Below are 55,151 nucleotides of genomic sequence, written 5' to 3'. Positions count from 1 at the left end.
GGCAAGCGCGTTCAACTGGGCAACTTTATCCAGCGAGGAGAGCATCGAAAGCTACCTCATCGAATGCCGAGCAACTGGTGACGATGAGATCATTCGCGATGCCGAGTATTTGTCCGCTCTGGCGCGCGAGGCACTTGCGCGTCAGAGATGATCTTCTAGGCCGCGCACCTTATCGCGAAGCGATCGGCCGCCCCCTCGCAATGCGTCGCCTCAAAGTCCTTCCTGCCGCACATCCCGCACTTCATGTTCTTTGCCAGGTGCGACAGCCGTGTGTCGGCACCGCGGCGCATCAGGCGCTCTAGCAGCTTGTCAGGATCGCAGCGGCGCATGTGTCCGCACTTGCAGGTGAGCTTCAGCCAATACCCCCGCTTGGCAATGTCGGAGAGGGTGTTGATTCGCTGGAAGCCCATGCCTCTCGGCTAGAACGAAAGCGGAACACGGTGCAAGCGCCCGCGTTAGAATGCAGCGTCGAACTTCGCTTGAAGGAGCTAGGGAGCTGGCGAGGCCAGCAAAGACGGAGAAACGCATGAGGGCGATAATCGCTCGCGCTGGCGGGAATTCTCGTAAGCTGCAATGAGGAGCCTGAAGACATACCTGGCGTCAACGGTCTTGTGAGCCAAGTTGAAGGCAACGAGGTAGGCACCGACACCGATCGTTGGATCGAGATGAAGAACATCGCGAACGAATGGGAGCGTGTCGGCCTCATCTTCGGTTATGCTGGCGACTACGTCGAGTGCTTGAATGCGATAGCGGGCCTAAGCAGGTTAATTACGCGCGGGAATATCGCTGCGTCCCTGCCAGTTGAGCACCTCCCTGCAACGCACCAGTCCGCCTAGCTTGCGACATGCCCCGGCATGATCGCGCAGAGCTTGAGTTCACCATGGTGCTTTGCGGGTCTGATGCCCCTAGCGAAGGTGAGTGTATTGTAAGCGTGGATGGAGTGCAGAAGAGCTACTCCATCCACGCTCGGTTCCCACGATGGCTTCGCTTCGAGATAAAGCCAGGTGGTACGAAACTTAGGCGCTTACGGAGTTATCATCATCATCATCGCCGTTCGTGGCAGCAATGACCGCGAGAACAACAACGGCAATCGCGGCCGCGATCCCAAACCAAGCCAGCCCATTGCCGCTCATCTCGCTTTCTTCGGTCACGGGTGCTGAGGCGCGAGGTGCGGCCTGAGCGGCCACTGGCGCTGCGACAAGTGAACCTGCGGCAAGTGCAGCCGCTAATTTGTTCGAGATACTCATAGGAATTCCTTTTCTCCGCCGGAATGGTTCGAACTGATGGAATGAAAGATAGTGCCCGTTCTGCGAACCTAATCGGCCAGCAGCACCTCTGCGGCGGCGAACGGTGGCCTAGGCGGGTTGTGAACGGCCAAATCCATTAGGCGCCACCGCGCGCGCTCGGATCTAGGTGGAGCCGATCTGGAGACAGATAGCGGCCGTCTGCTCTGCGCTCAATTTCGGTCGTACGGCCTTGTCGCCGACGATCCCGAAAATCGCCATTCGTTCAGCCAGCGCTCAACTGGTTCAGACCCGACATTGCGCTCCCGGCTTAATAGCCGTCACCACAATCATATTGGGAGTGCAGCGATCAGGGCGTCGCGCGCCATCGCCACCCGCGGGTGTCGCAGCGATGAGCGTGCCCAGACGAGGTAGTAAGCGTTGCGCGGCACCGTGACTGGGGCGGGTATCTCGATCAGCGTGCAGGCCGAGCGTTCGCCGCGGGTGAGATAGCCGGGCAGTACCGTCCAGCCGAGGCCCGCGCACAATCCCGACCGTAGCACCCTGAGGTCGGGCGCGGTCAAGGCGGGCTGGCTGGTCAGCTCGATCTGGTTTGCCTCGAGCCAGGTCCGCAGCAACGGCCGGTCGAGATCGTAGGCGAGGTGGGCTGTTTGATTGAGCCCTTCGACCAGCGGCAATTCGGCAATCCGCCCCGCCAAGGTGGGCGAGGCTACGGCGCGCAGGTGTTCCTCGCCCAGCGCATGAAAGGCCAACCGCGGATCTTCGGGTTGCGAGGCGGTGACGGCCAGGTGCACCTTGTCTTCGAGCAGCAAAGCATAGAGCGCCTCGCGCCCGCCGATATGCAGGCGCAGGTCCAGCCCTGCATCCAGCAGCGGCGCCAAGCGGGGCGTGATCATCTCTCCCAGCAGGTCCGACGGCGCGGCGATGTGGACCGTGCCCGAAATGCGGGACGAGCGGGCCCGCGCGCTGGCCAGTGCTGATTCCGCCGTGTCGAGGCTGCTTCCGATCGAAGCCGCGAGGTCGTCGGCCATCGCGGTCGGTCGAACACCCCGCGAATGTCGATCGAACAAGGGACGACCCAGTTGCGCCTCGAGCGATGCGATGTGCTGCGACGCCGCCGGTTGGGTGATGCCGATTGCCCGGGCCGCCTCGCTCAGTGAACGACGGCGGTAGACTTCGACGAAGGTGCGCAACTGCAGGAGGGACATTGCGGTTCCATAAGCGGATTTATGGCCGTCCGCCATTCCCGCTGGATTTCATGATGCCGTTCCCTGCGTATCTAGGCTGCCGAAGGGAACGATCGAATGCAAAATCGCCGCCAACTGCTGAAAGCTCTCACCGCTTTCTTTGTGGCGGTTGCGGCTGCGCCGGGTGCGTTTGCTCGTGTCCCCGACGTCAACGGAAAAGGACAATTGACGATGACCCGCATTCTGATGGTGGCCACCTCCGCCGACCGCATGACCCCCGGCACCGAACCGACGGGTGTCTGGCTCGAGGAACTTACCACCCCGTATTATGCCTTCCGCGATGCGGGTGCCGAGGTGACGCTTGCCTCGATCAAGGGCGGCGCCATCCCCGTCGACCAGCGCAGCGTCAATGCCGACGGCGAGAACGACGCTTCGGTCGAGCGCTATCTGAAGGACGAGGCCCTGAAGGCCGAGGTTGTCGGCACGCCGGTGTTCACCAGCATCGATCCCGCCGGCTACGACGCGCTGTTCCTGCCCGGTGGCCACGGCACCATGTTCGATTACCCCGGCAGCGACGAACTGGCCCGCCTGGTCGAACGCTTCGACCGCGAAGGCAAGATCGTCGCCGCCGTCTGTCATGGACCGGCAGGGCTGGTCTCGGCGAAGAAGGCCGATGGCACGCCCCTCGTGGCTGGCCGCCGTGTCGCGGGCTTCACCGACAGCGAGGAGCGCGCGGTCGGCCTCGATCAGGCGGTGCCGTTCCTGCTCGAAACGCGCCTCAAGGAACTTGGGGGCAAGCACGAGGGCGGCCCCGATTTTGCCCCCTTCGCCCTACGCGACGGCAATCTGGTGACCGGTCAGAACCCCGCCAGCGCGGCGCGCACCGCGGAACTCGTGATGGAAGCCCTCAAGGAAAAGGTCGCCTGATCATGCGCTATATCCACACCATGCTGCGCGTCGCCGATCCAGAGTCGTCGATCCGTTTCTTCACGCTGCTGGGTCTCAAGGAGACCCGGCGCATGGAGAACCAGGCCGGGCGTTACACGCTGATCTACCTTGCCGCCGACGAGGGTTTCCGCGGCGACGGCGAGCAGGGCGATGCCGAGGTCGAGCTGACGTACAACTGGCCGCCCGAGGACGGCAGCCCTGCCGAGACATACACGGGGGGCCGAAACTTCGGCCATCTCGCCTATCAGGTCGACGACATCTACGAAATCTGCGCGCGGCTGCAGGCGGGCGGCGTGACGATCAATCGCCCCCCGCGCGACGGGCACATGGCGTTCGTCCGCTCTCCGGACGGGATCTCGATCGAACTGCTGCAGCAGGGCGAACACAAGGCTCCGGTCGAACCCTGGGCCTCCATGCCCAACACGGGCGAATGGTGATGGCGAATTTGTTCGAACCGATTGAGGTTGGCGGGCTGCGGCTCGCCAACCGCATCGTCATCGCGCCGATGTGCCAGTATTCGGCAGTCGATGGCGCGATGACCGACTGGCACCAGATGCATCTCGGCCAGTTGGCGCTCTCGGGCGCGGGCGCGCTGACGATAGAGGCGACCGCGGTCAGCCCGGAAGGGCGCATCACCTACGGTGACGTCGGCCTCTACGACGACCGTACCGAAGCGGCGATGCGAAGCGTGCTCGAAAGTGTGCGCCGGTGGTCGGACATGCCGCTGATCATCCAGCTGGCCCATGCCGGCCGCAAGGCGAGCTGCGCCAAGCCGTGGCACGGCGGAGCGCAGATCGCCCCCGATACGGAGAATGGCTGGCAGACCGTGGCACCCAGCGCCATTCCCTTCGCTTCGGACGACCATCCCCCTGTCGAACTGGACAAGTCAGGGCTTTCCCGCATCCGGGAGGCGTTCGCGGATGCCGCCCGGCGCGCCGGCAGGCTCGGCATCGAAGCCATCCAGATCCACGCGGCGCATGGTTATCTGCTCCACGAGTTTCTTTCGCCGATCTCCAACCGGCGCGGCGACGAATACGGCGGCAGCCTCGACAACCGGATGCGGTTCCCACTCGAAGTGTTCGATGCCGTGCGCGAAGCGTTTCCCGCCGACCGCCCGGTCACCGTTCGCGTTTCGGGGACCGATTGGGTTGAAGGCGGCTGGACAGCGGAAGAAACCGCACGGTTTGCACAGGAGCTGGAGCGGCGCGGTTGTTCGGCAATCCACGTCTCCGGCGGCGGCCTCGACCCGCGCCAGCAAATCCCTGTCGGTCCCGGCTATCAGGTGCCGCTGGCGCGGACGGTCAAGGACGCGGTCGCCATGCCTGTCGTGGCGGTCGGAATGATCACCGATCCGCACCAGGCGGAGCGCATCCTCGAAGACGGGCATGCCGACGCCATAGCGATAGCCCGCGCTGCGCTGTGGGATCCGCGCTGGCCCTGGCACGCCGCCACCGCGCTTGGCGCATCGGTCAAGGCGCCGCCGCAATACCTCCGGTCCGAGCCCCCCGAGGCGGGCAGCATCCTCAAGGAAATGACACCATGAAAATCTCCGTCAAACTGCTTCTTGCCGCTGGCGCGGCCCTCTCGCTCGCCGCCTGCGCGACGACCCGCGAGGGTGCATCCGCGCCCCAGATCGAACAGGTCGCGACCTTCGATGGCGCGATGCCGACTGGCGTGACCGTCGCCCCCAACGGGCGCATTTTCGTCAACTTCCCGCAATGGGGCGACAACGCGCCGTTCACGGTGGCCGAACTGGTCGACGGCAAGGCGGTGCCCTATCCCGACGCCGCGACCAACCGTCCCGATCCGGCCGACCCGGCGGGGCATTTCATCTCGGTGCAGAGCGTGGTGGCCGACGGCGCCAACCGCCTCTGGGTGCTCGACACGGCGGCGCCCAAATTCTCTCAGCCGCAGGCCGGCGGTGCAAAGCTGGTGGCAATCGACCTTGCGACCGACCGGGTGGTGAAGACGATCGTCCTGCCGCCCAGCGTGGTGCTGCCCACGACCTACCTCAACGACGTGCGCTTCGATCTGCGTCAGGGTGCCGAGGGCGTCGCCTACATCACCGACAGCAGCAACGAGGGGATCGGCGGCATCATCGTCGTCGATATCGCCAGCGGGCGTGCGATCCGGCGCCTGTCGAACCATGCGACGACCAACCCCGAGCCCGGCTTCACCCCGTTTGTCGACGGCGCGGTGCTCATGAACCGCCCGGCCGACGGCCCCGCGACGCCGGTCACGATCGCAAGCGACGCGATTGCGCTCAGCGCCGACGGCAGCCTGCTGTATTACGGTCCACTGTCGGGCCGTACGCTGCACGCGATCCCCACGGCGTTGCTGCGCGACCCTTCGGTGTCCGAAGAGGAACTGGCCCGCGCGGTCCCCAGCCTTGGGCGCAAAGGCGCCTCGGACGGGATTGCCGAAGACGACCGGGGCCGCGTGTTCGCCGGCGATTACGAGAACAACGCGATCCGCGTGCTCGACCAGGGCCGCTGGACGACGGTGGTCAGCGACCCGCGCATCAGCTGGCCCGACACGCTGTCGATCGGCACCGACGGCTACCTCTACTTCACCGCCAACCAGCTTCACCGCCAGCCAGGCTTCCACGGCGGGCGGGACTTGCGCCGCAAGCCCTACGAGCTGCTCCGCATCCGGGTGGGCGCCGGGCCCGTACTGTTGCGCTCTCAGTGATCCCATCAGGCCGGGCAGGCTCGCGCGGGGCCGCCATCCGGCGAAAAATCAACAACTGACTTGAAGGAATACAATCATGACCAAGGGTATCGAAGGCAAGGTCGTTCTCATAACCGGCGGCAGCAGCGGCATCGGCGCGGAAACCGCGCGTCTTCTCGCGGAACGCGGCGCCAAGGTGGCCATCGCCGCGCGGCGCAAGGACAGGCTCGACGAGGTCGTCGCGGACATCGCCGCAAACGGTGGCACGGCACGTAGCTACGCGCTGGACGTGACCGACAAATCGGCGGTCCAGTCCGTCGTCGCCGCAATCATTGCCGACTTCGGCCGCCTCGACGTGCTGATCAACAACGCCGGGCTGATGCCGATCCGTCCGATGGCCGAGGTCAACACCGACGAGTGGGACCAGATGATCGACGTCAATCTGAAGGGTACGCTCTACGGCATCGCGGCGGCGCTTCCCGGTTTTCTCGAGCAGGGCAGCGGTCACATCATCAACTTGAGCTCGGTTGCGGGCATCAAGGTCTTCGCACCGGGCGGCACGGTCTACTCCGGCACCAAGTTCGCAGTCAGCGCGATCAGCGAGGGCTTGCGCCACGAGGTGGGGGAAAAGGTCCGGGTCACGTCAATCGAGCCAGGAGCTGTCGAAAGCGATCTGAAGTTCACGACCTCTGGCACGGCTGCCGAGACGGTGCTGGACTTCTACAAGCAGGCCATCCCGGCGGCATCGGTGGCGCGTGCTATCGCGTTCGCTGTCGAACAACCTGATGACGTCGACGTCAACGCGATCGTCATCCGGCCGACCGCACAAGAGTTCTGATTTCGACGAGGAGGCGGGGCCGCGTGTGCTTCGCCTCATGGGGAACGTACCGGCCCGCTCGTCGGTTACTTTGCCGAATAATATCTGTCCGTTTCACTTGAGAGTCATTTATGCCCAAACTTGCCCTGTATGTACCGCTGAAGGCCAAGCCCGGAAAAGAGCGCGATGTCGCCGACTTCCTGACCTCGGCATTGCCGCTCGTTCAAGCTGAGTCGGGCACTTTGACCTGGTATGCGATCGAGGAAGGTCCCGGTGCGTACGCGATCTTCGATACGTTCGACACAGAGGAGGATCGGCAGGCCCATCTTGACGGCAAGGTTGCCGCCGCACTGATGGACAAGGCAGAAGAACTGTTTTCTGAACCGCCGCAGACTCACAAGTTCACCCTACTGGCCGCGAAATAGCCGAGCGGTCGGCACCCTAGCGCGTCGCTCTCATCGCCCGGGTTAGGGTGGAACCCCGGGCGCGGCGGCGTGCGTTGAGCGGCTTTCCCCGAACCAGCCACGGAGATACTTCATGCGCACCACCCAGACGCTCGACCTCAACGACGCGCGGACGATCATCGATGCGGGGATCGCGGAGGCCGAGCGGATCGGCAACCCGATGAACATCGCGGTGGTCGACGCGGGCGGCTGCCTCCTAGCGTTTGCGCGGATGGACGATGCGTGGCGCGGCAGCGTCGACATCGCGATCGGCAAGGCATGGACGGCGCGCGCGTTCGACGTCGAGACCAAGGGGCTTGCGAATCTCGCCCAGCCGGGCGCCGACTTCTACGGCATCCATGCCTCCAACGACGGCAAGGTGATGATCTTCGCCGGGGGCGTGCCAATCAAGGTGGGCGAGACGGTGATCGGCGCGGTGGGCGTGTCGGGCGGCACCGGCAAGCAGGACCAGGGCGTGGCCGAGGCGGCGGCGCGGGCTTTCGCGCACGGCTGAGCCTTGAAGCGCGGTGGCGGGCGCGGCGGAGCCGGCTCAGTCGACAGGGGTTCAGTCGACGGCGGCGGGCTCGGGCGCCGGGCGCGCCTCCCGCGCGGCGCGGGTCGCCTTTGTTAGGCGCGTTATTCGGCCGGTTCTGGCCCAGTCATCCAGAAAACCGCCGGAAATCGATTCCAGGACGGCCCTACGGGAAGGAACCTCCCAGGTAGCAGGAGGTTCAGGAAACTGAGATCACTTGGAAGGGTACGATGTCCTCCGCCGTTGCGATGGCCCGGATCATCAGCAAGCTCTCAATTTAATAACGCGTTGAGAATAGCTGCGAAAGGAAAAGATCCGTGAAAGCTGTCGTGTACAACGGGCCAAAAGATGTTTCTGTCAATACCATCGATGATCCCAAGATCGTAAAGCAGACCGATGTTATCATCCGGCTGACCACGTCCAATATCTGCGGGTCGGACCTTCACATGTATGAGGGCCGTACCAGCTTTGAGAAGGGCAAGGTCTTCGGTCACGAAAACCTTGGCGAGGTCGTCGAAGTCGGCGCAGCCGTAGATCGTATCAAGAAGGGCGATCGCGTGTGCTTGCCGTTCAACGTCGGTTGCGGTTTCTGCGAAAATTGCGAACGCGGTTTGACGGGTTTTTGCCTCACGACCAACCCTGGAACCGCCGGCGCAGCGTATGGCTTTGCCGAGATGGGTCCGTGGCAAGGTGGTCAGGCCGAGTTGATGCGCGTTCCTTATGCGGACTTCAATTGTCTGAAGCTGCCTGAGGACGCCGAGGAGAAGGAGGATGACTATGTCATGCTCTCCGACATCTTCCCGACGGGTTGGCATGGCGTCGAACTGTCAGGTTTCCTGCCCGGCGAAAGCATCGCGATCTACGGCGCCGGTCCGGTCGGTTTGATGGCCGCGCATTCAGCCGAAATCCGCGGTGCCTCTCAGATCTTCGTGGTCGATTCTCACGATGACCGCCTGAAACTGGCCGAGGCGATGGGCGCTATTCCGATCGACCTGCGCAAGGGCGATCCCGCCCAGCAGATCCTTGACGCGACCGGCGGCCTCGGGACCGACCGGGGGGTCGAGGCGGTCGGGTATCAGTGTTGCGATCGCCACGGCAAGGAGCGCAGCAATTACACGATGAACTGCCTCGTCAAAAGCACGAAGGCCACCGGCGGGATCGGCGTCGTCGGCGTGTTCATTCCGGAAGACCCGAACGCGCCCGACGATCTCCAGAAGGAAGGCAAGATGGCGTTCGACTTCGGCAACTTCTGGTTCAAGGGCCAGAAGATCGGCACCGGTCAGTGCAATGTGAAGCACTACAACCGGCGACTGATGAAGCTTATCGAGCAAGACCGGGCCAATCCTGCCCAAATCATCTCGCACCGACTGCCGCTTGATCAGGCACCCGACGCCTACAAGCATTTCGACGAGCGCGATGCTGGTTGGACGAAGGTCGTGCTAAAGCCGGGCACCTGACCTTAGCCTTCGACGGAACAGGAAATAAAGCATGACTTTAGAAGGCAAATCAGTTGCCATTCTGATCGCACCCCGCGGGACGGAAGAACCGGAATTCTCGAAGCCCAAGCAAGCTGTCGAGGACGCTGGTGGCAAAGTGACCGTGGTCAGTTTTGAATCGGGCAAGGCTCGCACAGTCAATAGCGATCTCGACGAGGGCGGTAGCTATACGATCGACAAGACGTTTTCCGAGGTCAAAGCCGACGATTTCGACGGGCTTGTTGTGCCCGGAGGGACTGTCGGTGCAGACAAGCTGCGCGGCAACGTCGAGGCAATCGGTTTCATCCGGGCTTTCTTCGATCAGAAAAAACCTGTTGCGGCTATATGCCACGCACCCTGGACATTGATCGAGGCGGGTGTGCTCAAGGGTCGCACCTTGACGTCCTACCCGACGCTGAAGGTCGATATCGAGAACGCCGGCGGTGCATGGACCAATCAGGAAGTCGTGGTCGACAACGGCCTTGTTACCAGCCGCGATCCCGATGATCTGCCCGCCTTCTGTGCCAAACTCGTTGAGGAAATCGCAGAAGGTGCGGGCGGAGCGCTCGCAGCAGGGAATTAAGACGGGACGTTCTGACGAACCTTGTGAGGGCCTCTTCCTGGAGGAAGTTCGCACAAAGGAAGCGTGGCGGATGGCCAGCGATTGGCCATCCGCCACGCCGCGTATCACACGAACAGGGCGCACCTGACGGCACTCAAGCCCTGAGCCGCGTCAACCGCGGTGACGCGGCTCCGGCTCAAGCATCCAGATTCGACCCATTCTAACGTGTGGTTGAGATGCACCTGCCCGAACGTGCATTCGGCCAGATTTACGACTTACAGCGCCGCCTTGAGATAGCGGGCGGTGAGACTGCCTTCCGCTTCCGCAACCACGCCAGGGACGCCGCTGGCAACGATACGCCCACCATCTTCCCCGGCCCCCGGTCCCAGGTCGATGATCCAGTCCACCTGTGCGATGGCGCGCATGTCATGTTCGACGACTACGACGGTGTTGCCGGCGTCTACGAGGCCCTGCAGGTGTTGCATCAGCCGGTCGCCATCGGAGGGGTGAAGCCCCGAAGTTGGCTCGTCGAGGATGTAGATCGTGTTACCGCGTTGAGCGCGTTGCAGTTCAGTGGCCAGCTTGATGCGCTGCGCCTCCCCGCCAGACAGTTCGGTCGCCGGCTGACCGAGCCTCAGATAGCCAAGACCTATCTCCCGCAACACGTCGAGGGAGCGCATCACGGATGCCTCGCCAGCGAAGAAATCGCACGCATCGTCGACCGTCAGTTCGAGCACCTGGGCGATATTGCGCCCGTTCCATTCGACTTCGAGCGTTTGCGGGTTGTAGCGAGAGCCATGACAGGTCGAGCACGGGGCAAAAACGCTCGGCAGGAACAGCAGCTCCACCATGACGTATCCCTCGCCCTCGCACACAGGGCAGCGGCCTTGCGCGACGTTGAACGAGAACCTTCCGGGGCTGTAGTGCCGCCGGCGAGCGAGCGGCGTATCAGCGAAGATCCGTCGCACATGGTCGAACATGCCGCTGTAGGTGGATAGGTTCGAGCGCGGCGTGCGGCCGATCGGTTTCTGATCGACCCGCACCAGCCTGCGAACATGCTCCATGCCTGCGACAATGCGTCCTTCAGTGTCGTTCTGCGCAACATCGAGCAGCGGATCGATATCCTCCTCCTCGGCGACGGGGGAGCCGCCGAGGTGTTCCGTGACGAGCTCGGGCAGCGCCTGACTGACAAGACTGGATTTGCCCGATCCCGAAACGCCGGTGACAGCGGTGAAGCAGCCGATGGGGAACTCGACGTCGAGACCATGAAGATTGTTCCGCCTGATCCCTTCCAGGCGTAGCCATGCCTTGGGATCGCGCGGTGTGCGCTCACTGCGGAACGGCTCTGCGAACAGGTAGCGGCGGGTGATCGAAGTCTCGACGTCGGCAAGCCCCTCTATCGGCCCGCTGTAGAGGACTTCACCGCCCTTTTCCCCGGCTCCTGGCCCGACATCGACGAGCCATTCCGCGCGGCGGATCACGTCGAGATCATGTTCGACGACGAACAGGGAGTTGCCCGCCGCCTTGAGACGCTCGAGGATGGTGAGCAAGGCTTCGCCATCTGCCGGGTGCAACCCTGCCGAAGGCTCGTCAAGCACATAGACTACGCCGAAAAGCTGTGACGACAATTGCGTGGCAAGCCGCAAGCGCTGCAGCTCTCCCGAGGAGAGCGTCGGCGTGCTGCGGTCGAGCGAAATGTAGCCAAGGCCAAGATCGATCAGCGGCTCTAGCCGCTCGATCAATTCGCAGGCAAGGCGTTGGGCGGCGATCCGCTTCTCGTCGGAGAGATTGGGCGTGCGGCGTACGTCGGGCGCGCTCTTGTGCGCAGAGCCGCCCGCCGCAACCCGTTGTTCGACCGCTGCATCGCGGGCCGCTTTTTCCAAGACATGGCCCTTCGAGGGGGCGGAGACCGCCCCATACGCGCCTTGCGCGACGGGCATCAGCAAGTCCTTCAGCTTGAGCACCGTCAGGTCGCCGAACTCGGCAATGTCGAGGCCGGCGAATTTGACCGACAAGGCTTCGCGCTTCAGGCGCTTGCCGTCGCAGGTCGGGCAATCGCGGCCGATGATATATTGCGAGACGCGCTTCTTCATCAGCGCGCTTTTAGTGTTGGCGAAGGTTTCCAACACATAGCGGCGCGCGCCGGTGAAGGTGCCCTGATAGCTCGGCTCCATGCGGCGCTTGAGCGCCGTCCGGGTCTGTTCGGGCGTCAGGCCCGCATAGACCGGCACCGTCGGCGCCTCGTCAGTGAAGAGGATCCAGTCGCGATCCTTTTTCGGCAGGTCGCGCCACGGCGTATCGACGTCATAGCCGAGCGAAACGAGGATATCGCGCAGGTTCTGGCCATGCCACGCGGTTGGCCAGGCGGCGATCGCCCGATCGCGAATGGTGAGGCTGTCGTCAGGCACCATCGTCTCTTCGGTCGCGTCATATACGCGGCCGATGCCGTGGCAGGTCGCGCAGGCCCCCGCGACCGTGTTGGGGGAGAAATCCTCCGCATAGAGCATGGGCTGATGGCGCGGATATTCGCCGACGCGCGAATAGAGCATCCGCACCAGGCTGGAGAGCGTCGTCACGCTGCCGACCGAGGATCGCGCGTTGGCCGAGCCGCGCTGCTGCTGCAACGCGACCGCAGGCGGCAAACCGTTGATCGCGTCGACCTCCGGCACGCCCGCCTGGTCGATCAGGCGACGGGCATAGGGCGCAACCGATTCCAGATAACGCCGCTGGGCTTCGGCATAAAGGGTGCCGAACGCGAGCGATGACTTGCCCGAGCCCGATATGCCGGTGAACACCACGAAAGCGTCCCGCGGTACATCGACGTCAATATTTTTGAGGTTATTCTGGCGCGCGCCGCGAACCTGCACGCAAGCGGGCGGCCCCGTATGCCCATGATTGGTGGCCGGCGTCGTCGCGTGAATGTCCTTGCTCTTCAATTCAGTCTTCCTGCCTTATACGCCCGTGCGGCCCGTGGTTCATCACAGTCGGGTAACAGATGAATGCATTTCCCCGCGTTGCCCATTTGCCAGAGCGCGCGTCATCATGGCCGGGGTCGGGCCATGATGACGGCCGAGTTGTCGATCCGAGCGCCTCGCTCCGCTTCGGATCGGCGGGTCAGTAGTGAATGACCGTGCGGATCGACTTGCCTTCGTGCATCAGTTCGAAGGCCTCGTTGATCTCCTCCAAACCCATCGTGTGGGTAACGAACGGGGCCAGATCGATATCGCCTCGCATCGCGTCCTCGACCATGCCGGGGAGCTGTGTCCGTCCCTTGACGCCACCGAAAGCGGACCCCTTCCATACGCGGCCCGTGACGAGCTGGAATGGGCGGGTCGAGATTTCCTCGCCCGCGCCGGCAACGCCAATCACGATCGACTGACCCCAGCCACGGTGCGCTGATTCAAGCGCGGCGCGCATGACGTGCACGTTGCCGATGCACTCGAAGGTATGATCGATGCCCCAGCCCGTCATCTCGATCAGCACTTGCTGGATGGGCTTGTCATGGTCCTTGGGGTTGATGCACTCGGTCGCACCGAACTGGCGTGCCAGCTCGAACTTGGACGGATTGGTGTCGATGGCGATGATGCGACCCGCCTTCGCCTGGCGCGCACCCTGAATCGCCGCGAGGCCGATGCCGCCGAGGCCGAACACGGCGACCGAGTCTCCGGGCTGGACCTTGGCGGTATTGTGGACCGCGCCGATGCCGGTCGTGACGCCGCAGCCCAGCAGGCAGACAAGTTCGGGGTTAGCCTCGGGATTGATCTTGGCGAGCGAGACTTCGGCGACGACAGTATATTCACTGAAGGTTGAACAGCCCATGTAGTGATAGAGGGGCTGGCCATTGTACGAAAAGCGGGTGGTGCCATCGGGCATCAAGCCCTTGCCCTGCGTTTCGCGGACAGCGACGCACAGGTTAGTCTTGCCAGACACGCAGAAGTCGCACTTGCCGCACTCGGCGGTGTAGAGCGGGATCACGTGATCGCCCGGCCTGACGCTGGTGACGCCCTCACCGACCTCGACAACGATGCCCGCGCCCTCGTGGCCTAGAACCACCGGAAAAACACCCTCCGGATCGCTCCCCGCCAGTGTGTACGCGTCGGTGTGGCACACACCGGTGTGCGTCACCCGGATGAGCACTTCGCCTTTCCGGGGCGGGGCGACATCGATCTCGACGATTTCGAGTGGCTTGCCGGCCTCGAAGGCTACAGCGGCGCGAGATTTCATATTTGGATACCCTAGTTGAGTTAAACTGATTGCTGGTGCGAGGCCGTTGCGTCGGAGCCATCGCTCGCTCCCCCCCGGTTTGCCGGTCAGACCGTGACGACGACCTTGCCGATCTGTTCGTTCGATTCGAGGAAGCGATGCGCGTCCTGGATGGCGTCGAGCGGGAAAGTGCGTGCGATCCGCGGCTTGAGAGCGCCCGATTCCAGACCCGCCACGATGAACGCCTTGGCGCGATCGAGGGCGGCATCGTCCGAGACGATCTCGCTGTAGAGATACCCCTTGAGCGTGAGGCTCTTGCCCAGCACGGAGAACAACGGGAACGGCGTCGGTTCGCCGCTGAGCGCGCCATATTCGAGCAGGATGCCGCCGCGTGCCATGCTCTCGGTCAGCGGCTCGAACGACGGGCCTGCGACCGGATCGAGCACCACGCGCGCACCCTGACCATCGGTTATCTCCATCACCCTCGCTACCAGATCCTCTTCCCCGGTCGCGACGACATGATGTGCACCGGCATCGATCAGGGCCTGGCGTTTGGCGCCGGTACGCGTCGTCGCGATTACCGTCGCGCCGACCATCCGCGCAATCTGGAAGGCAGCAAGGCCGACGCTGCTGGAGGCAGCAGTGACGATGACGAAATCGCCCTCGCCGAGTTTCGCCTGCTCCACCAGCGCACCCCAGGCGGTGACATACTGCATCCACACGGCCGCGGCTTCCTCGAACGACAGCGCCGCCGGATGCTTGACGACGAGGCGGGCGGGCACGTTGGCGACCTCGCCATAAGTGCCCCAGCGCGCGATATCGAGCGGGGGGATGACGCTGACGGCTTCGCCTTCCGCAAACCCGGTCACGTCCGCGCCGACCGTAACGACAGTGCCGGCAGCCTCATAGCCCAGGCGGCTCGGGAACTCGGCTTCCTGAAGGTAGGCATGGTTGCGGAACATCACCTCGGCGCGGTTTATGCCTATCGCCTTCACCGCGATCTGCACTTCGTCGGCCGCGGGCGGGGGGACTGCCACATCTTCAATCCTGAGGACGCTGGCGTCGCCATATTCGTGGATACGGACGATGCGGCTCATCGGGGAATCCTTGATTATTGAATGATCGTTCTGTAACGGAGCAGACCACCAGTTTCAAGATATTATTTATCGATCGTTCCATATCGTGCACCAGAGATGACAGAGACGAAAACCCGTCGCCGCGCAGGTCGCCCTCGTGTGTTCGACACTGACGCTGCGCTCGACAAGGCGGTGCGGCTGTTCTGGCAGCGCGGCTACGAGGCGACATCGATGGCCGATCTAGTGGCGGAGACTGGCGTCGCCGCCGCCAGTCTCTATGCAGCGTTTGACAACAAGGCGGGGCTGTTTGCGGCGGTGATCGAGCGCTACGCCGCGACGTTCAGCGTCCACCTCTATGCACCCATCAACGATCCGGCGTTGTCCACCTACGATGCCGTCGAAGGCCTGCTGGAACGGGCGGCGTCATCATTCTCGGAACCTGGAACGCCGGCCGGCTGCTTCATGTATTCGGCAGCGGCAGCCGTTTCGCCGGCGTCCGCCGCCATCGAATGCCTGCTGCGCGACAAGCGTATCGCGGCGGAGGCCCTCCTGATCGAGCGTCTGCAACGCGGCGCCGCGCAGGGCGAGCTGGCGGCCAGCACCGATCCGGCCGTGCTGGGCAAATTCATCAACACGATCATGGAAGGCATGTCCGTTCAGGCGCGCGATGGCGCTACGCTCAACGAACTGCTCTCCATCGCCAAGATGGCACTCGATCGATGGCCGGCCCCGATATGATCGTTACAGGGTGGTCATCTGCCAATCCGCCTCCGGCGACCGATCAGTCGAACTCATCTCATAGGACGAAAGCGCATGAAACACGTGACATTGCCCGGCGGGGAAGTGGTTCCTTCAATGGGTCAAGGCACCTGGAAGATGGGCGAACGTCCCGAGCGGCGATCCGATGAGATCGCCGCGCTACGCGCCGGTGTCGAACTGGGCATGACGCTCATCGATACCGCCGAAATGTACGGCGATGGTGCAGCGGAAACGCTGATATCCGAGGCGCTGGGCAGCGTTCGCGACCAGTTGTTCCTCGTCAGCAAGGCATATCCGCAGAATGCATCGCGCTCCCGCCTTGTCGGCGCGTGCGAGGCGAGCCTGAAGCGGCTCGGCACCGACCGGCTCGACCTCTACCTGCTCCACTGGCGGGGATCGGTGCCGCTCGCTGAAACAGTGGAGGCATTGGAGGCACTCAAATCGGCAGGAAAGATCCGACACTGGGGTGTCAGCAATCTCGATACCGACGATATGGAAGAGCTTGTCGCTGCGGGCGGGGATGGCTGCGTGACCGATCAGATCCTCTACAATCTGGTCCGGCGAGGCCCTGAGTTGGACCTGTTGCCGTGGCTCGCACAGCACAAAGTGCCAGTGATGGCGTATAGTCCCGTCGAGCAGGGACGCCTCACAAGCCATCCCGCCCTCGACAAAGTAGCGGCCCAGGTTGGCGCAACCCCTGCGCAGGTGGCACTTTCCTGGACGCTGCGCCACGATGGCCTCATCGCCATCCCGAAAGCGAGTTCGATTGCACATGTGCGGGAGAACCGCGCTGCCGCAGATATCGTGCTCTCCGACGCCGACCTTGCGACACTCGATGCGGCATTTCCCCGGCCAGCGGGCCGTCGCCCACTCGAAATGCTGTAGCGTCAGATGGCGACATCCTCTCTCAAAGCAACCGAACGCAAATCGGACCGCCTCGAGGCGTTTATGGACGCGGTGCTGGCAATTGCCATCACCCTCCCGGTGACCGAACTACACGCACCAGAGCCGACTGACGGCGACCTGGCAGCGGCATACCTAAAGCTGGCACCGGAATATGCGGCCTACGCCCTTAGCGTGATCCTGATCGGCCTCTACTGGGCGCACAGCCATTTCAGCGGCAAGCTGCTGGAGAAGACCGATCACGGCTACAACCTACTGAGCATCGGCTTTCTGGCTGCCGTCAGCATCACTCCATTTCCCGCGCGCCCGTTGGTCGAACACCTCGGCGGAGATGCGGAGAGCACCACCGCCGCCCTTTGGTATCTAGGCGTAGCAGCGGCGCCCGCGACGTGGTGGTTCGTGCGTTGGGTCTATGCAACCGCGAGGGGGCTTCCAGACCCGCGCCTGACGGACGCCTACCTCAGGCGGACAACTCTCAAATTCGCCGTCACTGCCGGGGCCTATTGGGCAGGGTTCGCCCTGGCTTTCTGGAATTGGCGTGCTGGACTGATCGTCGCGGGGATCGTTACGTTGAGCTATATCGTTCCGCCAGCAAAGCCCAGCTACAAGCCAGGCCAAGAACCGGAGAATGGCGGAGACCGGCTATAGACCCGGCACGGCGGATGCTCACATCGGCTAATCAATCCAGAATTTTGTCTATCGTGATCGGCAAGGACCGCACCCGCTTACCGGTCGCGTGATAGATCGCATTGGCGATCGCAGCCGCGGTGCCGACGATACCGATCTCCCCTAGGCCTTTCACTCCGAGCGGAGTTACCTCGGGATCGGGTTCATCGACGAAGATCACTTGTATATCGTGGATGTCGGCGTGCACGGGCACATGATATTCGCCGAAATTGTGGTTCATCCAGCGTCCCAGCCGGTGGTCGGAGAAGGTCTCCTCGTGGAGCGCCATGCCGATGCCCATGACCACGCCGCCCAGGATTTGGCTGCGCGCGGTTTTCGGATTGATGATGCGGCCGGCGGCGACCGCATCGACGATGCGGGTGACGCGGATCACGCCCAGCTCCTCGTCCACCTTCACCTCCGCGAATATCGCGCTGTGTGTGTTCTTGGACTTGTGCAGACCCTTCCACATGTCGCCGAATCCGGGCGCAGCGGTCGCTTTTTCCTCGATCTCCGTCAGGTCCGCGGCGCGCATCGCATCGCCGAACGGCACCCGAACGGTCGGCGTGTCCTTCAGCACCAGGCAGCCGTCCTCGAAGAGCACGTCGTCTATCTTCGCATTGCCCAGCGGTTCACCAGCGATCTTGCCGGCCGCCTTAAGCAGCTTCTTGCCTACTGCCTGACACGCCAGCTGCACCGCTGCGCCCGATGAGGCGGCGCCCCACGACCCACCCTCGACCGGGGCCGTCGGCAGATCGGAGTCGCCCAGCTTGGCGGTGATCTGCTCGGGCGGCACGCCGAGCGTGTCGGCGGCGACCAGGGTCATGACTGTGTAGCTGCCGGTCCCGATGTCCGACGTCGCGCAAGCCACTTCCAGATGTCCGTTGGCAGTCAGCTTGGCGCTGGCGGACGTCTTGGAGAATTGCGCATCCCACATGCCGGTCGCGCAGCCCCAACCGACCAGCTCCTTGCCATCGCGCATGGAGCGCGGCTCGGCCGAGCGCTTGCTCCATCCGAATGCCTCGGCGCCCTCGCGGAACGCCTCGCGCAGCGCCTTGCTGGTGTACGGCGTGCCATTCATCGCATCGATCGGTGAGTAGTTGATCAGCCGGAACTCGAGCGGATCGACCTTGGCGACATAGGCCATCTCGTCGATCGCCATCTCGAACAGCGTCATGCCGGTCGCCGCGCCCGGCGCGCGCATGTCCGCCGATGTCGCCGTATCGATCTGGGCGACGGTGTATTCCGCGTCGGCGTTCGGGCAGTCGTAGTTCATCAACCCCCAAGTGACGACGTTCTCCATATTGTCCTCGTAGCGCGAGGTAGAGGTGGTCGCCTCGTTGCGGATCGCGGTGAGCTTGCCGGTCGTCTCCGCGCCCAGCGCGATGCTCTGGATCGCCTGCGGGCGGTAAGCGTGGCTGAACATCTGATTGCGTGTCATCGTGACCCGCACCGAGCGTTCCAGCATCTTGGCGGCAAGCACGGCCAGGAACACCTGATGCTGCGGCCGCAGGCCCGAGCCGAAGGCGCCGCCGACATACGGGTTGAGGACGCGCACCTTCTTCTTGGAGAAGCCGAAGACGCTGGCAATGTAGCCCTGCACGACCTGGGACCCTTGGGTCTTGTCATGAACGGTGATGCTGCCGTCGTCGTGCCACTCGACGGTCGATCCGAACATCTCCATCGGATTGTGGTGCTCCGGCGGGAGCCGGTAGTCGCCAGACACCTTGAGCGGGGCGTCCGCAAACGCCTGTGCCGCGTCCCCGCGGTCCTTGGGCGCCATGTAGCCGCTGCGCTTTTTCTTCGGCACATACTTCTCGCCGAGCGCGGCCTCGAAGTCGGTATTGTGCGCCTCCGCTTCGTAGGCGACCTCGACCAGGCTGGCGGCGTAGCGCGCTGCCTCGAACGTCTCGGCCATCACCAGCGCGATCGGTTGCTGGCTGAACTGGATGCGGTCATCGTAAACTGGCCGGAACGGCGAGCCGGGAATCTTCAGTTCATCCTTGTAGCTGTGGTCGGTCCAGGCGACGTGTGGCCGGTTCAGATGGGTGATGACCTCGATTACGCCGGGGACAGCGCGCGCCGCCTCCTCGTCGATACTGACGATCCGCCCTTTGGCGATCGCGGCCTCGACGATGTAGCCGTACAGCAGGTTCTCCACCGGATGCTCGGCGGCGTAGCGCGCCGTCCCGGTGACCTTCTCGACGCCATCGACGCGGTTGATCGCACTGCCGATCCCGATCTTCGCTGCGGTAGCCATGATGTCTGTTCCTTTAAGCGACGCGCTTGTCGGTCTGCGATTGCGGGGTGGCCTCTGCGGCCTGCTTCAGCGCACGAACGATCGCCTTGCGTGCGAGCGGAATCTTGAAGTCGTTCTCGCCCTGTCCGACGGCACCCGCGAGGAGGGCGTCAGCGAAGGCGCGGAACGCCTGCGGGGACGGCTGCTGCCCCTTCAACTGTTGCTCGGCCTCCTTGCTGCGCCACGGCTTGTGCGCGACGCCGCCGAGCGCCATCCGCGCTTCAACGATTGTGCCGCCTTCGACCCGCATCGCGACGGCAACCGACACCAAGGCGAAGGCGTAGGACAGGCGATCGCGCAGCTTCAGATAGGTGTAGTTCTGCGTGAAGTCCTCGGCCGGCAGGTCGATGCCCGTCACCAATTCGCCGGGCTTCAGTGTATTGTCGCGCCACGGTTCGTCGCCGGGCAGCCGATGATAATCGGCAATCGGGATCGCTCGGTCGCCGTCCGGGCCGGTGACCTGGACGGTTGCGTCGAGGACCGCCAGCGCCACGCACATGTCCGACGGGTGCGTGGCGATGCACTGGTCACTCGCGCCCAGGATGGCGTGGATGCGATTGACCCCGCCGATCGCGCCGCAGCCGGAGCCCGGCTCGCGCTTGTTGCAGGGCGTGGCGACGTCATAGAAGTAATAGCAGCGCGTGCGCTGGTTGAGGTTGCCGCCGTTTGTCGCGGCATTGCGCAGCTGGGGGCTGGCGCCGGCGAGGATAGCCGAGGACAGCAAGGGATACCGCTCCTCGACCCGCGCGTCCCACGCAGTGTTGGAGTTCGGCACGAGCGCTCCGAGCCGCAACCCTCCGCCGTCCAGCTCCTCAATTGCGTCCAGCGGCAGGCTATTGATGTCGATCACAGTCACGGGGCGCTCGACGTTCTCCTTCATCAGGTCGATCAGGTTCGTGCCGCCCGCCAGATAGCGGACCTGCTCTCCAGCGCCTGCTTGCACGGCTTCGGCAACGCTTGCAGGGCGGGCATAGTCGAAGCGGTTCATGCCTTTTCTCCGATCACGTCGAGCACCGCATCGACGATGTTCGAATAGGCGCCGCACCGGCACAGGTTTCCACTCATCAGCTCGCGGACCTCGTCGCGGGTTCTGGCCTTGCCTTCGTTGATGAGGCCCTGCGCCGAGCAGATCTGGCCAGGCGTGCAATAGCCGCACTGGAACGCGTCGTGGTCGCAGAAGGCGGATTGCAGCGGATGAAGATCGCCCGGCTGGCCCAGCCCTTCGATCGTCGTGATCTCCGCCCCGTCCAGCGTTACCGCCAGCTTGAGGCACGAGTTGATGCGGCGCCCGTCAATCAGCACGGTGCACGCGCCGCACTGGCCATGATCGCAGCCCTTCTTGGTGCCGGTTAAGTCTTCGCCCTCCCGCAGCAGGTCGAGCAACGTCGTCCAAGGCTCGATCGCGCGGGTGCGCGTCTCACCGTTGATCGTCAGGGTGGTCGACACCGTGCCGATCGGCACGGCAGCGTATGTGGCGGTATTGACGGCTGTCGGCATGATTGGCGCCTTCTTGCTTCGGTTCAGGCCGGGATGGCGGTGATATCAGCGGTGTTTTCCTCGGCAACCCCGTTCTCGCGGTGGCGAAAGGCGGACAGCGCACGATAGACCTGAAGTCGCGCGCGCATCACCGACCCGAGCGGCCGATGCGCGGCCAGGCTGTGGGCCGGGCGGAAGGTCATCACCTCATCGAAGTAGCGGACGCGCGCCGGGCTGTAGGCTTCCTGCGCGGGAATGCGGATCGTGGCGACTGTACGATACTGGCTATCCTGCGATGGCCATTCCACCGAGGCGTCCTCAATCGGCTGCGTCTCCGCGTCCGCCCAAAGCTGGACCTTCAGCTCGAACACCGCATCGTGGCCACGGAAATAGTCAATCGCGGCGCGGCGGAAACCGTCCTCGTCCTCATGTGGGTCGAGCTGCCACTCACCAAGCGCATCCTGCGCCTGCGATGCCGGCACGGCCCCGAGCTTCGCGACGTAATCACCATAGCGTACCGGCGCCTGGCTGAAATAGTCGTCACCGATCGGATGGCTGAATGGGTGGCCGAAGAAGTCCGCCTTGGCATAGGCGGTGTCGAACATGCCCAGCACCTTGTTGAAGTTGCGCGCCATCGACGACACCGCGCTTTTGACGCCCTCGGGCATCGGCGTCGCCGCGCCGAGTTTTTTCGCGTCGCCCAGGAAGCCGCTCGCCGTGCCGGACGGAAAGGTGCGCCCCGTGGCGAAGACGAAATCCTGGGTCGGTGCATCGTGGCCAGGCAGCTTCTCCCCTTCAACGCCGAACACCTTGATCGCCATGCCCCGGTGCGTCGACACGCGGTCGCCCAGCGTCTCGCCCGGGCCTTGCGCGAAGCGGATTGCGACGTCGTAGCTGCCAGGCTTGGCGAAAAGCCCCTGCGCCAGCTCGGGCGGAAGGTCGTCCACGATCACCAGCGTGCCGACGACGCAGGCCGAACTCTTGGCATGACTGGCCCGCACGGCGTGCTGCTCGCGCTTCTCGACCACCTCGCTCTGCTGCGTCATGCCCTGAATGATGCCGTCAATCGTTTCCTGTTCATCGGGTTCAGGGGTCTCGATGTCGTCGCGATAGCGCAGGTAGGTCATGGCGATCCTCAACGGGTCGGAGTGAACGAGAACAACTCGGTGCGGATCGACGGCGGGGCGCCCGGTTTGAACCATGGCGTGTCCTGGATATGGCTGGCGGTGACGTACATCGTCCCGTCCGGGCCTTCGGCGAAGGTGTCGGGCCAGCGTAGCCGCTTGTCTGTCAGGACTATCTCCGTGCCTGAGCCGGCAAGCCGCCTGATCGAATAATCGGTCGGCGAGGTGATATAGAGCACTCCCGCCTTGCTCATCCACAAGCCGTCGGCGACGGCCGTAGTGGCGACGGTCTTCACCGCAGCGGCGCGATCGCTCTCGCCGACATCGGGGCGCAGCTTGTCGGTTGCTATCGAATAAAGCGTCTTGCCGGTCAGCGCCTGCCAGTAGAGCGTCTGTCCATCGTCCGAGATCGCAATGCCGTCGGAGGCGAACGCGGGTTGCCGGCCATCGGGTCGGACCAGCGGTTTGCCCTCGATCGCGACGGTGACGCTCTTGTCGATCTGGGTCGACGGATGGCCATCGAGCGCGCGAAAGCTCTTTCCGTCCTCCAAGTCGATGACGATGATCGCGCCGCGCGTGCCGCTATCGGTTATGTATCCGGTCTTCCCGTCGGGCGAGAAGCGGATGTCATTGAGGTAGGTGCCCTGCAGCGCGACATCGCCTGGCACCGCTATGACCTTGGTAACCTTATTCGTTTTCAGATCGATGCGGACGAGCTTGGGCGCGCCTTCAAGGATCTTCTCGTTACCCGGCGCGCCCGGGTCGAGCACCCACAGATTGCCATGGCCGTCTGGCACGATCGACTGAACGCAGACAAAGTGTTCACCGACCGGCATCTCATTCGCCTTGGCGTTGCGCCAGCTGTTCCACTTCGCGTCGGGATACGGTTGAAGCGTCCCGTCGGGCATCACCTCGGCAACCGAGATCGGCGCGTCGTCGGTCCAGCGTGGGAAGTTGACGAAGCGGCGCCCGTCTTCAGTAACAGCGACGCCCGTGACCTGGTGATCGAAGCGCGCGACTTGGGTGAGCGCAGCGCTGCGCCCTGCCTGTGCGTAGGCGGCCCCTGCCAGCGCGATCGTCGTAGCTCCCAACCCCATCAAAACACCGCGCTTTGGCATCCACCTGCTCCTTTTACCGAACACAAAACGCGGCGGTTTGTCAGTCAACGGCCGCGCGCCGTGAATGGGCCGAAGAAAATGCGCAAATCGAAATGGGTTAGTTATTTTTCCGAGCAGCTCGGTTGTGGCGAACCTCACCAGCGTCGCTTCAGCGCACGTGCGGACGCTTACCCACCGGTCACGCTCATGTGACGCGCGACCGCTGGGGTTTGCGCTGCAATCTGGAAATCGTGGCGGCGGGGTTTACCTGAGACGAGACAATCGAGGCGCTTGTGCAGTTCGTCAACATCCCCCTCCCGCAAGGCGGGTCGAAGCTCGATGTGCTGGTCGCGACCGAGGCAACCGTATACGGTCCCCGTTGCGGAAATGCGGATGCGGTTGCAGCCCGCACAGAAATTTTGAGTCAAGGGCGTGATAAGCCCGAGGCGGGTGGCGGTCCCGGTTACTTCGTAATAGCGAGCCGGCCCGCCGGTGCGCAGTGTCGACGGCGAAAGTACGAAGTGCTCGGCTAGGGCCTCTCTCACCGTGTCGAGCGGCAGGTAATGTGCCGTGCGGTTCTCCTCCACCAGTCCGAGTGGCATCGTTTCAATCAGTGTGAGATCGAAGCCACGGTCGCAGCACCAAGCGAGCATGGCCGCGAACTCGCCATCGTTGATGCCCGCGAGTGCCACCATGTTGATCTTGACCGCCAAGCCAGCGGAATGCGCCGCATCCAAGCCGACTAACACCTTTCCCAGATTGCCTCGGCGGGTGATGCGCTGATACTGTTTGGGATCGAGGGTATCGAGGCTGACATTGATGCGACGAACCCCTGCCGCACGGATAGATGCGGCCATCCGGCCGAGCTGGGTGCCGTTGGTGGTGAGGGTGAGTTCGTCAAGCCCTCGGCCGAGGTGGCGCCCAAGCCTGTCGATCAGCGTCTCCACGCCGCGGCGCACTAGGGGCTCGCCCCCGGTCAAGCGCAGCCGCCGGACCCCGCGATCGACGAGCGCGTCGACAAGCTGCTCGATTTCCGCGAAGGTCAGCAGTTCGGGCCGCGGAGCGAAGGTCATTTCCTCCGCCATGCAATAGCGGCACCGCAGATCGCATCGGTCCGTGACCGATAGCCGTACGTAGTCGATCGTCCTTCCAAAACTATCCACGAGCGGCGTCGCGGCAGCGCTGCTCGCGCCGTCTTCCGGGCTGATAGTCTCCCGTGCTGCCAGCACCAAGCGAGCTCCGGTCACGTCAGAAAAGTCCACGGAGGTCATCTTGCGTATCGACGTCCTGGATGCAACCGACGTCAGTGGTTTCGATGTGAGCGATCCCTGATAATCCGGCGAGAATGGTGCGCGCTCCCCGGTCGCCTTCAAGCCGCTGAAGGGGCGCGAGAAGATTCGCTGAAATGGCGACCGGGTGACCTGGCACGCCCGCGAAAACCGGCCAAGCGGCCGGCGCGCCCTTGAGGACCAGTTCCAAAGCCTCGTCGCCGAGTTGTACGCTGACGTTTGGCATGTCGGCGAGAAAGATAAGGACGGCGCGGCAGTCAGTGGGCAGGGTAGCGAGGCCACATCGGAGCGATGCCGACAGGCCGTCCCGCCAGTCCGCGCATCGCACGGATCTCAAGCGCGCCTGCGCCAGTGGCAGGAGCGCGTCCTCCACCGCCTCCGCAGCGGCTCCGACAACGACCGTGACGCTCTCGACCTTGGCCGCGAGCGCCGCCTTAGCAGTCCATGTAACGAGGGGCTGGTCGCGAAACGGGGCGAGCAGCTTGGCGCCTCCGAAGCGTTGGGCCGCGCCGGCGGCCAATACGAGTCCGTGGCACCCTTTGGATCGGTTAGAGAGCGACATGGAGCGCGCGGCGCTTGCCGGTGCGGGGCGTTGCCATGGACCGGCTGCTCTCGATGATCTCGGCGGCAACTGCCACTGCAACCTCAAATGGCGACCGGGCGTCGATAGGCACACCGATGGGTGCGTGGAGACGGGCGATCTCGTGATCGGATAGGCCCGCAGCCTTCAAGGCAGCCAGCCGCTTGTCGAGCTTGCGGCGCGAGCCGAGGACTCCCACATAGCCTGCCCGCGAAACGAGCGCGACGAGGAGCGCCTTGTGGTCGAGATCGGGATCATGCGTCGCTATCGCGATCGCGGTCCAGGGGTCGGGCGAGAGTGCCTCGAGCGATGCGGCCAGCGGACGGCGATCGCACAAGACCCCAAAAGGCGGTTCGCCATCGGGACCGAACGGGCTCAGGAGGATCGTTTGCCAACCTAGGGTGCGGCCGAGGCCGGCAATGGCCAGCCCAAATGGGTCCCTGCCCACGACCGCAAGGCGGAGTTCGGGGTCGAAGCGGCGGCTGATGCAGCCTGTTACCGCGCGGTTTTCTTCATCGGCGGAGGCGCAAACCCGGCTTGTTCCATTGCTCACCCATAAGGCGGGTTGGCGCGCCAGCGTTAACGCTCGAAGGTTCGCGAGCGCCGCGTCGCCGGGAGGAATGCGCTCGATAGCCACGTCGATACGGCCGCCGCAGGGAAGGCGGATGTCGATGAACGGACTGCCCTCGCCGTAGACCAAGATCCGCGGCTCCCCGTCCCGAATGACCTCGCGCGCGTTCAACGCGACATCGGCTTCGATGCAACCGCCCGACAGAAAGCCCCAACTTTCGGCGCGAGTCACAACCATCTGCGATCCCACGGGTCTGGGTCCACCATTTGCGGCTATGATCGTGGCGAGAGCGAATGTCTCGCCCGCGTCGGCGGTAGCAAACATGCGCTCGCGGACATCGTCCTCCAGCCCAGTGACGTGCCAATCCGGCCCATTGGGAATTAGACTGCTTGTCGTTTTTTCTCTCATGACCAGGCAAACGCGTGACGGCGTTCCAAATCGTTATCGAGTGTCAGCGGATATTCGCGCAAGCGCATCCCCGTGGTGTTGTGAATGGCTTTGGCGTTCGCCGCGCCCGGCCTGGTGCCCCCACCATTGGCTTCTAGGATCACGTCAATTGTTTCCATTGGCTGATCCACATCGGGAAGTGACCGCTCTGCGCAGCGATAACAACTTCTCCTAAGTCGTTGATCAGGTCGTCGTGGCCTTGTTCGTTCTCTGACACTGGCGGCGCTCTCACAAAGCTTCGGTGGGACTACGCTCGGAGCACCTACTCGTTGCACGCTAAACCCAGTTCGCGATTGGAAGAGCGGATGTAGGCAAGGAGGTCGTCAGCCGAACGGCGGCTTTAGCGACCTAGGCATCCATGAGCCGACCATCCGCTTCCGGCCCACTAACGGACATCGAACTGCTTCTACCTTGCCGCGGTCGACAAAGGTGGCAAGGTCGGCTGTATGAGCTCTCTCGACGCGGCACGTTCCTACATCATTACCTTGTCTTGCCCAGACAGGGTCGGAATAGTCGCGGCCATCAGCGGTCACTTGGCCGGGCTTGGTGGCTTCATCGTCGATAGCCAGCAGTACGCGGATCTGGATTCCGGACGTTTCTTCTTGCGCATCGAGTTCAAGGCCGATGTGAAAGCGTTTCCAGAGTCGCTGGAAGAGCTTCGCGCCGGGCTCTCCCCGATCGCGCAGCAGCACGAGATGGATTGGGAGCTACTGCCTTCAACTCACCGCCCGAAGCTGCTGATTGCCGTGTCAAAGGGTAGTCACTGCCTCAACGACCTGCTCCACCGTTGGCAGACCGGCAACCTGCCCGTCGATATCGTCGGAGTGGTATCGAACCATCCTGACCTTCGCGACCTCGCCGAATGGCACGGCGTCCCTTATCACTACCTGCCGGTCAGCGCGGATAGGAAGGACGAGCAGGAGGCAGAGCTATTCTCCGTCTTTGCGCGGACTGCCGCCGACTATCTGGTCCTCGCTCGCTACATGCAGGTGCTCTCCAGCGGCCTGGCCGATCGCCTTTCTGGAAGGTGCCTAAACATTCACCACAGCTTCTTGCCAAGCTTCAAGGGTGCGCGGCCGTACCACCGCGCCCACGAGCGCGGAGTGAAGCTGATCGGCGCGACTGCTCACTTCGTCACGAGCGATCTCGATGAGGGTCCGATCATCGAGCAGGACGTCGAGCGCGTCGACCATCGCGCGACCGACGGAGACTTGGTAAGGATCGGACGAGACATCGAGGCCCGGGTGCTGGCGCGTGCAGTCCGTTGGACGGCCGAACGAAGAGTGTTCCTGAATGGCATCAGGACAGTGGTGTTTCGGTAAAAAGATCGTCCGCTTTCGACCTAGAGTTGCCAATCAGACTGTTGCGATAACGACGCTTGGATTGGAAGTCGCCGCACCCCTGGAGGTCCCGTTGTCTGGTCCCAATCAGCGCTTGGCCAGCCGGCAGCAGCTGCATGTAACGTTCCGACTGGGGTCGCGCGTCCAATGGTGCACAAAGTCCCTTTACACCACAGCCGAGAAAAAAGCCTTTCGTCGAGCTCAACCGGCGCTTTTCCTCGATTCGACGCCAAGGCCGCGGAATCCCGCCAGCGGCGATGCTAAAAGACGATTCCCATATTTGATGTGTCAGCATCCCGATCGGAGTTTGCACAAGTAGCTCGGCTCGTGCTCGGAGCTTGAAATCACCTGATCAGCTCGCTGGCGCTCGCCAGGGCCTCTTACTTCTTCCGCTTCCGTGCGGCGCGCAGCTCCACCATCCTTACCACTGCTTCGCCAGGATCGATATAAGCCTCCGTTGAACTAAGGAAGGCGTGTCCAAGCATTGCTTGGACATCCCGAATTGACCCGCCCGCCAAGTTCGCCAATCGCGCGTGCTCAGTTCCAAATGTGCGCCGACCGGAGTGACTAGATACGCCCAAAAGGCCCGCGTCTTCGGCGATCTTCTTGTAGGCACACCTCAACGCTTTCGAATTGCGGTACTTAAGATGGCCTCGGCGATTGCTGAACGCGACGAACTCAGCTGCAGGATGCTCACGATGCAGATCCGCGAGCGCTTTTCGTAGGCGAGGCGTCATAGGCAGGGGGCGTCCGCGGCCGTACTTGGCAGTTCCCGGCATCACGTCGAGCGTCTTGCCCACGTCCCCACTGGCAGTGAGGAATGTGTCCACCCGTAGGTCTGCGATCTCACACGCCCGCAGGCCTGCATCATATGAGAGCAACAGGACCGCTCGATCACTGTAGGGTGAATTGCCACGTCCTGCGACTTCCAGCATACGCTCCAACTCGCTCTCGCTGAGGCGCTTCGCTCGCTTCTTAGCGCCTCTAGTGCGGGCAAGGCCCGAGACATCTTCTTGTTTGACGGCCTTCACCGTGGGCTTGGGCTTTGCAGACTTTGACTGGTTGAGCACCGGAGGGGTTTTGCTAGGTCGACGCGGGACCTTGGCTCGGTGCGAGCGGGGCGGGGAGGCAGATCCTTCGTCACACGCCACCTGGGGCCAATGAAGGCCAGTCTGCTCAAAGAAATTTGCGTCGAGGCGCGCTTGGCGCGCAGCCTTCTCGGCATCGTGCTTCGTCTCATCTCGAAACCGTCGGCGGGACAAACCATGCTCCTGATCAAGAGTTCGCAATCTTCCCGTTGAAAGACCGGCGAATGGCGGGGAGCGCATACCAAGAGGGTGCAGGGCGAGCCGAACAAGATTTTCTGTGCGGATGAATCTTCCGGTTCGTAGATATTCCCCAGAGACAGTTAAAGTCGACCCTGTGTAACATTGGTAAGTAGCAAAAGACCGATTTTGCTACTTAGTCATGGTATTGCTACTTAGACTTTACAGTGATCACTTTCTCTTAAGAAATTCAGGTGGTTGCACGACGAGGCTCTGCCGCCAGCTTGAACCGAGTGGTCCGGCCGTGCCGATGAGGGTTGGCATCTGTGCGCAACCTGTCGGCAAGTTTGGCATCGAAACTGTCGCTGAAAGCCGCAGCTGAAGCACTGCACACGTGAGCCGGCGAATGTCCCCCCGTTTTCGATGCGACCAATGGAGAGTCATGTGAACCCCTTCATTCTGCGACTTCAATAACGATGAAGTACATTTCTAGACGTTAAGGTTAATGTAAAAATAGCGCGTTTGCTGTAATCAACTCTAGCTTGTAAAAGCAAAGCGAATCGGAATAGAAAGGAGGTGCTAATGCTAAGTTCTGAAAGGTTGTCTGGTACGGGCTTCTATCCCCATGAGGCTCGAGTTGAATTTGATCGCAGAGCGTTCCGATCAGTGCAACATATTGACCTGCTCAAGGGCGCAGTGTTGGCTGATCCATTCGAGGAGCTTGCCCGTTCAGGTCCGGCAGGACTTTGGATGCCGTTCACGGCTGATCGAGGCGTTGCCGTCAGCCCACAGAACAAGGCCTATGCCTGTCCGTTTCCGAGAAGGACGTCTCGACACAAAACGGGCGGACCAAAGCGCGCCAGGGTCTTGGCGGATGCCGATATCATCAAGGTGCTGGCCCATGTGGAAGCTAGTAACAGCCCCGCAAGCGATCGGGCCAAGGTCCTACTTTCCTGCAAGGCTGGGCTGCGAGCGGGAGAGATTGCGGAATTGCGCCGGCATGCCTTTACCGATGCACGGGGAAAGGTAGGCTCTTGTCTTACGGTCTATAGCAGCAAAACCGGCAGCACCCGCGAGGTGCCTATTCATCCGATGCTGCGGGACGCCCTGGACCGGCTGATCACCGCCCATCCGAGAACCGATCGCGTCGCCTTCAACGCTCGCCATGGACGTATTCGGCCTCAGAACGCAAAATCGGTAACCGTTTGGTTCCTTCGGCTTTATCGCGAGCTCGGTCTGATGGGCTGTTCTAGCCATTCCGGGCGCCGAACTTTTGCAACCCGAGCGGCGCGCGCATGCGGAGCTCATCATGCCAGCTTGGCGGATGTGCAGCGCCTGCTGGGCCATTCCCAGCTGACATCGACGGAGTGTTATCTCGATTTCTCCGCGGGGACGGAGGCGCTCGTTCATGCGATTTGATCGGTTTGTCTCGCCGCACAGCTATGGGCCGACCGCGGTGCGATCAACGTCGAGAAGGTCCAGTGACGTCCTCACTCTCGGTACCAAGTGGACCACACATGCGGCGATCCCCTCCGGATCGCTCCTATGTCTGGTCGGCATTTCATGGGACGGGGACAGCCTTGATATCGTTCATAAGGCCATCCTCGAACTTGCGGGCGATGATCAGCCGAGCCTTCTGCATTTCGCAGAAGAGATTGCCGCGTATCTGCGAGCTCACAAGGTCCGCGAACTTTTCATCCAGCGTCCGCCGGTGAGCGGTCCAAAAGCCGGATCGCACCTTAACCAGAAATCAGAGGCGGCGTTGTGGCTGCAGCGCCAGGTTCGGGCCCAAGGGGCCAGCTCTATGCAGGTGGCATCTTGGCTGAAGAAGAATGACGTAATGCTTCCAGAGCCGGAAGCTCGGTTGCCCAAGCGTCACCGCCAACTCCTTGAACGGACATACGGCGCCGCCGCGTTCGCGCTGTCCAAGAAGTTGGAACAGCAGCATCACCAGCGTCGCGAAGGAACGTGCGCATGAGTTGCGTCAAAAAGTTTCTCGCGAGCATCCCCGCGGGCTCTGTCGTCGATCGTTTTGATATCGGTGCCGGTCCAGAACGCCTTGGCGACCTGCCCTCTGCATTTCGTACCGATCAGCTGATGCCGGTCATCCGGGCGCTGACGCGCGGTGGAGATAAGGTGTGGCTGCACCAAGCCAAGGCGCTAACGATGCTTGGGCGAGGCGATAACGTGGTGCTCGCTACCGGCACAGGCTCGGGCAAGACACTTGTATTCCAAGCCGAGATGGTCCGACAGTTTCTCGCCGATCCCGACGCCACTGGTTTCGCGCTCTACCCAACGAAGGCCCTTGCCTGGGATCAGTTGGTTCGCTGGCGCTCGGCCTTCGCGGCGGCCGGACTTAGCGCGGACAGTGTTGCCGAAGTGAACGGAAGCACATCATTTATCGACCGAGATGCGGTTCTTGCGCGAGCTAGATTGATCATCGGGACCGAGGATATCGTCCACGCGTGGTTCATGCGGATGGTGGCGGCACCCGACGCCCAGCGCTTTGCCCGGAACTTGGCGTTCGTAGTGATCGACGAGGCTCACGATCTTGAGGGCGTGTTTGGCAGCAATTGCGCGTTGCTGTTTCGGCGATTGCGTGCGGCCCGCAATCGTAGCCGCGGGGCTGCGGCCTTGCCTGAAAATGAGCTGCGGTTTGTGGCGGCAAGCGCAACGATCGCCGATCCTGCGGGCCACCTTCAAGACCTGACCGGACTGCCATTCAATGTCGTCAGCGAAGAGGACAACGGTGCTCCAAGGCAGGCCAAGACATTGCTTCACATCGAAGGTCCTGAATTCGGCCAGGTTGCCGAGTCCGCGTTAGCAAGTTTGATCGAGAACTTGGCTGGCAAGATCGCCCCAGACTCACTGATCGCTTTCGCCGATGGGCGAAAGGTCGTGGAGAATGTCGCGTCCACGATAGCACGTGATGACGTTGAACCTTTCCGTGCTGGATTCGAGCCTGAAGATCGCAGCGAAATTGCCGCAGGCATGCACAATGGCAGCCTCCGCGCCATCGTATCCACATCTGCTCTCGAGCTCGGGATCGACGTACCCCAGTTTGCTGTTGGCCTGAGCCTGGGGGTGCCGATGTCTCGCAAGGCTTTTCGGCAGCGGGTGGGGCGGGTTGGTCGATCGGGACCCGGCGTCTTTGCGGTGATCGCAGAACCTTCTGCATTTGCCAAATTGGGCACGTCGCTCCGGGACTTTTATGTAGGGGTGCCTGAGCGGTCATCTCTCTACCTTGAGAACCCCATCGTACAGGTTCAGAACGCCTGCTGCCTGTTCGAGGAATGCGGCGGCGCCGACGGCGGCGCGCGACTGCCAGCCGACATCGATTGGCCCAATGGCTTTGCCGATGCGTTTGGCTTGGCACATCCTGCGGCCATCCGACCGGCTGAGATCGATCACGTCCTTGCACACGGAGGGTCTGGGAGCCCGCATCGCGATTATCCCTTGCGACGGATCGGTGACGGGAAATTTGCGCTTCGAGCCCACCGGGGCGACGGCGAGATCATAGGCACTATCGACGATGGGAAGGCCCTTCGAGAGGCTTATCCAGGTGGAACCTATCGACATCGCAAGACCGCTTACAAGGTCATCGAGTGGCGGAGCACTGCATACGAGCGATCCATCTATCTGCAGAAAACGAGCGGCTATTCTCGAACGTCACCAATCTTGTTGACCCAGGTGGGCGTGTCGCACGCGGCTAGCGAAGTTCTGGACGGACATCTGAAAACCAGTGCGAGCGGTTCCCTAGCGGAAGTCAGGATGCAAGTTGCGGAAACTGTGATTGGCTTTCGTAGCGGCAATACTGACCACCTGTACAAGGAGCTGGTCCAGCGTGATCGACGTCTCTCGCGCAAGCAACGGAACTTTTCGACAAGTGGGGTCGTAATCCGCATCGACGAACTCTGGTTCCGTGGACGCGGAGGAGCGGCCGCGGAAGCGCGGGATCGGATCGGGAAAGCACTCGCCACCATCTTGACCCGCGAACGAGGCGTCGCTGCAGGGGAGGTGCGTTGGGAATGTTCGGGCATCGCGCTGCACGAGAAAAGCGGTCCTCGCCTGTTGGACGACGCCCTGGTTATTTTCGACGACCTTTGTGGCGGCCTCCGGCTGACCGCTCCTTTGTTTGACGAGTTCGCTGGAGTACTGGGACAACTGGGACGGGGCGCCCGAATGGCCGGGACGGAGGCGCTCCTGGACGAAATCACAATCTTGCGGCTCATGAATTGGCATAAATCTCTGGAGAGCTCTGTCGAAAGTGGATCAGAAGGCACCCTTGGTTCGTCTGGGCAGCGACTGATTTTCGCTCCGGGCAGTCACGTCGCCGTACGGATCAACGGTGAGCTCCAGGATCGGCGGCTAAAGGCTCACCAATTGGTTACGATGTCTGATGTTCAACATCTGATGTACTCCTATGAAACCTCACCGGGGGTTTTTGCACTTGTTCCCCATGAGCAGGTCGAGCCCATTGGGCACGATTGGCGCTATCTTCTTTGGGACCCCGCTACAGGAGAGGCTGAGGAGATCGCCGCATGAATCCCGATGGCAATTTTGCGCCCAATCCCGGTCATTCGTCGGTTGCGATTTGATCCTGGAAGCAGCCGTTCGTGTAGCCCAGCCGCGAGGGTGTCACACCGGATGGTGGGAATTCGCTGTTCCTCGTTCAGCGCGAGGAAGCCCGCCGGAGATCGCGCACCCCCGCGATCAGCGCCGCTCGAGAAATCTCTCCTATGTGCAGATCGACGACGAGGCCATCGGCAGAGACGAAGGCGGTTGTCCGCAGGGCCGAGGAAGTCAGTGCGGAGCCTATGCTTCCCTGCGGATCCAGCAGAATGTTCGCAGCGGGCAGGCCCTCGTCGCCGGCCGGGACAGGTCGCGGTCGACCCGCTTACGGCCATACGAGAGCACCGCAACGAATGCCCACAGCGCCGCGACCGCGAGCATCCGGTCGGCGGCCACGGCAAGCGGGCCGATGTGCGGTGTGTCGATGGGTCCGGCCCCTGTCAGCTGCTCAAATGAGGCCGCGCGCGAGCCAAGGGTCGTCGCGGGGCTCCACACCCTCGTCGTCGGCGGATGACACCAGCGCCGCGAAGGCGTTGTCCTGAGAGAGGAAGATCCGCCCCGTCAGATCGCCGAGCAGGCGCGATGCGCGGAGCCGGTCCATGACAGGACCCTTCACCTCGGAGAGATGCAGCTTAATTCCCGCATCGGCGAGACGGTGGTTTATCGCCTCGAGGCTTTCGAGCGCCGAGGCATCGATGGCGTTGATCGCCGACCCCATCAGGATCAGGTGACGCACTTCAGGGCGATCGGCGACCACCTCGAGCACGTGTTCCTCGAGCCAGCGTGCGTTGAGATAGGTCAGGCTTTCATCGATGCGAATGGTGACGATCCGCGGGTCGGTGATGACATCGTGCCGGTCGACGTTGCGAAAGTGCTCGGTGTTCGGAACCCGGCCAACAATCGCGGCGTGCGGGCGGGACGTACGCCACAGCAAGAGGGCGAGGCTGAGGAGGACCCCCGCGACCACGCCCGGCTCCACGCCAAACCCCAGCGTTACCAGGATAGTCGCCGCCATCGCGGCGAAGTCGGCCCGCGAATAGCGCCACACGTTCCGGATGGCCGCGAAATTGACGAGGCTCAGCACCGCCACGATGATCGTTGCCGCGAGGGTGGCGATCGGAAGCGATGCCAGCAGCGGAGTCAGGAACAACGCGGCGATTGCGATGCCCACCGCGGTCATCGCGCCGGCCGCCGGCGTCTCGGCGCCCGCGTCGAAATTGACGACGCTCCGGGCGAACCCGCCCGTCACCGGGTAGCCCCCTGAGAACGAGGCGGCGATGTTGGCTGCGCCTAACCCGATCAGTTCCTGGTCGGGGTCGATCCGCTGCCGGCGCTTCGCGGCGAGCGTCTGGGCGACCGAGACCGACTCGACGAAACCGATCACCGACAGCAGCAGGGCCGGCACCAGCAGCTGTTGCCACAGGCCTGGATCGAACAACGGGACCGTGAACGGCGGCAGGCTTTGCGGAATCTCGCCGACCACCTTCACGCCCCGCTCTTCGAGGTCGAACGCGATGACTGCAAGGGTGGAAGCGACCACGGCGGCGATGGGCCCCGCCTTGGCGGTCAGGTCGGCCGGACGGGCAGGAACGCCCAGGCGCATCAGCGCCGGCTTCAGCCCCTTGCGCACCCAGAACAGGAACGCGAGCGAGCCGACGCCGATCGCCACCGTCGGCAGGTTGGTGGTGCCGATGTTCTGCCAAAGCGTGGCCAGGAGTTCCGGCATCGCTTCGCCCGAAGCCCCGACCCCGAGGATCGACTTCAGCTGGCTGGTGGCGATGATGATGCCCGAAGCGGTGATGAAGCCCGAAACCACCGGATGGGACAGCAGGTTGGCAAGGAAGCCGAGCTTGAGCACGCCCATCAGGACGAGCATTAGTCCGGACAAGAATGCCAGGACGAGAGCCGCGGCGATGAACTCGGCGCTTCCCGGCGGCGCGACGCTGCCGGCGGCCGCGAGGGTCATCAACGAGATGACTGCCACGGGGCCGACCGCCAGCGTGCGGCTGGTCCCGAAGATCGCATAGGCGATGATCGGCAGGATCGAGGCGTAAAGGCCTACCTCGGGGGGCAGTCCCGCCAGCATGGCATAGGCCAGGCTCTGCGGGATGAGCATGATCGTGACGATCCCCGCCGCTACGCCGTCATTGACGAGGGTCTGGCGATTGTAGCTGCGCCCCCAGGCAAGGACCGGCAGGTAGCGGGCGAGCATCGACACGGTCTATTGCGGCTTGCCGGCCATCTCCCACAGGTCCGCGGCGCGCGCGCCCGACCGGCAGAAGCTGACGACCTTGCCGTCGCACTGGCGCAGCGCTTCGGCAAACCGCTGCCCGTCTTCGGCGCTGGCCTGGCCGGGCACCACGGGGATGTGGGTATAGGCGAGGCCGTGGCGCTTGGCCTCGGCTTCGAGCTCGGCCGACTTGGGCTGGCCCGGCTCCTCGTCGTCCGGGCGGGCATTGATGATCCCCTTGAACCCCTGCGCCGCAAGCTCGCCGATTTCGGCCGGCTTCACCTGGGTGCGCACCGCTAGATTGGGGGAAAGCTGCTTGTATTCGGTCATCTTCGATCTCCTAGGTTGCGGGTTGCTGCCTGCGCGGTTCTTCGGCGGGCCGGGGCAGAAGCCGGTGCGCGGCCATGCCCACCAGCATCGCGGCCACGAACAGCCAGACCTGCCACGCGCCCAGCACGAGCCCCGCGATCGCCGGGCCGGGGCAGAATCCGGCGATGCCCCAGCCGATCCCGAACACCGCGGCCCCGACTAAAAGGCGCGGGTCGGGGGCTGCGTTGCCGGGCACGTGGAATCGCTCGGCCAGGGCGGGATGCGTCAGCCGGCGCCGGACACGGTAAGCCAGCGCGGACGCGACCAGAGCCGAGCCCATCACGTACAGAAGGGTGGGGTCCCATCGCCCCGCAACGTCGAGGAATGCCTGCACCCGGGCGGGGTTGATCATGTCGGACAGGGCGAGCCCCGCGCCGAAGATCACACCGACCAGCAAAGCGGCAAGTATACGGCGCATGATCAGGCCCCCAGCACGTGGCGGATGACGAAGACGGTCGCGGCGGCGATGCCCACGAAGGTCAGCGTAGCGACGATCGAACGGCGTGACAGCCGCGCCACACCGCACACCCCATGCCCGCTGGTGCAACCATTCCCCAGCCGCGTACCGAATCCGACCAGTAGGCCGGCGACGACAAGGGCCGCGGGCGATGCCGTGATGACCAGTTCCGGGCGGCGGACAAACATGGCAATCAGCGCCGCACCCAGCGGCAGGCCGACAACGAACGCGGCCGCCTGCCCCCACGGCGTCCCACCCTTGTCGATCCCGGTGGCCGTCACCAGCATCCCGGAGACGCCGGCGATGCGGCCGTTGGCCAGGAGCAGCAGGCCGGCGGCGATGCCGATCAGCAGACCGCCGGTGATCGCCACGAACGGGGAAAGAGGTTCCAACATGGCCAGCTCCTAGCGAAGCAAGTTCAGCGGCAGCTTCAGGTAGACGACCCCGTTGTCTTCGGGCTCGGGCAAGTGACCAGCGCGCATGTTAACCTGGATCGCCGGCAGGATCAGCCGGGGCATTTCCAGCGTGGCATCGCGCTGGGTGCGCATGGCCACGAAGTCATCCTCGGTCACGTCCTTGTGCAGGTGGACGTTGCCGGTCCGCTCCGCGAGCATGGTCGTCTCCCACACGAAGTGGTCGCGGTTGGGGGCCTTGTAGTCGTGGCACAGGAACACCCGGGTTGCGTCCGGCAACTCCATGAGACGCCGCACAGAGCGATAGAGCGCACGCGCGTCACCGCCGGGAAAATCCGCACGGGCCGATCCGTAGTCGGGCATGAACATGGTGTCGCCGGTGAACAGCGCATCGCCGATGACGAAGGCCATGTCGGCAAGGGTATGACCGGGCACGTGAAGCGCCACCAGTTCCAGCTCTCCGATTTGCAGCGTGTCCCCGTCGTTCAGCAGGACGTCGAATTGAGAACCGTTGCGTTCAAACTGCGTGCCTTCGTTGAAGATCTTGCCGAAGACATCCTGCACCGTGACGATATCCGCCCCGATCGCCAGCTTCCCGCCCAGCTTCTCTTGCAGGTAAGGGGCCGCGGAAAGGTGATCGGCGTGCGCATGGGTTTCGAGCAGCCATTCGACCGTCAGTCCCTCCTGCTCCACATAAGCAATCACCAGGTCAGCGGAAGCGAAGCCCGTGCTTCCCGACGCGTGATCGAAGTCGAGCACGCTATCGATGATGGCGGCACGCTTTGTGGCGGGATCGCTGATCACATAGGTCGCGGTGAAAGTCGGCTCGTCGAAGAAAGCCTGCACAAGCGGGGCCTGCCGGGCGCCGGCCAATGTTTCTTCCACCAGCGAGATGGCCCGCTCGAGATGCGTATCGGTGTTCATGATCGGCTCCTGCGTTCGATAATAGCGTCCGCCCGCCCGAGTTCCGGGCAGAACAGGTCGTGGAGGAGGGAAAGCACCTGGAGCGCCTTGTCGTCGCACACGCTGTAGAAGACCGTCTGGGCATCCTTGCGCGTCGCGACGAGCTTCAGTTCGCGAAGCCTGGCCAGGTGCTGGGACAGGGCGGATTGGCTCAGCCCCACCTTCGCGGCCAGGTCGCCCACCGAGTGCTCTCCGCCCTCGGCAAGATGACACAGCACGAGCAAACGCGGCGTATTTGCCATCGCCTTGAGGAGCGCGACGGCTTCTGACGCTTGCGCCTCGAACTCACTACTCACTTCGCAGTCCCTCTATCTTAGATAAATCTAATGTAGATACTGCTAATGAATTTTCAAGCGTGCTTTTTTGGGTTCGCCGCCGACCCCACCCGCCGGTCTCGCGAGAGACATTGCCGGTTGCCTCATAAGCCGCGAGGATTAGCCCATGGGCCTGAAGACATTCTACGAGGAAGCCATCCTCTCCCGCCTGATCCGGTGTGCGTGCGGAGACCCCAAGATCATGCGGCTCCGTGCGAAACTGGTGCCGCTCGCCGAAGGAAAGGTGTTCGAGCTCGGGGTCGGCGGGGGGCTCAACCAGCCATTCTACGATCCGCAGCGGGTCACTGCTTTTGCAGGGATCGACCCGGGGGCAAACTTGCTCGATTTGGCAAAACAGGCAGCGCTGGAGAAAGGCTGGGAGTCCGACATTCGCCACGGCCACGGCGAAGACATCCCGTTTGCCGATGACAGCTTCGATACCGTGGTCAGCACATTCACGATGTGCTCGGTGGACGATCAGCGACAGGTTCTCGCCGAGCTTCTGCGAATCCTTCGGCCGGGTGGCCGATTCCTCTACCTGGAGCACGGGCGGGCACCCGATCCAGCGCCCGCCAGATGGCAGCGCATCATCGAACCTGCGTGGAAACGGATGATGGGCAACTGCCACCTGACCAGGCCGGTCTCGAGTGCGATTGCAGACGCCGGGTTCGCCATTCAACCCGCGGGAGAGCGCTACCTTGAGAAAATGCCCAGGTGGGTCGGGTGGATGGAGTGGGGCGTCGGGATCAAACAAGGGTGACCCCGCGACTGCAGCGGAACCGCCCCACGGGATGACCCGTTGCGTCAGGGCTGCATGGAGGCCCCGTTGATACTCGAAAAGATCAAGACGCCTGGATTGTCGCACCTTTCCTATCTGGTCGGCTCGGGCGGCAAGGCGGCCGTGATCGACCCGCGGCGCGATTGCGAGATCTACGTAGAGAAGGCCCGCGCCGAGGGTCTCGAGATTACGCACATCCTGGAGACGCATAGGAACGAGGATTTCGTATCCGGCGCACCGGTTCTAGCCGAAATGACCGGCGCCACGGTCTTTCACGGGCCCAACGCCGATGGCGAGGTGGTCTATGCCCAGACCACCCGCGAGGGCGACAGGCACAAGATCGGTTCGCTCGAGATCGCGGTGCTGGAGACTCCCGGACACACGTTCGATCACGTCGCTTACGCGCTCTTCGACAGCGACTATCCGGAGGGCGCGGTCGGTGTGTTCACCGGCGACGCCTTGTTCATCGGCGACGTCGGGCGGACGGATTTCTACCCAGACAGGAAGCGCGAGGTTTCGGGATTGCTGTTCGATTCGCTGCGCAAGATCTGCGGCGTGGGCGACCAGGCCATCGTCTATCCCGCGCATGGGGCCGGGTCCGTGTGCGGATCGGGCATGGCCGATCGGGAGTTTTCGACGATAGGGCACGAGCGGCGGAACAATTCGCTGCTGCAAATCGAGGACCGCGCGGCATTCATCGACCGCAAGGTCAACGAGAACCATTACCAGCCGCCGTATTTCCGGTTGATGGAACGGCTGAACCTGGTCGGCGGGGAGCCAGCACCTCGCACCGCGCGGCCAGCTCCGCTCAGTCTCGACCAGCTGGCAAGTTGCGGCGCCGACCACCTGGTCGATGTACGCGAGCCGTTGGCCTACGCCTCCGGTCATCTTCCCGGCAGCATCAACCTGCCGGTTGACATGGTCCCGGCCTTTGCCGGCTGGTTCATCCGCGAAGGCGAAACCGTTGCGCTGATCGGCTCGGCGCACGATCAGCTGGAAGAGGCAATGGAGCACCTCGTGCGCATCGCCCTAGACAACGTGCTGGGCGGTTATGTCGGCGTGGTCCCAGCGGCGGCCGAAGGAACGCCGATGCGGTTGATCCCGATGATCGACACCGAGACCGTCGAGCGGCGGCTGGCCGGCGACCGTGCCGACTGGACCCTGCTCGATGTCCGCGACGCGGACGAACGGGCCGAGGAATCGATCGAGGGCTCGCATCACATATACGTCGGCGAGCTCAACGATCGCTGGCGGGAACTCGATCCCTCGCGCCGCTACACGCTGATGTGCGCCAGCGGGATGCGCGCGACGATCGCGGCAGGGTGGCTTGAAAGCAAAGGGGTGGCCAAGGTCGACGTCTACCTTGGATCGATGGGAGCGTGGAAGGCGGCGCAGGAAGAAGACCGGAGCGTCGAAAAGGCCTAACCGTCGTCCGCCACGGCCTTCACCGTGACCCGGTGCCGAGCGGTGGAGAGATAACCCGTGAAGTTCCAGACATCCGCCGCATCCTGGGGCTGCGTCTGCCCGGCCTCGTCGACCGCCTTCACCACCAACTCGTGCGTTCCGCTCGGCAGGTTGACGTCGATCGACCACAGCGTCCACGCCGCGCGCGCTTTCGGATCGGATCGAAGCTCGGCCTGGCGCCAGGTAGCCCCGCCGTCGGTCGATACATCGACGCGCGCCACCCCGAGCGGCCGTAGGCCGCGGCATAGCCTTCCAGCCTGGTCCGCCCCGCCTGTAGAGCCTCCCCCCGTTCCGGCGCGCAGATCGCCGAGGTGACCGGCATGGCCTCGATCGTCAGACCCTCGTCCCAATCCGCATCGTCCTTCTTCACGGACGCCGGAAACAACTTGTAATCCTTCGCCTGGATCGGCGCCTGGGACGGAGTGTCGCGCACCTCGATCCTTTCGATCCACTTGGCGCTGCGGACGCCCGCGTAGTCCGGGACGATAATCCGCATCGGCGCGCCGTGTTCGGGCGCCAGTGGTTCGCCGTTCAGGGCCCACGCGATCAGGACGTCGCCGGCAAGGGCCCGCTCGAGCGGGATCGATACCCCGTAAGGCGCGATTTCTCCGTCCACATCGACCTGGTCGGCGCAGGTGAAAGCGACGAAACGCGCGCGCGACAGGTCGATCCTTGCTCGCTCCAGCACATCCGCCAGCGAAACTCCCGTTCACTCCGCATTGCCGATTGCGCCCACCAACCAAGGGTCGCCCGACGTCTTTTCAACCGACTGAAGATCGGCCCGCCGGTTTCCCGCGCATTGCAGCACGGCCGTGACTTTCCGCTCCGGAAAATCGCGGCGCAGGTCGGCAAGGGTGAACGTCGAAGGGCTATCTATCAGTCCGGTAAGTTCGACCGCGTGATCAGGCCCGAGGGCGGGAATGTCGCCGTGGTTGCGAATGTAAAAGGCCGATTGCGGGGTACGGAACTGCGCCACCAGCAGCCGGGAACGCGGCTCGGCGTTCAAGGGCCTCTGACCGTGCACTATGAAGTCGCTCAAGGGCTCCTGTTCTCGCACGACGCGCCTCCTTTCCCACGTTCTCATTGCCGTAAGTGGCCGAGCCTATAATTCAGCGAACGGCAGTTCTGGGCTTCTCGTTCCGTTGACGGCATGAAGCGCGCTAGCTTATCGCAGTCGATTTTGGGTTTCTGAACAGCCGAAGTTGACCGTGTGGTTCCAAAAGCAGACAGACAGCAAACGGCCCACCACCCGCCAAGCTGCGACCGTTCTCTTTGTGGCCAATCATGGCCGAGGAGAACGACAATGGGCTATTCGAGATTTGATCCTGCCATACAGGCGCGTGCAGCGTGGAATGCTGGCAAGACCGTCGGCACAAAGCGACCACTGACACAAAAACAGATTTGGGCAATCCGCTTCCATCTGGATCGTGAAGGTCGGCTACGGGATAAGGCGCTATTCGACCTAGCAATCGATAGCAAGTTGCGCGGATGCGACTTGGTCAAGATCAAGATCGGCGACGTCGTAGCTGGGACCGACATCCGCACTAGGGCAATTGTCGTCCAGCAGAAGACCAATCGGCCAGTTCAGTTCGAGCTCACAGCCGATGTCCGTTCAACCCTGCTTTCCTGGTTAGAACGTCGGGGCGGCTCGACCAGCGAGTACCTCTTTCCAAGCAGGATCGACCACGCCGGACACATGAGCACGCGCCAGTATGCGCGTTTGGTGGATGAGTGGGTTACCGCGATTGGCCTACGGAAATCTGAGTACGGGACGCACTCGCTTCGACGGACGAAGGCCGCGATGATCTACCGCGCTACGGGCAACATCCGCGCAATTCAGATACTTCTAGGTCACACCAAGATCGAGAACACCGTTCGCTATCTTGGGGTCGATGTCGAAGACGCACTACTACTGGCGGAGCGCACGGAAATCTGAGACCTTCGGGCGGTCGACCTCACCTGGTCGACCGCTTTCGGGTTGCGCCTGGAAAGGTGCGATTGGCTGCAATGGGTGGAAAGCGGCCGTCCGATGAGGGCTATTTTGCCCTTCGCCGCCGCCACAGTTGCCAGCCAACTTGTCCAAGGCTGGATGCACCGAGCACCGTCATCGCAACTAAGAACCACCGGGGAGGAATCTTGTCTCCGATGCTTACAAGATCAGAGCGCAGCAGTGCCCAAACCGTTAACAGGAAAAGGAGAACGCCTCCCCAAAGCCTCAATGAATCGCGTAAATCTCTGCTCATCCGGATGATGATAGACTTCAGCCGTATGTCCGCAACGGGGTCGTTAGCGGCTGGTCCGCTTTCAGGTTCCCCGGCAGTCGGCGGCTACGGCGCGTATTAGGTGGGAAGCGGACGTTCTGCTCTAGCCTCCGTATCCTATCGTATTCGTTGAAACTGAAGCATTGAATTCCCCGTCACAAAAAGCTTCTGCAGGTCATACGACAGGGCGAACGTAGCAACAGGGCTGCGGAACAGGACCCGCTCTGCGGTATCGGCTGCAGATTGGCTGGAGGGCGGTCTCTTGCCGCAACCTGCGGCGGTTATGATAACCCCGTCCGGAAAAACGATCCTAGCACTGCGCACGTCATATGGGCCCGACATGCTGTTACACCGCACGGAGCCCAGCAGGATCCCGTCATCCCGAAAGTCTAAAGTCATGACATCCGAAACACGTTGCGACCCGACGCGAACTAAGGACCACTCTCCCAGCAAGCGCTCCTGCGTGATGTGCACAGTCTGGGTCGGCGGAGTGCTCATGCAAGCCCCCAATACTAGCGTCGTGGCGCAAACCAGCGAAAGAGTTATAGCGGAGCGGCTCATCGTGGCAGAAACGTTGGAGTGAGGCTTTGGTGCCGAAGGGCCGCAATGGGGTCGTTTGCGGAACGTCGGCCTTGGTCGTCGCGGCACCTGGGAGCGGACTGACCGCTTACGGCCCAATAGCAGCCAGTCTGTATTGCGCCCAATCGCGGTCGTTTAGCACTTGGACGTCGATCCCCAAAAGCGGACATCCTTCAAATGGCTACATTTAATCTTCGAGCTTGATTTCGTTGCTCGCCCATCAGTGGTGCTGAGTCAGCGCGTAGATCTGCCGTCAGTTTTCCGCATCCTCGTCGGGAAGTTCCGCCTCCAATGATGCGAGGCGGGTCTCGAGCTCGTCCTGAACGAGTTTCGCCATATTGGCGAAGCGCTCGAGACGTTCGATCTACGACCGCACGCCGTTCACCTCGTCCACGAGCCTGCGGTGTTCGTCCTTCTCGGCGTCGCCGGTTACGTAGACGATCTGACGCAAGGTGGCGATGTCGCGGCCGGCGAGCCCCATCCCGGAAGCGCGTTTCACCCAGGCGCGGGTCTGGTCCGGAATCTCCTCGATGGCACGGGACAACAGGTGACGAAGCACTTGGCGCGACACTCGATCGAAAAGGACGACGACGTCGAGCACCTTGCGTTCCGCGAGCTTCGACTGGTCGTCCCAGTCGAGGGCGAGGCGGTTGTAGAAAGGTTGCGTCGCATCGGGATCGAGTGCGGTGATCACATCCAGCACTCGCTCCGCGGGTTCGAACGGGCGTGCACCATGCGGAAGGCAATTCCGATGCCGCCAAACCTCTAGGATCGCGGTGACGCATCGATCCTCGGCCGCAACGCGCGCATCGTCTGCCGCCGATTTCGCCGCTTCGATCAGTTTCGCGAAATGGTGCGCCATCCAACGGCCAAGGACATCATTCGACTAGTCGAGGCCTAGCTCGGCGACGAGGGCCTCTCCGAGTTCGATAATTTCGCGCAGTTGCTTTGGCGGGCTGGCCGGGGCGGAGGACGACGTACCGCGTGTTCCTGAGCTCATCGAAGGGTTCCTTGTCCATGTAGCGGGTGTATCGCGTCTCGATCCGCTCGGCTCTCAGACGCACCTCAAAGAGGAGATCGCGCCGCTCGCGCCGCATCAGGGCGTCGAGCGCACCGCGGGAAGCGAGGAGGCGTCGACCGCTGTCGTGAGCGCCGTCCTGATCGTCTCCGTCGCCATCGCTCCAGATCTCGGCTCTCAGTTTTGAGTCCGCCGCGCGCATCGCGCCATTCCCTTGCCGCTCGATCGCCCATGATTTAGGCCCAGGACGCCTTCCGTAGAGCTCGAGGCGCTACCATCGGAACAAGGAGAGAAAAGATGCACAAGGCACTGTTCGTAGGCATTGAAGCCGGGCCGACCCACCAGGAAGATGCCGCTGAATTCCTCCGGGGTGCGCTGGAGCCGGTCGAGCATGAGCAGGACACGCGGCACTGGTACGCGCTGCGCTTTGGCCCCGCCGACTTCGCCATCTTCGATACCTTCCCCGGCAATGCCGGCCGGCTGAAGCATCTGTTCGGCACGGTCGGCCGGGCGCTGGTGGTGAAGACCTTCACCATCCTCAACGGATTGCCGGAGATCGAGCCGGCCGACATCCTCGCCCTCAAGGTGCCGGCGGCGGACGCCCTGCCGCGCTTGGCCCTGCATGTTCCGCTTGAAGCACGGGATGGTGCGGAGGAAGAGGTTGCCCGCTTCCTGCAAGGAGCCCAATCGGCCGTGGAGCGGGAGCCGGGCACCCTGTCGTGGTACGCTCTGCGTCTCGGAAAGACTCGGTTCGCCATCGTCGATACCTTCGCCGACGAGGCAGGGCGCGAGGCGCATCTGTCGGGCGAAGTCGGCACGGCGCTATCCGGAAGCGCTGCTTCGCTGTTCGCCGAGCCTCCCCAGATCCACCGCGCACAAATCTTGGCGTTCAAGATTGCATCCGCTGGTGATGAGGAGAGGACGAGCAGGAACACGTCGGTCGCGCGGCCGCTTGAGGGAGGGACAGTCTGATGGACACGAAGCAGAAGGCGCTCGTCGGAGCCGCCGTTGCCGGCACCGCAGCAGCCGGAGCCGCGTTCGCGTTCAAGTTCGCGGGCACGGATTCGAAACTCACCAAGGTCGCGGATTTCGACCATCAGGTGACCGGCGTAAGCGTCACCGAGGACGGGCGGATCTTCGTCTGTTTCCCGCGCTGGACCGACGACGCCCCGATCTCGGTCGCCGAATTGCTTCCGAGCGGAAAGCTCAAGGCCTATCCGGACGAGAGATGGAATTCCTGGCGCAACGCGAAGGCGAGCGAAATGCCGGTCGGCGAGTATTTCGTCTGCGTGCAATCGATCGTGGCGGATGGTCGGGGCGCCTTGTGGGTGCTCGATCCCGCCGCGCCCGGCAACGAAAAGATCCTGCCCGGCGGCCCCAAGCTGGTCCGTGTCGACCTCGCGACCGACCAAGTCACCAAGACGATCCTGTTCGACGAGACGGTGGCGCTTCAGGGTACCTATCTCAATGACATCCGCTTCAGCGCTGACGGCAAGACCGGTTACATTACTGATTCGGGCACACGCGGCGCGATCATAGTCGTCGACCTTGACACCGGTGACGCCTTCCGCGCGCTCGACGGCCATAAGTCCACGCAGGTCGAGAAGGACGTGATCGTCGAAATCGATGGCAAGCCGCTTCGTCGGCCCGATGGTCGCCAGCCCAGCTTCTCGTCCGACGGCCTTGCAGTCTCCAACGACAGAGAGACGCTTTACTGGCAGGCGCTGACCGGCCGAACGCTCTATTCGATCGATACATCGAAACTCAGCAAGAGCACTTCGGCCTCGGACGTTGAAGCGGCGGTGAAGACCGTCGGCACGACCAATGTTGCGGACGGCCTCTGGATGGGCAGCGACGACACGCTCTATGTCACCTCACCAACCGACAATTCCGTGAAGTATTGGAAGGGCGATGCGCTGGAGCCGGTGGTAACCGACAAGAGATTGCGCTGGCCCGATACGCTGTCGGAAGGGCCGGACGGGACGATCTACGTCACTGCCTCGCATATCCAGGATACGAACTGGTATAAGCCGGGCGCCCCCGCTTCGCTGCCAACCGCGCTTTTTTCCTTTCGTCGGTGACGCGACGCGGTCGGTTTTAACGACCAGTGTCTTGATGTAGTTAGGCTTCGTGGACAAAGCTTGACCTGGGACTCGTCGTTCGATTCAAGGCTGCCTTTTGGAGGCGGCCTTGGGCGAGCGGATTGGGGTATCGGATGACGAGTGGGAACTGGTCATGCCGCTGCTGCCGCCGGAGCGCGGGCGTGGCTGCCGGCCGGCGCAGGATAATCGACGCTACTTCGAAGGCATGATGTGGATCGCGCGCACCGGCGCGCAGTGGCGACACCTGCCGGATGAGTATGGCAAGTGGAACAGCGTCTTCCGGCGCTACCGAAGATGGGTTACGACCGGCGTGTTTGATGCCATGCTCGAGACGCTGGCCGAACTGGCGGGACGGGACACTGCCGCCGACATGATCGACACCACAGTGGTCCGGGCACATCATTGTGCAGTCGGCTTAAAAAGGGGACTCAGCAAACAGAGGGGCTCGGCCGATCGCGGGGAGGCTTCACCACCAAACTCCACGCCAGATGCGACGCCAGAGGCCTCCCACTCGGCTTCGTGCTGACGCCCGGCCAAGCTCACGACGTTCAAGGCTTTGCGCCGCTCTTCCGGATGATCGGTGACCGCATCGAAGCGTTCCTCGCCGACCGCGGCTATGATGCCGATGCCATCCGCGAGGAGATCGCCGCTGCCGGTCGAAGCGGTCATCCCTGCCAAGGCCAATCGCCGCACACCTGCACCGCACGACCGGGTAAAATACCGTTGGCGGAACGTGATCGAGCGGCTGTTCAACAAGCTGAAGAACTGGCGGCGCATCGCGACCCGCTACGACAAAACCAAAGAGTCCTACCTCGGCTTCGTCGCTCTCGCTTCAATCAAGCTCTGGATACCCTTTGTCCACGAAACCTAAGCCGTGCCCGAGGAGATCTCGCCACATCGCTATCATGGTCGCCCTGACGACGGCCAACATCTCGAACGGCGCAAGGGCCCACGAGATCGTGTCCGCGATCTGCAAATGCCCGCTATCTCGAAAGCACGCGTTCGGCGATAGGCCCTGCGGTCGGATCAAGCTGCCTGATGCGGCTGCTCTGCGCGACTTCACCGTCGAGATCATCTGTTGTCGGTGGACGTGTTCGGCTTTGGAGTGCTCCTTCAAAGTTGGAGGGTCGAGCGGACCTTGGACGGATGACGCGCTGGCTATGGATCGTCCGCGACTGTCCGAAGGGCCTCGACGCACCTGAAGCGATGATCCATCCTGTTATGGTCAGCAACCTGCTGCGTTGACACCCGCCTGAACGGAGGTGCCATGCGAAAGCCGAAAACGGCTTCGCTATCGTGATGGCCAAGGGGTTCGATCCCGTATCCCGCGACGACGTGCGTGCGATCTTCGCCTACAAGCTCGACGAACTAACGACCGATCTCGTCCGCTGCGATATCGTGACGGACGCAGCCGATAGTGAGCAAATACGCATCGTCCACGAAGAACTACCCGGCTTCGACATTGCCATGAAAAGCTTCGAGAGCCTGCCTGGCGTCATCGGCAGTGGCGGGACGCAGTGTTTCTCCCATCTTTCGCCACAAACCGGACCGTTATCTACGAGCGACCCACCTATCCCTGATCCATTTCGCGTCGGTCTCTGTTCATCGGCGCGACGTTCATGACCCACCAAAACTGTCCCAATCTGAGCCATATGAAATTTACCGCCCAATACCGCTTCGTCCCGCATGCTCCCGATCCTAACAGCAGCGCAGACGAGTGCTAGGAACAAATGGACGAGAGTTGGTATGTCTAACAGGGCTTTTCGCGGCAAAAAGCAAACAGAGCACATCTCGCTCCATGCGGCCCAGAGTCTCCATCACGCTGGGAGGGCTTCCCCAGTAATCGCAACCGACCGAGGCCGTAGGCGGCAACAACCCACGAGTGCACAACCGGGGTTCCGCTCAATGTCTTCGTCTCAATAAGTTATAGCCTGAGCGAAAGCGGCGAAGATAATTTCGATAGATTGCGCAACGAACGATACTGCCGATACCTGCGCACTCGAAGCAGGGAACTAAAAAAGGACTTTCATCCACAATACAAATACCTTCGTGAAAACGACCATGTGCACTGGACTGTCCATATCCCAGATGAGCTCTACAAGGAATTCTGCGATCTAGTTCCCCGGTAGATTACAAGTCTTGAACCGGGTGCCAAAATTCATCGCAAAGCTGCAATAAACCATCATCAATCTCCGGCGGGGTGTGTCGACATCGGGAAGGTAAGGTCGTCCCTCGCCGTCCGCCGCTACATGTTGAAGGGCATTGATCCCAAACATGCGGGCCGTTTGGGTATCCGCAAACCTAAGAATCAGGGAACTGTCATCGGCAAACGAGCGGGGGTAAGCCGCTCGCTTTGCCGAGCTGCGCTCAAAAGGCTGGGCTATAAGCCTAAACCAAACGCAGCGTTCCGTGGACAAGGACGAGTATTCACGCGGGACCAAGGCGCGCATCAAGACCGAGAGCCCGATTGACGCCCAGCGCACGATCTTTTGATATTACCAACCCGTCGTCGACTAGCCGCCAAGAGAGCTGGTCGCATTGGGACTATCTTGCTCCTACAATTTCATCACGGACGGACGCTGGTCGCCTTTAGAGCTTGGAGCATCAAATTCTTAGGGTCCAAACCCGATCAGAAGCTTGATCCCGCAACGGTGTGCTGATTCAGGGAGTCTCCAGTTGAGGAGGCTCTGGGCATGGCGGGATCGTTGTTCTGGCTGTCGGATGCGGCGTGGGCGGCGATCGAGCCGCACTTGCCGAAGAACCAGCCGGGGACCCGGCGGGTCGATGATCGGCGGGTGATATCGGGTATCGTGCACATGCTGAACTGCGGCGGTCGCTGAGCCGACTGCCCGAGCGAGTATGATCCCTCGACGACCATCTACAATCGCTGGAACCGCTGGAGCCGACGCGGCGTGAACTGTATCCTGGCGGCCTTGACCGAGGAAGGGTGGATGGCCGAGACCGGCCAGATCGACAGCAGCTATGTGAAAGCGCACCGGTGCTCCGGCGGCGCAAAAAGGGGGGACCCGATCACGCGCAAGCGCGTTAAGGTCTTCAGACTGGTCCGCCGGGTGGACCGGTTTTCTGAAATGGAGAGAATTATGCGCGCACTGTGTTGGCACGGTAAGGGTGACGTTCGCGTCGACACCGTCGCGGATCCCGAGATCAAGCACCCCCGTGATGCCATCATCAAGGTCACGGCATGCGCCATTTGCGGGTCCGACCTTCACCTGCTCGATGGCTACCAGCCTACGATGGAGGCAGGTGATATCCTCGGCCACGAGAATATGGGGGAAGTCGTCGCTCTCGGTTCCGAAGTGACGAACCTGAAGATCGGCGATCGTGTCGTCGTACCCTTCACGATCAGTTGCGGCGATTGCTGGTTCTGTAAGAAAGGCCTGTTTGCCGCTTGCGACCGGACAAATCCGAACGCCGAGATGGCAGCAAAGGCCATGGGCCATTCGCCCGCAGGGTTGTTCGGCTTTAGCCACATGATGGGCGGCTACTGCGGCGGTCAGGCGGAATATCTGCGCGTGCCGATGGCCGACGTCGGTCCGATCAAAATCCCCGACAACATTACGGATGAGCAGGCGCTGTTTCTATCCGACATCTTTCCGACAGGCTACATGGCCGCCGAGAACGCACAGATCGAGCCCGGCGACACCGTCGCGATCTGGGGTTGCGGCCCGGTCGGCCAGTTCGCCATCCGATCGGCCCTGATGATGGGCGCGGGCCGGGTGATCGCGATCGACGAGGTGCCCGAGCGGCTCGCCATGGCCGAGGCGGGCGGCGCCGAGACGATCAACTTCACCGAGACCGATGTCTATGACGAATTGCAGGCGCGGACCAAGGGACGTGGTCCGGACAGCTGCATCGATGCGGTCGGCTGCGAGGCCGCAGCTCACGGCGCGGCCGATGCGGTGATGGACAAGGTCAAGGCGAGCATGATGCTCGCCACTGATCGGGTGCATGTGCTGCGCCAAGCCATCATGAATTGTCGCAAGGGAGGCACGGTGTCCGTCCCTGGCGTATACGTCGGCGTGGCCGACAAGCTGCCACTCGGGGCGGCAATGAACAAGGGACTGACGATCAAACTCGGTCAGACCCACGTTCAGCGCTACACCAAGCCGTTGCTGGAGAAGATCGTAGCCGGTGCAATCGATCCCAGTTTCGTGATTACCCACCCGGCAAGCCTCGAGGACGCGCCGGAAATGTACGCCAAGTTTCGGGACAAGGAAGAAGGCGTCATCAAGGTGGTTATGCGCCCGCACGGCTGACGTGCGGATCTGATCTGCCCCCACCGAGCGGACCGAGCGGTTTGTTGGTACAATAAGCTCGCCGTCATATCCGGACGGAGGTGGAGTGAAGCGGAACCGGAGGCCGGAGATGGCGATGGAGCCATCTCCGGTGCCGGCGGTCGGCGGCAGGCTGCTATGGGGCCCTTTAGACCAAAAAGCCGAGCCGCGGACCGACATGATCGACGCAACTTATCTCATGGCCGGCCGCACGCCTTCCAGCCTTGGGGTAAAAAGGTATCTTGGGCCCCTGGTTGGACGGACCAAGGGCGGCCCAGATCAGCACGGCCACCACCAGATTGACCGAGGCATATTCAAAGCCCGCCATGGCGCTGATGGCATCGGGCGCGACAAGACCCAGCGCCAGACCGGCCAGAATGGCGAGAAAGACCCAGACCGACAGGTAGCGTTCGAACAGGCCAAGCGGGGATGCGGCGGCGCTCATGCGGCACCGTCCATCGCGCCGATCCCGGCCAGCCCGGCTTGCAACTCGCGCGGGTCCATGGCGGCCCGATCGAGCGCGAGGAACGCCCGGACCCGCAACTCCAGCAGGCGCCAGGTTTCCTCGAACGCTGCATCAACGTCGGCCTCGCAGTCGGTCACATCGGCTGGATCGGGCAGGCCCCAGTGGGCCTTGAGCGGGCTGCCAAGGAAAACGGGGCACGCCTCACTTGCCGCATTGCCGCAGACAGTGATGGCCAGATCGATCGGCGGGCTGTCCGGCGCGGTGAATGCGTCCCAGCTTTTCGAGCGGAAGGCGGCGGTATCGATGCCGCGCCGCGCCAGCAGCCGCAGCGCGCCGGGGTGCGGCACGCCCTTGGGCTTGCTGCCCGCGCTGAAGGCGCGAACCCCGTTGCCGCCAAGATGATTGAACAGCGCTTCGCCCAGGATCGAGCGGGCGCTGTTGCCGGTGCACAGGACGAGGATGGTAAAAGGTCGGTCCGTCATCTTTCGCCTGAAGCGTTGGCGGGTTGATCGGCAAGGCAGGCAAGATCGCCCAGCAGGTCGCCGCACATTTCCGGCGCGCCTTGGCAGCAATCCTGCATCAGGAATGTCAACAGGCGCCGCATCCCCGGAAAGTCAGCGCGGTAGTGGATCAACCGGCTTTCGCGCTCTGACTGGACCAGCCCGGCGCGCTCCAGCGCGGCGAGATGATGCGACATGGTCGATGGCGGCACGCTGCAATGATCGGCAATCGCGCCTGCAATCATGCCCTCCGGCCCGGCCTTCACCAGCGCGCGGAAGACTGCCAGCCGGGTTTCATGAGCGAGCGCCCCCAGCGCATCCACCGCCCATAGCTGAGAATCGAGACCGCCCATCGGCACCACCTTTCGAGGACTGTCGAAGTACGGGTGCAGGGGCGGAGGTCAAGCTATAATTCGAAAAGTATCGAAGCACAATGGGTTGTCGCCTGGATACTCCGAAAGGCTTGATGGCTAATGGCAGCATTGCCGGGGTCAGTTGCTGCAAGCAGACCGTCTCCTCACGGCCCAAATCCTGCCGTTCCGCAATGCGCCCGATCTCGGTCATCTAAACTCCCCAAAGCGGACTCTGATCGCGTCCAAGATAAAGGCAGCAGGATTCCCGAGGCCGTGGAATTGGCTTGTAAAGTAGGGCTAGGTATTCATTCTGCATAGAATGACATTGCTAGAAACGCCCGATGCGCTGGCCTTCCGCTCCGAAGTTCGCGCCTTCCTAGACACCGCGCTTACGCCCGAACTGCGCCGCGCCGCGAGGCGGGCGACATCGGTGTTCCAGCACCCGTCCGTTTCGCTTGCGTGGCAGCAATTACTCCACGCCCGGGGGTGGGCGACGCCCGATTGGCCGGTTGAGTACGGCGGCACCGGATGGGACGACATCCAGCGCTACATCTTCGCCGAAGAGGCCGCGCGTGCCTACGCGCCATCGCTCGCGCCGATGGGCCTGAAAATGGTTGCCCCGGTGATCATGCATTACGGTACGCCGGAGCAGAAGGCGCAACTGCTGCCGCGCATCCTTTCGGGCGAAGATTACTGGTGCCAGGGTTATTCTGAACCGGGGGCCGGCTCTGACCTCGCCTCGTTGAAGCTCCGCGCGATCCGCGAGGGCGATCACTACGTGCTCAACGGCTCCAAGATCTGGACCACGCACGCGCATTTCGCGACGCGGATGTTCTGCCTCGTTCGCACCGGCACCGAAGGTCGGCCGCAGAGCGGCATCACCTTTCTGCTACTGGAAATGAGCACCCCCGGCATCACGGTGGCGCCGATCCAGACGCTGGCCGGCGATCACGAATTCAACCAGGTCTTCTTCGACGATGTGCGGGTGCCTGTGTCGGGCCGGCTCGGCGAGGAGAACGACGGCTGGACGGTGGCCAAGCACCTGCTCACGTTCGAGCGTGGCGGCCGCTATGCGCCCGGGCTCAAATCGCACCTCGCCGCAGTTCACGAAGCAGCCGAAGCGACCGGCTGGCTGGGGCACGAGGCGAACCGCGAGCGACTGGCTCGCGAGGAAATTGCGGTCGAAGGACTTCGGGCGATGGAGCTTGCGGCGCTGTCGGGGCGCGGACCCGCTGTTTCGGTTCGGCCGTCGATGATGAAGGTGATGGGGACCGAGGCGTCCCAACGGATCGACGCCATTGCGCTGGACATCGCCGCCGGGTGGAAGGGGCCGTTGGAGGCGGCGCCGGATGCGATCGCGGTCGCCATGCCGCGTTATCTCAACAACCGGGCGAGTTCGATCTACGCGGGATCGAACGAAATTCAGCGGGATCTGATCGCGCGCGGGGTGCTGGACAAGGCCGCATAGCGGCGCACGTGTGCGGCAGCTGTGCCGTCGTCCTGCATCAACATACGCAAACGGCGGAAATAGCCGCCCAGCCTCAGTTCTGCGGTCAACCCCATGGCACCGTGCAACTGCACCGCCCCTTCACCGACGATGCGGCCAGACTCGTCCGCGACGACGCGCGCCGCGCTGATCAGAAGCGGGCGACTGGATGGAGCGGCATCGATTGCGAGGTCGACCAGCGCTTCGGCGTGCTCCAGCGCCATGGCCATGTCGGCGACCCGGTGGCGAAGGACCTGAAAGCTGGCGATCGGCACGCCGAACTGATGTCGTTGTTTCAGGTAAGCAGCGGTATCGCCAAGCATGGTTCGGCACAGGCCAACCATCTCGGCAGCATGGAGGAGCGCAATGTCGTCGCGCGCCTCCGCACGTTGCGTCTCGTCGTTGGCGAAACGCAGCGCCTCGGCCTCGCACGCTGCCCTTGGACCATCGAGGTCAGGCGCCCCGAGCTTCGTCGCGGTCCAGTGCTCTGCCCAAGGCAGACCGGCATTGGCGCGGCCGAACGCGGCAGCAACGACCGCTGCGTCGCGCAAGTCGGTCCCTATTCCGCCGCTGGCCTCAGGAATCCCGAGGGCGTCGAGGCCCGGCCCCTGAACCGCATCGTTCCAAGTAGCCGGATCGCCGCCGGAAAGCGCCCCATCGAGTGTTTCTGCGAGCATCCGCTGTTCGTCGCTATGCGCGAAAGTCACCTCAGTTCACCCGTCGGTCGTGCCCGGCCCAGAACGGCTCGCGCAATTCGCGACGCAGAATCTTCCCTGAAGGGTTGCGCGGCAGGGCGTCGATGAATTCTACCGACTTGGGGCACTTGAACCCGGCGATCCGGGTTCGAGCGTGGGCGATGATCGCCTCGGCGGTCGCCTCGGCGCCGGGCTTGAGCACGACCATCGCCTTGACCGCTTCGCCCCACCTGGGGTCCGGGACGCCGATCACCGCTGCCTCGAGCACCGCTGGGTGGCCGTGGATCGCGCTTTCCACTTCGGCGGGATAGACGTTCTCCGCACCGGTTATGATCATGTCCTTGATCCGGTCCTGGATGAACAGATATCCCTCTTCATCGAGGACTCCGGCATCGCCGGTCCGGATCCAGCCTTCCGCGAACATCGTCTTCGCCGACTCCTCGGGTTTCTTCCAGTATCCGGCCATGTTGTTCGGGCTGCTGACGGCGATCTCGCCGATGGTCCCGACCGGCAAGGTATTGCCATCCTCGTCGATGATGCGGATGCCGACGCCCGGCAGAGCCTTGCCTGCTGAAATCATCTTCTGTTCGCGCCCGGGCAAGTGATCCTCCGGGGGCAAGGCGACCACCGTGCCCCAGGTCTCCGTCATGCCGTAGGCCTGCACGAAACCGCAGCCCAGGCGGTCGACGGCCTGTTGCAGCAGCGGCAACGGTATCGGGCTGGCGCCGTATGAGAGCGTTTCGATTGAGCTGAAGTCCGCAGTCGCAGCGCGTGGATGTTGCAGCAGGATGCCGATTGCGGCCGGTACCAGGAAGATGCGTTTCACGCTGTAGCGCTCGACCGCCTCGATGACCGCCCCCGGA

Annotated in this window: 56 protein-coding genes and 3 pseudogenes (2 of these 59 running past the window's edge); 29 read left to right on the top strand and 30 right to left on the bottom strand. The window is 62.9% G+C overall.

Going from position 1 to position 55,151, the window contains the following annotated elements; all coding sequences use genetic code 11:
* Positions 1-151, top strand: partial view of a hypothetical protein gene (locus C0V74_RS04670; protein ID WP_143250837.1) — the 3' portion only. It extends 29 nt beyond the left edge of the window; only the last 151 of its 180 coding nucleotides appear in the window; the start codon falls outside the window, past its left edge; the stop codon is at positions 149-151.
* Positions 152-155: 4 nt separating this feature from the next.
* On the opposite strand, the gene C0V74_RS04665 is transcribed toward C0V74_RS04670, so the two are convergent.
* The 3 genes from C0V74_RS04665 to C0V74_RS04655 all read right to left on the bottom strand — a co-directional run bounded on the left by C0V74_RS04665 (position 156) and on the right by C0V74_RS04655 (position 2,452).
* The gene (locus tag C0V74_RS04665) at positions 156-410 is read right to left on the bottom strand and encodes a hypothetical protein (protein WP_143250836.1); all 255 of its coding nucleotides are present in this window, start codon (positions 408-410) and stop codon (positions 156-158) included.
* Between the two features lie 606 nt (positions 411-1,016).
* Positions 1,017-1,247: a hypothetical protein gene (locus C0V74_RS04660; protein WP_143250835.1), complete on the bottom strand. Its 231-nt coding sequence runs from the start codon at positions 1,245-1,247 to the stop codon at positions 1,017-1,019.
* A gap of 326 nt (positions 1,248-1,573) precedes the next feature.
* Positions 1,574-2,452, bottom strand: coding sequence for a LysR family transcriptional regulator (locus C0V74_RS04655; protein WP_143250834.1), 879 nt, complete (start codon positions 2,450-2,452; stop codon positions 1,574-1,576).
* A gap of 210 nt (positions 2,453-2,662) precedes the next feature.
* Between C0V74_RS04655 and C0V74_RS04650 the strand changes: the two genes are divergently transcribed.
* From C0V74_RS04650 to C0V74_RS04610, 9 genes are all read left to right on the top strand, one after another.
* Entirely contained in the window at positions 2,663-3,358 is a 696-nt protein-coding gene (locus tag C0V74_RS04650; protein WP_143250833.1) for a type 1 glutamine amidotransferase domain-containing protein, read from the top strand.
* On the top strand, positions 3,358-3,816 hold the full coding sequence (locus C0V74_RS04645; protein ID WP_143252164.1) for a VOC family protein: 459 nt from the start codon (positions 3,358-3,360) through the stop codon (positions 3,814-3,816). Before C0V74_RS04650 ends, C0V74_RS04645 begins: the two co-directional genes overlap by 1 nt.
* Positions 3,816-4,922 (top strand): NADH:flavin oxidoreductase/NADH oxidase, encoded by a 1,107-nt coding sequence (locus C0V74_RS04640; RefSeq protein WP_168194152.1) that lies wholly within the window; start codon positions 3,816-3,818, stop codon positions 4,920-4,922. The genes C0V74_RS04645 and C0V74_RS04640 overlap by 1 nt, the downstream gene beginning before the upstream one ends.
* On the top strand, positions 4,919-6,070 hold the full coding sequence (locus C0V74_RS04635) for an L-dopachrome tautomerase-related protein (RefSeq protein WP_143250831.1): 1,152 nt from the start codon (positions 4,919-4,921) through the stop codon (positions 6,068-6,070). Before C0V74_RS04640 ends, C0V74_RS04635 begins: the two co-directional genes overlap by 4 nt.
* A gap of 76 nt (positions 6,071-6,146) precedes the next feature.
* Positions 6,147-6,887 carry an SDR family oxidoreductase gene (locus C0V74_RS04630; protein ID WP_062344848.1) on the top strand — a complete coding sequence of 247 codons (741 nt, stop codon included), beginning with the start codon at positions 6,147-6,149 and terminating at the stop codon, positions 6,885-6,887.
* Positions 6,888-6,997: 110 nt separating this feature from the next.
* Entirely contained in the window at positions 6,998-7,291 is a 294-nt protein-coding gene (locus C0V74_RS04625; protein ID WP_143250830.1) for an antibiotic biosynthesis monooxygenase, read from the top strand.
* Positions 7,292-7,403: 112 nt separating this feature from the next.
* Positions 7,404-7,823, top strand: a complete 420-nt coding sequence (locus C0V74_RS04620; RefSeq protein ID WP_143250829.1) for a heme-binding protein — start codon at positions 7,404-7,406, stop codon at positions 7,821-7,823.
* Positions 7,824-8,158: 335 nt separating this feature from the next.
* On the top strand, positions 8,159-9,298 hold the full coding sequence (locus tag C0V74_RS04615) for a glutathione-independent formaldehyde dehydrogenase (RefSeq protein ID WP_143250828.1): 1,140 nt from the start codon (positions 8,159-8,161) through the stop codon (positions 9,296-9,298).
* Positions 9,299-9,329: 31 nt separating this feature from the next.
* Positions 9,330-9,899, top strand: a complete 570-nt coding sequence (locus tag C0V74_RS04610; RefSeq protein ID WP_143250827.1) for a type 1 glutamine amidotransferase domain-containing protein — start codon at positions 9,330-9,332, stop codon at positions 9,897-9,899.
* Positions 9,900-10,153: 254 nt separating this feature from the next.
* Here C0V74_RS04610 and C0V74_RS04605 read toward each other — a convergent pair whose 3' ends face one another.
* The 3 genes from C0V74_RS04605 to C0V74_RS04595 form a co-directional block, all read right to left on the bottom strand.
* Positions 10,154-12,745 (bottom strand): excinuclease ABC subunit UvrA, encoded by a 2,592-nt coding sequence (locus tag C0V74_RS04605; RefSeq protein WP_143252163.1) that lies wholly within the window; start codon positions 12,743-12,745, stop codon positions 10,154-10,156.
* Between the two features lie 247 nt (positions 12,746-12,992).
* Entirely contained in the window at positions 12,993-14,102 is a 1,110-nt protein-coding gene (locus C0V74_RS04600) for an S-(hydroxymethyl)glutathione dehydrogenase/class III alcohol dehydrogenase (protein ID WP_143250826.1), read from the bottom strand.
* Between the two features lie 86 nt (positions 14,103-14,188).
* Positions 14,189-15,178: a zinc-dependent alcohol dehydrogenase family protein gene (locus C0V74_RS04595; RefSeq protein WP_143250825.1), complete on the bottom strand. Its 990-nt coding sequence runs from the start codon at positions 15,176-15,178 to the stop codon at positions 14,189-14,191.
* Positions 15,179-15,316: 138 nt separating this feature from the next.
* Here C0V74_RS04595 and C0V74_RS04590 point away from each other — a divergent pair, with 138 nt between their 5' ends.
* The 3 genes from C0V74_RS04590 (at position 15,317) to C0V74_RS04580 (ending at position 17,467) form a co-directional block, all read left to right on the top strand.
* Positions 15,317-15,895, top strand: a complete 579-nt coding sequence (locus C0V74_RS04590) for a TetR/AcrR family transcriptional regulator (protein ID WP_246844964.1) — start codon at positions 15,317-15,319, stop codon at positions 15,893-15,895.
* A gap of 75 nt (positions 15,896-15,970) precedes the next feature.
* Positions 15,971-16,801, top strand: coding sequence for an aldo/keto reductase (locus C0V74_RS04585; RefSeq protein ID WP_210413448.1), 831 nt, complete (start codon positions 15,971-15,973; stop codon positions 16,799-16,801).
* A 6-nt stretch (positions 16,802-16,807) separates the two neighbouring features.
* Entirely contained in the window at positions 16,808-17,467 is a 660-nt protein-coding gene (locus C0V74_RS04580; protein ID WP_143250823.1) for a TMEM175 family protein, read from the top strand.
* A gap of 31 nt (positions 17,468-17,498) precedes the next feature.
* Here C0V74_RS04580 and C0V74_RS04575 read toward each other — a convergent pair whose 3' ends face one another.
* The 9 genes from C0V74_RS04575 to C0V74_RS12840 form a co-directional block, all read right to left on the bottom strand.
* Positions 17,499-19,745 carry a xanthine dehydrogenase family protein molybdopterin-binding subunit gene (locus tag C0V74_RS04575; RefSeq protein ID WP_143250822.1) on the bottom strand — a complete coding sequence of 749 codons (2,247 nt, stop codon included), beginning with the start codon at positions 19,743-19,745 and terminating at the stop codon, positions 17,499-17,501.
* A 13-nt stretch (positions 19,746-19,758) separates the two neighbouring features.
* Positions 19,759-20,772: a xanthine dehydrogenase family protein subunit M gene (locus C0V74_RS04570; RefSeq protein WP_143250821.1), complete on the bottom strand. Its 1,014-nt coding sequence runs from the start codon at positions 20,770-20,772 to the stop codon at positions 19,759-19,761.
* Positions 20,769-21,281, bottom strand: coding sequence for a 2Fe-2S iron-sulfur cluster-binding protein (locus C0V74_RS04565; protein ID WP_143250820.1), 513 nt, complete (start codon positions 21,279-21,281; stop codon positions 20,769-20,771). The genes C0V74_RS04570 and C0V74_RS04565 overlap by 4 nt, the downstream gene beginning before the upstream one ends.
* Before the next feature lie 23 nt (positions 21,282-21,304).
* Entirely contained in the window at positions 21,305-22,387 is a 1,083-nt protein-coding gene (locus tag C0V74_RS04560) for a catalase family protein (RefSeq protein ID WP_143250819.1), read from the bottom strand.
* Between the two features lie 8 nt (positions 22,388-22,395).
* Entirely contained in the window at positions 22,396-23,502 is a 1,107-nt protein-coding gene (locus C0V74_RS04555) for an L-dopachrome tautomerase-related protein (RefSeq protein WP_210413447.1), read from the bottom strand.
* Positions 23,503-23,669: 167 nt separating this feature from the next.
* Positions 23,670-24,752, bottom strand: a complete 1,083-nt coding sequence (gene moaA / locus C0V74_RS04550) for a GTP 3',8-cyclase MoaA (protein WP_143250818.1) — start codon at positions 24,750-24,752, stop codon at positions 23,670-23,672.
* Complete coding sequence (locus C0V74_RS04545) at positions 24,730-25,290, bottom strand: nucleotidyltransferase family protein (RefSeq protein ID WP_168194151.1); 561 nt, start codon at positions 25,288-25,290, stop codon at positions 24,730-24,732. Before C0V74_RS04545 ends, moaA begins: the two co-directional genes overlap by 23 nt.
* A gap of 28 nt (positions 25,291-25,318) precedes the next feature.
* Positions 25,319-26,245: an XdhC family protein gene (locus tag C0V74_RS04540; protein ID WP_210413446.1), complete on the bottom strand. Its 927-nt coding sequence runs from the start codon at positions 26,243-26,245 to the stop codon at positions 25,319-25,321.
* An 80-nt stretch (positions 26,246-26,325) separates the two neighbouring features.
* On the bottom strand, positions 26,326-26,487 hold the full coding sequence (locus C0V74_RS12840; protein WP_168194150.1) for a hypothetical protein: 162 nt from the start codon (positions 26,485-26,487) through the stop codon (positions 26,326-26,328).
* A 327-nt stretch (positions 26,488-26,814) separates the two neighbouring features.
* On the opposite strand from C0V74_RS12840, the gene purU reads away from it, so the two are divergent.
* Positions 26,815-27,690, top strand: a complete 876-nt coding sequence (gene purU / locus C0V74_RS04535; RefSeq protein ID WP_143250815.1) for a formyltetrahydrofolate deformylase — start codon at positions 26,815-26,817, stop codon at positions 27,688-27,690.
* Positions 27,691-28,088: 398 nt separating this feature from the next.
* On the opposite strand, the gene C0V74_RS13235 is transcribed toward purU, so the two are convergent.
* On the bottom strand, positions 28,089-29,036 hold the full coding sequence (locus tag C0V74_RS13235; protein ID WP_143250814.1) for a tyrosine-type recombinase/integrase: 948 nt from the start codon (positions 29,034-29,036) through the stop codon (positions 28,089-28,091).
* Between the two features lie 519 nt (positions 29,037-29,555).
* On the opposite strand from C0V74_RS13235, the gene C0V74_RS04525 reads away from it, so the two are divergent.
* The 3 genes from C0V74_RS04525 to C0V74_RS04515 are packed head-to-tail and all read left to right on the top strand — an operon-like array spanning position 29,556 to position 33,518.
* Positions 29,556-30,392, top strand: a complete 837-nt coding sequence (locus C0V74_RS04525; protein ID WP_143250813.1) for a site-specific integrase — start codon at positions 29,556-29,558, stop codon at positions 30,390-30,392.
* A complete protein-coding gene (locus C0V74_RS04520; RefSeq protein WP_143250812.1) occupies positions 30,382-30,951 on the top strand; it encodes a DUF3010 family protein in 570 nt (189 codons plus the stop codon). Before C0V74_RS04525 ends, C0V74_RS04520 begins: the two co-directional genes overlap by 11 nt.
* Positions 30,948-33,518, top strand: coding sequence for a DEAD/DEAH box helicase (locus C0V74_RS04515; protein WP_143250811.1), 2,571 nt, complete (start codon positions 30,948-30,950; stop codon positions 33,516-33,518). The genes C0V74_RS04520 and C0V74_RS04515 overlap by 4 nt, the downstream gene beginning before the upstream one ends.
* 475 nt (positions 33,519-33,993) lie before the next feature.
* Here the strand turns inward: C0V74_RS04515 and sulP are convergent, their stop codons facing one another.
* From sulP to C0V74_RS04485, 6 genes are read right to left on the bottom strand one after another with little or no spacing between them, the layout of a single operon-like run.
* A complete protein-coding gene (gene sulP, locus C0V74_RS04510; protein ID WP_143252160.1) occupies positions 33,994-35,757 on the bottom strand; it encodes a sulfate permease in 1,764 nt (587 codons plus the stop codon).
* 9 nt (positions 35,758-35,766) lie between these two features.
* Entirely contained in the window at positions 35,767-36,105 is a 339-nt protein-coding gene (locus C0V74_RS04505) for a TIGR01244 family sulfur transferase (protein ID WP_143250810.1), read from the bottom strand.
* A 10-nt stretch (positions 36,106-36,115) separates the two neighbouring features.
* Entirely contained in the window at positions 36,116-36,562 is a 447-nt protein-coding gene (locus C0V74_RS04500) for a YeeE/YedE family protein (RefSeq protein ID WP_210413445.1), read from the bottom strand.
* A 2-nt stretch (positions 36,563-36,564) separates the two neighbouring features.
* A complete protein-coding gene (locus C0V74_RS04495; protein WP_143250809.1) occupies positions 36,565-36,996 on the bottom strand; it encodes a YeeE/YedE thiosulfate transporter family protein in 432 nt (143 codons plus the stop codon).
* Between the two features lie 9 nt (positions 36,997-37,005).
* Positions 37,006-37,938 (bottom strand): MBL fold metallo-hydrolase, encoded by a 933-nt coding sequence (locus C0V74_RS04490; RefSeq protein WP_143250808.1) that lies wholly within the window; start codon positions 37,936-37,938, stop codon positions 37,006-37,008.
* A complete protein-coding gene (locus C0V74_RS04485; protein ID WP_143250807.1) occupies positions 37,935-38,273 on the bottom strand; it encodes a metalloregulator ArsR/SmtB family transcription factor in 339 nt (112 codons plus the stop codon). The genes C0V74_RS04490 and C0V74_RS04485 overlap by 4 nt, the downstream gene beginning before the upstream one ends.
* A 145-nt stretch (positions 38,274-38,418) precedes the next feature.
* Between C0V74_RS04485 and C0V74_RS04480 the strand changes: the two genes are divergently transcribed.
* On the top strand, positions 38,419-39,051 hold the full coding sequence (locus C0V74_RS04480; RefSeq protein ID WP_143250806.1) for a class I SAM-dependent methyltransferase: 633 nt from the start codon (positions 38,419-38,421) through the stop codon (positions 39,049-39,051).
* A gap of 66 nt (positions 39,052-39,117) precedes the next feature.
* On the top strand, positions 39,118-40,494 hold the full coding sequence (locus C0V74_RS04475; protein WP_143250805.1) for an MBL fold metallo-hydrolase: 1,377 nt from the start codon (positions 39,118-39,120) through the stop codon (positions 40,492-40,494).
* Here the strand turns inward: C0V74_RS04475 and C0V74_RS13125 are convergent.
* Both C0V74_RS13125 and C0V74_RS13120 read right to left on the bottom strand, forming a co-directional pair.
* A complete protein-coding gene (locus C0V74_RS13125; RefSeq protein WP_246844963.1) occupies positions 40,491-40,754 on the bottom strand; it encodes a hypothetical protein in 264 nt (87 codons plus the stop codon). The genes C0V74_RS04475 and C0V74_RS13125 overlap by 4 nt on opposite strands.
* 248 nt (positions 40,755-41,002) lie before the next feature.
* Positions 41,003-41,509, bottom strand: a pseudogene (locus tag C0V74_RS13120) (molybdopterin-dependent oxidoreductase); the annotation flags it as partial.
* A gap of 327 nt (positions 41,510-41,836) precedes the next feature.
* Here C0V74_RS13120 and C0V74_RS04465 point away from each other — a divergent pair.
* Positions 41,837-42,469 (top strand): tyrosine-type recombinase/integrase, encoded by a 633-nt coding sequence (locus C0V74_RS04465; protein ID WP_143250804.1) that lies wholly within the window; start codon positions 41,837-41,839, stop codon positions 42,467-42,469.
* A gap of 1,268 nt (positions 42,470-43,737) precedes the next feature.
* Here the strand turns inward: C0V74_RS04465 and C0V74_RS04455 are convergent.
* Positions 43,738-44,235 carry a hypothetical protein gene (locus tag C0V74_RS04455; protein ID WP_143250802.1) on the bottom strand — a complete coding sequence of 166 codons (498 nt, stop codon included), beginning with the start codon at positions 44,233-44,235 and terminating at the stop codon, positions 43,738-43,740.
* A gap of 453 nt (positions 44,236-44,688) precedes the next feature.
* Here C0V74_RS04455 and C0V74_RS04445 point away from each other — a divergent pair, with 453 nt between their 5' ends.
* The 8 genes and pseudogenes from C0V74_RS04445 (at position 44,689) to C0V74_RS04420 (ending at position 50,770) form a co-directional block, all read left to right on the top strand.
* Complete coding sequence (locus C0V74_RS04445; RefSeq protein WP_143250801.1) at positions 44,689-45,363, top strand: antibiotic biosynthesis monooxygenase; 675 nt, start codon at positions 44,689-44,691, stop codon at positions 45,361-45,363.
* On the top strand, positions 45,363-46,472 hold the full coding sequence (locus tag C0V74_RS04440) for an L-dopachrome tautomerase-related protein (protein ID WP_143250800.1): 1,110 nt from the start codon (positions 45,363-45,365) through the stop codon (positions 46,470-46,472). Before C0V74_RS04445 ends, C0V74_RS04440 begins: the two co-directional genes overlap by 1 nt.
* 97 nt (positions 46,473-46,569) lie before the next feature.
* Positions 46,570-47,019, top strand: a complete 450-nt coding sequence (locus C0V74_RS13230; protein WP_349236023.1) for an IS5 family transposase — start codon at positions 46,570-46,572, stop codon at positions 47,017-47,019.
* A pseudogene (locus C0V74_RS13225) lies at positions 46,992-47,093 on the top strand (hypothetical protein); the annotation flags it as partial. The gene C0V74_RS13230 and the pseudogene C0V74_RS13225, both read left to right, overlap by 28 nt.
* A gap of 16 nt (positions 47,094-47,109) precedes the next feature.
* Complete coding sequence (locus C0V74_RS13220) at positions 47,110-47,364, top strand: transposase (protein ID WP_349236027.1); 255 nt, start codon at positions 47,110-47,112, stop codon at positions 47,362-47,364.
* Positions 47,365-47,792: 428 nt separating this feature from the next.
* Positions 47,793-48,116 carry a hypothetical protein gene (locus tag C0V74_RS04430; protein WP_143250799.1) on the top strand — a complete coding sequence of 108 codons (324 nt, stop codon included), beginning with the start codon at positions 47,793-47,795 and terminating at the stop codon, positions 48,114-48,116.
* A gap of 1,070 nt (positions 48,117-49,186) precedes the next feature.
* A pseudogene (locus tag C0V74_RS13115) lies at positions 49,187-49,510 on the top strand (transposase); the annotation flags it as partial.
* An 84-nt stretch (positions 49,511-49,594) separates the two neighbouring features.
* Positions 49,595-50,770: a zinc-dependent alcohol dehydrogenase gene (locus tag C0V74_RS04420; protein ID WP_143252158.1), complete on the top strand. Its 1,176-nt coding sequence runs from the start codon at positions 49,595-49,597 to the stop codon at positions 50,768-50,770.
* A gap of 166 nt (positions 50,771-50,936) precedes the next feature.
* Here C0V74_RS04420 and C0V74_RS13005 read toward each other — a convergent pair whose 3' ends face one another.
* From C0V74_RS13005 to C0V74_RS04405, 3 genes are read right to left on the bottom strand one after another with little or no spacing between them, the layout of a single operon-like run.
* Entirely contained in the window at positions 50,937-51,233 is a 297-nt protein-coding gene (locus C0V74_RS13005) for a hypothetical protein (protein WP_210413444.1), read from the bottom strand.
* Positions 51,230-51,736 carry an arsenate reductase ArsC gene (locus C0V74_RS04410; protein ID WP_143250797.1) on the bottom strand — a complete coding sequence of 169 codons (507 nt, stop codon included), beginning with the start codon at positions 51,734-51,736 and terminating at the stop codon, positions 51,230-51,232. Before C0V74_RS04410 ends, C0V74_RS13005 begins: the two co-directional genes overlap by 4 nt.
* Positions 51,733-52,107, bottom strand: a complete 375-nt coding sequence (locus C0V74_RS04405) for a metalloregulator ArsR/SmtB family transcription factor (RefSeq protein ID WP_143250796.1) — start codon at positions 52,105-52,107, stop codon at positions 51,733-51,735. The genes C0V74_RS04410 and C0V74_RS04405 overlap by 4 nt, the downstream gene beginning before the upstream one ends.
* A gap of 319 nt (positions 52,108-52,426) precedes the next feature.
* On the opposite strand from C0V74_RS04405, the gene C0V74_RS04400 reads away from it, so the two are divergent.
* Positions 52,427-53,575 carry an acyl-CoA dehydrogenase family protein gene (locus C0V74_RS04400; protein ID WP_143250795.1) on the top strand — a complete coding sequence of 383 codons (1,149 nt, stop codon included), beginning with the start codon at positions 52,427-52,429 and terminating at the stop codon, positions 53,573-53,575.
* Here C0V74_RS04400 and C0V74_RS04395 read toward each other — a convergent pair.
* Both C0V74_RS04395 and C0V74_RS04390 read right to left on the bottom strand, forming a co-directional pair.
* Entirely contained in the window at positions 53,530-54,144 is a 615-nt protein-coding gene (locus C0V74_RS04395; protein ID WP_168194147.1) for an acyl-CoA dehydrogenase family protein, read from the bottom strand. The two genes, C0V74_RS04400 and C0V74_RS04395, sit on opposite strands and share 46 nt — an antisense overlap.
* A gap of 157 nt (positions 54,145-54,301) precedes the next feature.
* Positions 54,302-55,151 carry the 3' portion of a fatty acid--CoA ligase gene (locus C0V74_RS04390; RefSeq protein WP_143250793.1) on the bottom strand. 707 nt of this gene lie beyond the right edge of the window, so only the last 850 of its 1,557 coding nucleotides appear in the window; the start codon falls outside the window, past its right edge; it ends in the stop codon at positions 54,302-54,304.

Source organism: Altererythrobacter sp. TH136 (assembly GCF_007065885.1).
GTDB lineage: Bacteria > Pseudomonadota > Alphaproteobacteria > Sphingomonadales > Sphingomonadaceae > Tsuneonella.
Note: the sequence above shows the minus strand (reverse complement) of the source record. Positions and strands in the feature narration are given on the sequence as shown.

Bases quoted from the DNA above. Each gene is read 5' to 3' on its own strand.
- C0V74_RS04410 (WP_143250797.1), bottom strand. From the start codon at position 51,736: ATGACGGACCGACCTTTTACCATCCTCGTCCTGTGCACCGGCAACAGC.
- C0V74_RS04625 (WP_143250830.1), top strand. From the start codon at position 6,998: ATGCCCAAACTTGCCCTGTATGTACCGCTGAAGGCCAAGCCCGGAAAA.
- moaA (WP_143250818.1), bottom strand. From the start codon at position 24,752: ATGACCTCCGTGGACTTTTCTGACGTGACCGGAGCTCGCTTGGTGCTG.
- C0V74_RS04580 (WP_143250823.1), top strand. From the start codon at position 16,808: ATGGCGACATCCTCTCTCAAAGCAACCGAACGCAAATCGGACCGCCTC.
- C0V74_RS13220 (WP_349236027.1), top strand. From the start codon at position 47,110: ATGATGCCGATGCCATCCGCGAGGAGATCGCCGCTGCCGGTCGAAGCG.
- C0V74_RS04465 (WP_143250804.1), top strand. From the start codon at position 41,837: ATGGGCTATTCGAGATTTGATCCTGCCATACAGGCGCGTGCAGCGTGG.
- C0V74_RS04525 (WP_143250813.1), top strand. From the start codon at position 29,556: ATGCTAAGTTCTGAAAGGTTGTCTGGTACGGGCTTCTATCCCCATGAG.
- C0V74_RS12840 (WP_168194150.1), bottom strand. From the start codon at position 26,487: ATGGAAACAATTGACGTGATCCTAGAAGCCAATGGTGGGGGCACCAGG.
- C0V74_RS04555 (WP_210413447.1), bottom strand. From the start codon at position 23,502: ATGCCAAAGCGCGGTGTTTTGATGGGGTTGGGAGCTACGACGATCGCG.
- C0V74_RS04520 (WP_143250812.1), top strand. From the start codon at position 30,382: ATGCGATTTGATCGGTTTGTCTCGCCGCACAGCTATGGGCCGACCGCG.
- C0V74_RS04455 (WP_143250802.1), bottom strand. From the start codon at position 44,235: ATGGCGCACCATTTCGCGAAACTGATCGAAGCGGCGAAATCGGCGGCA.
- C0V74_RS04610 (WP_143250827.1), top strand. From the start codon at position 9,330: ATGACTTTAGAAGGCAAATCAGTTGCCATTCTGATCGCACCCCGCGGG.
- C0V74_RS04640 (WP_168194152.1), top strand. From the start codon at position 3,816: ATGGCGAATTTGTTCGAACCGATTGAGGTTGGCGGGCTGCGGCTCGCC.
- C0V74_RS13005 (WP_210413444.1), bottom strand. From the start codon at position 51,233: ATGAGCGCCGCCGCATCCCCGCTTGGCCTGTTCGAACGCTACCTGTCG.
- sulP (WP_143252160.1), bottom strand. From the start codon at position 35,757: ATGCTCGCCCGCTACCTGCCGGTCCTTGCCTGGGGGCGCAGCTACAAT.
- C0V74_RS04480 (WP_143250806.1), top strand. From the start codon at position 38,419: ATGGGCCTGAAGACATTCTACGAGGAAGCCATCCTCTCCCGCCTGATC.
- C0V74_RS13235 (WP_143250814.1), bottom strand. From the start codon at position 29,036: ATGCGCTCCCCGCCATTCGCCGGTCTTTCAACGGGAAGATTGCGAACT.
- C0V74_RS04630 (WP_062344848.1), top strand. From the start codon at position 6,147: ATGACCAAGGGTATCGAAGGCAAGGTCGTTCTCATAACCGGCGGCAGC.
- C0V74_RS04655 (WP_143250834.1), bottom strand. From the start codon at position 2,452: ATGTCCCTCCTGCAGTTGCGCACCTTCGTCGAAGTCTACCGCCGTCGT.
- C0V74_RS04565 (WP_143250820.1), bottom strand. From the start codon at position 21,281: ATGCCGACAGCCGTCAATACCGCCACATACGCTGCCGTGCCGATCGGC.
- C0V74_RS04400 (WP_143250795.1), top strand. From the start codon at position 52,427: ATGACATTGCTAGAAACGCCCGATGCGCTGGCCTTCCGCTCCGAAGTT.
- C0V74_RS04600 (WP_143250826.1), bottom strand. From the start codon at position 14,102: ATGAAATCTCGCGCCGCTGTAGCCTTCGAGGCCGGCAAGCCACTCGAA.
- C0V74_RS04620 (WP_143250829.1), top strand. From the start codon at position 7,404: ATGCGCACCACCCAGACGCTCGACCTCAACGACGCGCGGACGATCATC.
- C0V74_RS04490 (WP_143250808.1), bottom strand. From the start codon at position 37,938: ATGAACACCGATACGCATCTCGAGCGGGCCATCTCGCTGGTGGAAGAA.
- C0V74_RS04440 (WP_143250800.1), top strand. From the start codon at position 45,363: ATGGACACGAAGCAGAAGGCGCTCGTCGGAGCCGCCGTTGCCGGCACC.
- C0V74_RS04495 (WP_143250809.1), bottom strand. From the start codon at position 36,996: ATGTTGGAACCTCTTTCCCCGTTCGTGGCGATCACCGGCGGTCTGCTG.
- C0V74_RS04515 (WP_143250811.1), top strand. From the start codon at position 30,948: ATGAGTTGCGTCAAAAAGTTTCTCGCGAGCATCCCCGCGGGCTCTGTC.
- C0V74_RS04575 (WP_143250822.1), bottom strand. From the start codon at position 19,745: ATGGCTACCGCAGCGAAGATCGGGATCGGCAGTGCGATCAACCGCGTC.
- C0V74_RS04660 (WP_143250835.1), bottom strand. From the start codon at position 1,247: ATGAGTATCTCGAACAAATTAGCGGCTGCACTTGCCGCAGGTTCACTT.
- C0V74_RS04540 (WP_210413446.1), bottom strand. From the start codon at position 26,245: ATGTTTGCTACCGCCGACGCGGGCGAGACATTCGCTCTCGCCACGATC.
- C0V74_RS04505 (WP_143250810.1), bottom strand. From the start codon at position 36,105: ATGACCGAATACAAGCAGCTTTCCCCCAATCTAGCGGTGCGCACCCAG.
- C0V74_RS04500 (WP_210413445.1), bottom strand. From the start codon at position 36,562: ATGCGCCGTATACTTGCCGCTTTGCTGGTCGGTGTGATCTTCGGCGCG.
- C0V74_RS04635 (WP_143250831.1), top strand. From the start codon at position 4,919: ATGAAAATCTCCGTCAAACTGCTTCTTGCCGCTGGCGCGGCCCTCTCG.
- C0V74_RS04430 (WP_143250799.1), top strand. From the start codon at position 47,793: ATGGCCAAGGGGTTCGATCCCGTATCCCGCGACGACGTGCGTGCGATC.
- C0V74_RS04665 (WP_143250836.1), bottom strand. From the start codon at position 410: ATGGGCTTCCAGCGAATCAACACCCTCTCCGACATTGCCAAGCGGGGG.
- C0V74_RS04560 (WP_143250819.1), bottom strand. From the start codon at position 22,387: ATGACCTACCTGCGCTATCGCGACGACATCGAGACCCCTGAACCCGAT.
- C0V74_RS04420 (WP_143252158.1), top strand. From the start codon at position 49,595: ATGCGCGCACTGTGTTGGCACGGTAAGGGTGACGTTCGCGTCGACACC.
- C0V74_RS04570 (WP_143250821.1), bottom strand. From the start codon at position 20,772: ATGAACCGCTTCGACTATGCCCGCCCTGCAAGCGTTGCCGAAGCCGTG.
- C0V74_RS04650 (WP_143250833.1), top strand. From the start codon at position 2,663: ATGACCCGCATTCTGATGGTGGCCACCTCCGCCGACCGCATGACCCCC.
- C0V74_RS04405 (WP_143250796.1), bottom strand. From the start codon at position 52,107: ATGGGCGGTCTCGATTCTCAGCTATGGGCGGTGGATGCGCTGGGGGCG.
- C0V74_RS04585 (WP_210413448.1), top strand. From the start codon at position 15,971: ATGAAACACGTGACATTGCCCGGCGGGGAAGTGGTTCCTTCAATGGGT.
- purU (WP_143250815.1), top strand. From the start codon at position 26,815: ATGAGCTCTCTCGACGCGGCACGTTCCTACATCATTACCTTGTCTTGC.
- C0V74_RS04445 (WP_143250801.1), top strand. From the start codon at position 44,689: ATGCACAAGGCACTGTTCGTAGGCATTGAAGCCGGGCCGACCCACCAG.
- C0V74_RS04595 (WP_143250825.1), bottom strand. From the start codon at position 15,178: ATGAGCCGCATCGTCCGTATCCACGAATATGGCGACGCCAGCGTCCTC.